This window comes from Vibrio sp. YT-19(2023), assembly GCF_033337395.1.
This window is the reverse complement of sequence record NZ_JAWOQN010000017.1, coordinates 1-57,671: the sequence shown is the minus strand read 5'-3', so window position 1 is coordinate 57,671 and position 57,671 is coordinate 1. Positions and strand designations below refer to the sequence as shown.

Annotated in this window: 54 protein-coding genes and 1 pseudogene; 18 read left to right on the top strand and 37 right to left on the bottom strand. The window is 46.2% G+C overall.

Annotation, left to right across the window (positions count from 1 at the left end; translation table 11 throughout):
• Window positions 1-39 precede the first annotated feature (39 nt).
• Both R7E78_RS14185 and R7E78_RS14180 read right to left on the bottom strand, forming a co-directional pair.
• The gene (locus R7E78_RS14185; RefSeq protein ID WP_318057969.1) at window positions 40-1,281 is read right to left on the bottom strand and encodes a HAMP domain-containing sensor histidine kinase; all 1,242 of its coding nucleotides are present in this window, start codon (window positions 1,279-1,281) and stop codon (window positions 40-42) included.
• Complete coding sequence (locus R7E78_RS14180; RefSeq protein WP_318057968.1) at window positions 1,253-1,921, bottom strand: response regulator transcription factor; 669 nt, start codon at window positions 1,919-1,921, stop codon at window positions 1,253-1,255. The genes R7E78_RS14185 and R7E78_RS14180 overlap by 29 nt, the downstream gene beginning before the upstream one ends.
• An 89-nt stretch (window positions 1,922-2,010) precedes the next feature.
• On the opposite strand from R7E78_RS14180, the gene R7E78_RS14175 reads away from it, so the two are divergent.
• Both R7E78_RS14175 and R7E78_RS14170 read left to right on the top strand, forming a co-directional pair.
• On the top strand, window positions 2,011-3,210 hold the full coding sequence (locus R7E78_RS14175) for a DUF5666 domain-containing protein (protein ID WP_318057967.1): 1,200 nt from the start codon (window positions 2,011-2,013) through the stop codon (window positions 3,208-3,210).
• A gap of 149 nt (window positions 3,211-3,359) precedes the next feature.
• Entirely contained in the window at window positions 3,360-3,656 is a 297-nt protein-coding gene (locus R7E78_RS14170; protein ID WP_017634219.1) for a hypothetical protein, read from the top strand.
• Between the two features lie 96 nt (window positions 3,657-3,752).
• Here R7E78_RS14170 and R7E78_RS14165 read toward each other — a convergent pair whose 3' ends face one another.
• The gene (locus R7E78_RS14165) at window positions 3,753-4,802 is read right to left on the bottom strand and encodes a Preprotein translocase subunit SecY (RefSeq protein ID WP_213866289.1); all 1,050 of its coding nucleotides are present in this window, start codon (window positions 4,800-4,802) and stop codon (window positions 3,753-3,755) included.
• A gap of 439 nt (window positions 4,803-5,241) precedes the next feature.
• Between R7E78_RS14165 and R7E78_RS14160 the strand changes: the two genes are divergently transcribed.
• Both R7E78_RS14160 and R7E78_RS14155 read left to right on the top strand, forming a co-directional pair.
• A complete protein-coding gene (locus R7E78_RS14160) occupies window positions 5,242-5,703 on the top strand; it encodes a hypothetical protein (RefSeq protein ID WP_005388493.1) in 462 nt (153 codons plus the stop codon).
• Window positions 5,704-5,796: 93 nt separating this feature from the next.
• On the top strand, window positions 5,797-6,270 hold the full coding sequence (locus R7E78_RS14155; RefSeq protein ID WP_005375841.1) for a copper chaperone PCu(A)C: 474 nt from the start codon (window positions 5,797-5,799) through the stop codon (window positions 6,268-6,270).
• 340 nt (window positions 6,271-6,610) lie between these two features.
• Here the strand turns inward: R7E78_RS14155 and yegD are convergent, their stop codons facing one another.
• The 4 genes from yegD to R7E78_RS14135 all read right to left on the bottom strand — a co-directional run bounded on the left by yegD (window position 6,611) and on the right by R7E78_RS14135 (window position 9,946).
• Window positions 6,611-7,963: a molecular chaperone gene (gene yegD / locus R7E78_RS14150; RefSeq protein ID WP_005375838.1), complete on the bottom strand. Its 1,353-nt coding sequence runs from the start codon at window positions 7,961-7,963 to the stop codon at window positions 6,611-6,613.
• Between the two features lie 121 nt (window positions 7,964-8,084).
• Window positions 8,085-8,708, bottom strand: a complete 624-nt coding sequence (locus tag R7E78_RS14145; RefSeq protein WP_206969268.1) for a hypothetical protein — start codon at window positions 8,706-8,708, stop codon at window positions 8,085-8,087.
• Between the two features lie 326 nt (window positions 8,709-9,034).
• Window positions 9,035-9,355 carry a DOPA 4,5-dioxygenase family protein gene (locus tag R7E78_RS14140; RefSeq protein ID WP_005375836.1) on the bottom strand — a complete coding sequence of 107 codons (321 nt, stop codon included), beginning with the start codon at window positions 9,353-9,355 and terminating at the stop codon, window positions 9,035-9,037.
• Between the two features lie 396 nt (window positions 9,356-9,751).
• Window positions 9,752-9,946: a hypothetical protein gene (locus R7E78_RS14135; RefSeq protein WP_127891143.1), complete on the bottom strand. Its 195-nt coding sequence runs from the start codon at window positions 9,944-9,946 to the stop codon at window positions 9,752-9,754.
• A 65-nt stretch (window positions 9,947-10,011) separates the two neighbouring features.
• Here R7E78_RS14135 and pdhA point away from each other — a divergent pair, with 65 nt between their 5' ends.
• Genes pdhA through R7E78_RS14120 form a run of 3 tightly spaced genes read left to right on the top strand, consistent with a single transcriptional unit; the run spans window position 10,012 to window position 13,227 of the window.
• The gene (gene pdhA, locus R7E78_RS14130; protein ID WP_017821215.1) at window positions 10,012-11,106 is read left to right on the top strand and encodes a pyruvate dehydrogenase (acetyl-transferring) E1 component subunit alpha; all 1,095 of its coding nucleotides are present in this window, start codon (window positions 10,012-10,014) and stop codon (window positions 11,104-11,106) included.
• Window positions 11,099-12,082 carry an alpha-ketoacid dehydrogenase subunit beta gene (locus R7E78_RS14125; RefSeq protein WP_042521051.1) on the top strand — a complete coding sequence of 328 codons (984 nt, stop codon included), beginning with the start codon at window positions 11,099-11,101 and terminating at the stop codon, window positions 12,080-12,082. The genes pdhA and R7E78_RS14125 overlap by 8 nt, the downstream gene beginning before the upstream one ends.
• The gene (locus tag R7E78_RS14120; RefSeq protein ID WP_005375831.1) at window positions 12,079-13,227 is read left to right on the top strand and encodes a dihydrolipoamide acetyltransferase family protein; all 1,149 of its coding nucleotides are present in this window, start codon (window positions 12,079-12,081) and stop codon (window positions 13,225-13,227) included. Before R7E78_RS14125 ends, R7E78_RS14120 begins: the two co-directional genes overlap by 4 nt.
• 67 nt (window positions 13,228-13,294) lie before the next feature.
• Here R7E78_RS14120 and R7E78_RS14115 read toward each other — a convergent pair whose 3' ends face one another.
• On the bottom strand, window positions 13,295-14,260 hold the full coding sequence (locus tag R7E78_RS14115; RefSeq protein ID WP_005375829.1) for an electron transfer flavoprotein subunit alpha/FixB family protein: 966 nt from the start codon (window positions 14,258-14,260) through the stop codon (window positions 13,295-13,297).
• A 137-nt stretch (window positions 14,261-14,397) separates the two neighbouring features.
• On the opposite strand from R7E78_RS14115, the gene R7E78_RS14110 reads away from it, so the two are divergent.
• The gene (locus R7E78_RS14110) at window positions 14,398-16,059 is read left to right on the top strand and encodes an electron transfer flavoprotein-ubiquinone oxidoreductase (RefSeq protein WP_225466301.1); all 1,662 of its coding nucleotides are present in this window, start codon (window positions 14,398-14,400) and stop codon (window positions 16,057-16,059) included.
• A 59-nt stretch (window positions 16,060-16,118) separates the two neighbouring features.
• Here the strand turns inward: R7E78_RS14110 and R7E78_RS14105 are convergent, their stop codons facing one another.
• The gene (locus tag R7E78_RS14105; protein ID WP_005388553.1) at window positions 16,119-17,003 is read right to left on the bottom strand and encodes a LysR family transcriptional regulator; all 885 of its coding nucleotides are present in this window, start codon (window positions 17,001-17,003) and stop codon (window positions 16,119-16,121) included.
• Window positions 17,004-17,120: 117 nt separating this feature from the next.
• Here R7E78_RS14105 and R7E78_RS14100 point away from each other — a divergent pair, with 117 nt between their 5' ends.
• A complete protein-coding gene (locus R7E78_RS14100; RefSeq protein ID WP_213972799.1) occupies window positions 17,121-17,792 on the top strand; it encodes a type 1 glutamine amidotransferase domain-containing protein in 672 nt (223 codons plus the stop codon).
• Between the two features lie 84 nt (window positions 17,793-17,876).
• On the opposite strand, the gene R7E78_RS14095 is transcribed toward R7E78_RS14100, so the two are convergent.
• A complete protein-coding gene (locus R7E78_RS14095; protein WP_033906965.1) occupies window positions 17,877-18,524 on the bottom strand; it encodes a glutathione S-transferase family protein in 648 nt (215 codons plus the stop codon).
• 118 nt (window positions 18,525-18,642) lie between these two features.
• On the opposite strand from R7E78_RS14095, the gene R7E78_RS14090 reads away from it, so the two are divergent.
• A complete protein-coding gene (locus R7E78_RS14090; protein WP_213914819.1) occupies window positions 18,643-19,473 on the top strand; it encodes a LysR family transcriptional regulator in 831 nt (276 codons plus the stop codon).
• 9 nt (window positions 19,474-19,482) lie between these two features.
• On the opposite strand, the gene R7E78_RS14085 is transcribed toward R7E78_RS14090, so the two are convergent.
• From R7E78_RS14085 to artP, 5 genes are all read right to left on the bottom strand, one after another.
• Entirely contained in the window at window positions 19,483-20,055 is a 573-nt protein-coding gene (locus R7E78_RS14085; RefSeq protein ID WP_213873986.1) for a protocatechuate 3,4-dioxygenase, read from the bottom strand.
• A gap of 138 nt (window positions 20,056-20,193) precedes the next feature.
• Window positions 20,194-20,862 (bottom strand): arginine ABC transporter permease ArtM, encoded by a 669-nt coding sequence (gene artM, locus R7E78_RS14080; RefSeq protein WP_318057966.1) that lies wholly within the window; start codon window positions 20,860-20,862, stop codon window positions 20,194-20,196.
• Entirely contained in the window at window positions 20,859-21,548 is a 690-nt protein-coding gene (gene artQ, locus R7E78_RS14075) for an arginine ABC transporter permease ArtQ (RefSeq protein ID WP_005388570.1), read from the bottom strand. Before artQ ends, artM begins: the two co-directional genes overlap by 4 nt.
• A 1-nt stretch (window position 21,549) precedes the next feature.
• On the bottom strand, window positions 21,550-22,281 hold the full coding sequence (locus R7E78_RS14070; protein WP_085568965.1) for an arginine ABC transporter substrate-binding protein: 732 nt from the start codon (window positions 22,279-22,281) through the stop codon (window positions 21,550-21,552).
• A gap of 88 nt (window positions 22,282-22,369) precedes the next feature.
• Complete coding sequence (gene artP / locus R7E78_RS14065) at window positions 22,370-23,098, bottom strand: arginine ABC transporter ATP-binding protein ArtP (RefSeq protein WP_017634245.1); 729 nt, start codon at window positions 23,096-23,098, stop codon at window positions 22,370-22,372.
• A gap of 425 nt (window positions 23,099-23,523) precedes the next feature.
• On the opposite strand from artP, the gene R7E78_RS14060 reads away from it, so the two are divergent.
• Together R7E78_RS14060 and R7E78_RS14055 are read left to right on the top strand one after the other, a co-directional pair.
• On the top strand, window positions 23,524-25,758 hold the full coding sequence (locus R7E78_RS14060; protein WP_213972802.1) for a hypothetical protein: 2,235 nt from the start codon (window positions 23,524-23,526) through the stop codon (window positions 25,756-25,758).
• Between the two features lie 141 nt (window positions 25,759-25,899).
• Window positions 25,900-26,895, top strand: coding sequence for an ABC transporter substrate-binding protein (locus tag R7E78_RS14055; RefSeq protein ID WP_318057965.1), 996 nt, complete (start codon window positions 25,900-25,902; stop codon window positions 26,893-26,895).
• A gap of 82 nt (window positions 26,896-26,977) precedes the next feature.
• Here the strand turns inward: R7E78_RS14055 and R7E78_RS14050 are convergent, their stop codons facing one another.
• The 7 genes from R7E78_RS14050 to R7E78_RS14020 all read right to left on the bottom strand — a co-directional run bounded on the left by R7E78_RS14050 (window position 26,978) and on the right by R7E78_RS14020 (window position 34,765).
• Window positions 26,978-27,355 carry a nuclear transport factor 2 family protein gene (locus R7E78_RS14050; RefSeq protein WP_031777276.1) on the bottom strand — a complete coding sequence of 126 codons (378 nt, stop codon included), beginning with the start codon at window positions 27,353-27,355 and terminating at the stop codon, window positions 26,978-26,980.
• A gap of 142 nt (window positions 27,356-27,497) precedes the next feature.
• The gene (locus tag R7E78_RS14045; protein WP_053307776.1) at window positions 27,498-28,229 is read right to left on the bottom strand and encodes a DUF3726 domain-containing protein; all 732 of its coding nucleotides are present in this window, start codon (window positions 28,227-28,229) and stop codon (window positions 27,498-27,500) included.
• The gene (locus tag R7E78_RS14040; protein ID WP_318057964.1) at window positions 28,226-29,962 is read right to left on the bottom strand and encodes a hypothetical protein; all 1,737 of its coding nucleotides are present in this window, start codon (window positions 29,960-29,962) and stop codon (window positions 28,226-28,228) included. The genes R7E78_RS14045 and R7E78_RS14040 overlap by 4 nt, the downstream gene beginning before the upstream one ends.
• Window positions 29,963-30,063: 101 nt before the next feature.
• On the bottom strand, window positions 30,064-31,665 hold the full coding sequence (locus tag R7E78_RS14035; protein ID WP_318057963.1) for a BCCT family transporter: 1,602 nt from the start codon (window positions 31,663-31,665) through the stop codon (window positions 30,064-30,066).
• 109 nt (window positions 31,666-31,774) lie between these two features.
• Window positions 31,775-32,764, bottom strand: a complete 990-nt coding sequence (locus tag R7E78_RS14030; RefSeq protein ID WP_053303711.1) for a membrane dipeptidase — start codon at window positions 32,762-32,764, stop codon at window positions 31,775-31,777.
• Between the two features lie 69 nt (window positions 32,765-32,833).
• Complete coding sequence (locus R7E78_RS14025; protein ID WP_005375790.1) at window positions 32,834-34,294, bottom strand: aldehyde dehydrogenase family protein; 1,461 nt, start codon at window positions 34,292-34,294, stop codon at window positions 32,834-32,836.
• A 72-nt stretch (window positions 34,295-34,366) separates the two neighbouring features.
• On the bottom strand, window positions 34,367-34,765 hold the full coding sequence (locus R7E78_RS14020) for a RidA family protein (protein ID WP_005375789.1): 399 nt from the start codon (window positions 34,763-34,765) through the stop codon (window positions 34,367-34,369).
• A 155-nt stretch (window positions 34,766-34,920) separates the two neighbouring features.
• Between R7E78_RS14020 and R7E78_RS14015 the strand changes: the two genes are divergently transcribed.
• On the top strand, window positions 34,921-35,811 hold the full coding sequence (locus R7E78_RS14015) for a LysR family transcriptional regulator (RefSeq protein ID WP_318057962.1): 891 nt from the start codon (window positions 34,921-34,923) through the stop codon (window positions 35,809-35,811).
• 80 nt (window positions 35,812-35,891) lie between these two features.
• Here R7E78_RS14015 and R7E78_RS14010 read toward each other — a convergent pair whose 3' ends face one another.
• The 13 genes from R7E78_RS14010 to R7E78_RS13950 all read right to left on the bottom strand — a co-directional run bounded on the left by R7E78_RS14010 (window position 35,892) and on the right by R7E78_RS13950 (window position 50,828).
• Complete coding sequence (locus R7E78_RS14010) at window positions 35,892-36,998, bottom strand: NADH:flavin oxidoreductase (protein WP_318057961.1); 1,107 nt, start codon at window positions 36,996-36,998, stop codon at window positions 35,892-35,894.
• A 670-nt stretch (window positions 36,999-37,668) separates the two neighbouring features.
• Window positions 37,669-38,583 carry a heme o synthase gene (gene cyoE / locus R7E78_RS14005; protein ID WP_033906955.1) on the bottom strand — a complete coding sequence of 305 codons (915 nt, stop codon included), beginning with the start codon at window positions 38,581-38,583 and terminating at the stop codon, window positions 37,669-37,671.
• Window positions 38,544-38,855 carry a cytochrome o ubiquinol oxidase subunit IV gene (gene cyoD / locus R7E78_RS14000; protein ID WP_012842490.1) on the bottom strand — a complete coding sequence of 104 codons (312 nt, stop codon included), beginning with the start codon at window positions 38,853-38,855 and terminating at the stop codon, window positions 38,544-38,546. Before cyoD ends, cyoE begins: the two co-directional genes overlap by 40 nt.
• Entirely contained in the window at window positions 38,855-39,457 is a 603-nt protein-coding gene (cyoC, locus tag R7E78_RS13995) for a cytochrome o ubiquinol oxidase subunit III (protein WP_318057960.1), read from the bottom strand. The genes cyoD and cyoC overlap by 1 nt, the downstream gene beginning before the upstream one ends.
• Window positions 39,447-41,483 carry a cytochrome o ubiquinol oxidase subunit I gene (gene cyoB, locus R7E78_RS13990; protein WP_130545566.1) on the bottom strand — a complete coding sequence of 679 codons (2,037 nt, stop codon included), beginning with the start codon at window positions 41,481-41,483 and terminating at the stop codon, window positions 39,447-39,449. Before cyoB ends, cyoC begins: the two co-directional genes overlap by 11 nt.
• Window positions 41,484-41,488: 5 nt before the next feature.
• On the bottom strand, window positions 41,489-42,370 hold the full coding sequence (cyoA, locus tag R7E78_RS13985; protein WP_005388604.1) for a ubiquinol oxidase subunit II: 882 nt from the start codon (window positions 42,368-42,370) through the stop codon (window positions 41,489-41,491).
• 797 nt (window positions 42,371-43,167) lie between these two features.
• On the bottom strand, window positions 43,168-43,926 hold the full coding sequence (locus tag R7E78_RS13980; protein ID WP_318057959.1) for an SDR family oxidoreductase: 759 nt from the start codon (window positions 43,924-43,926) through the stop codon (window positions 43,168-43,170).
• Between the two features lie 110 nt (window positions 43,927-44,036).
• On the bottom strand, window positions 44,037-44,942 hold the full coding sequence (gene mmsB, locus R7E78_RS13975; RefSeq protein ID WP_318057958.1) for a 3-hydroxyisobutyrate dehydrogenase: 906 nt from the start codon (window positions 44,940-44,942) through the stop codon (window positions 44,037-44,039).
• 11 nt (window positions 44,943-44,953) lie between these two features.
• Window positions 44,954-46,093 carry an enoyl-CoA hydratase/isomerase family protein gene (locus tag R7E78_RS13970; protein WP_318057957.1) on the bottom strand — a complete coding sequence of 380 codons (1,140 nt, stop codon included), beginning with the start codon at window positions 46,091-46,093 and terminating at the stop codon, window positions 44,954-44,956.
• 8 nt (window positions 46,094-46,101) lie between these two features.
• Entirely contained in the window at window positions 46,102-46,887 is a 786-nt protein-coding gene (locus R7E78_RS13965; protein WP_318057956.1) for an enoyl-CoA hydratase, read from the bottom strand.
• Between the two features lie 38 nt (window positions 46,888-46,925).
• Window positions 46,926-48,080, bottom strand: coding sequence for an acyl-CoA dehydrogenase family protein (locus tag R7E78_RS13960; protein ID WP_318057955.1), 1,155 nt, complete (start codon window positions 48,078-48,080; stop codon window positions 46,926-46,928).
• A 19-nt stretch (window positions 48,081-48,099) separates the two neighbouring features.
• Window positions 48,100-49,593, bottom strand: coding sequence for a CoA-acylating methylmalonate-semialdehyde dehydrogenase (locus R7E78_RS13955; protein WP_318057987.1), 1,494 nt, complete (start codon window positions 49,591-49,593; stop codon window positions 48,100-48,102).
• Between the two features lie 23 nt (window positions 49,594-49,616).
• Window positions 49,617-50,828: an acetyl-CoA C-acyltransferase gene (locus tag R7E78_RS13950; RefSeq protein ID WP_318057954.1), complete on the bottom strand. Its 1,212-nt coding sequence runs from the start codon at window positions 50,826-50,828 to the stop codon at window positions 49,617-49,619.
• Between the two features lie 275 nt (window positions 50,829-51,103).
• On the opposite strand from R7E78_RS13950, the gene R7E78_RS13945 reads away from it, so the two are divergent.
• The 5 genes and pseudogenes from R7E78_RS13945 (at window position 51,104) to R7E78_RS13925 (ending at window position 56,120) form a co-directional block, all read left to right on the top strand.
• Complete coding sequence (locus tag R7E78_RS13945; protein ID WP_017821195.1) at window positions 51,104-51,478, top strand: MerR family transcriptional regulator; 375 nt, start codon at window positions 51,104-51,106, stop codon at window positions 51,476-51,478.
• A 66-nt stretch (window positions 51,479-51,544) separates the two neighbouring features.
• Window positions 51,545-52,714 carry an isovaleryl-CoA dehydrogenase gene (locus R7E78_RS13940; protein ID WP_130545558.1) on the top strand — a complete coding sequence of 390 codons (1,170 nt, stop codon included), beginning with the start codon at window positions 51,545-51,547 and terminating at the stop codon, window positions 52,712-52,714.
• 25 nt (window positions 52,715-52,739) lie between these two features.
• A pseudogene (locus R7E78_RS13935) lies at window positions 52,740-54,343 on the top strand (carboxyl transferase domain-containing protein).
• 29 nt (window positions 54,344-54,372) lie between these two features.
• On the top strand, window positions 54,373-55,212 hold the full coding sequence (locus R7E78_RS13930; RefSeq protein ID WP_138940352.1) for an enoyl-CoA hydratase-related protein: 840 nt from the start codon (window positions 54,373-54,375) through the stop codon (window positions 55,210-55,212).
• Complete coding sequence (locus R7E78_RS13925) at window positions 55,212-56,120, top strand: hydroxymethylglutaryl-CoA lyase (protein ID WP_318057953.1); 909 nt, start codon at window positions 55,212-55,214, stop codon at window positions 56,118-56,120. The genes R7E78_RS13930 and R7E78_RS13925 overlap by 1 nt, the downstream gene beginning before the upstream one ends.
• A gap of 46 nt (window positions 56,121-56,166) precedes the next feature.
• Here R7E78_RS13925 and R7E78_RS13920 read toward each other — a convergent pair whose 3' ends face one another.
• Together R7E78_RS13920 and R7E78_RS13915 are read right to left on the bottom strand one after the other, a co-directional pair.
• Window positions 56,167-57,045 (bottom strand): DMT family transporter, encoded by an 879-nt coding sequence (locus R7E78_RS13920; RefSeq protein ID WP_005375761.1) that lies wholly within the window; start codon window positions 57,043-57,045, stop codon window positions 56,167-56,169.
• Window positions 57,046-57,437: 392 nt separating this feature from the next.
• Window positions 57,438-57,629, bottom strand: a complete 192-nt coding sequence (locus R7E78_RS13915) for a hypothetical protein (protein ID WP_318057952.1) — start codon at window positions 57,627-57,629, stop codon at window positions 57,438-57,440.
• Window positions 57,630-57,671 lie beyond the last annotated feature (42 nt).

Here is a 57,671-nt window from a genome sequence, read left to right as displayed (position 1 = left end):
CCAGAGCGTTAATTCTCACTTGAATCAATACGCGCAAAGCTAAGAGCAGAACTCCACTTTTGCACTAAATCGAACACCATCATCGTCCAGTACTAACGCCCATCCCATCCGTTCACATATTCGTTGTACGATAACAAGCCCACAACCATAACCAGCGTTGTACGTCTCGTTGCCATCGTGACGATTTAGGATCTTAAGCGCATGACCTTTCAACTCAATTTCAATATCTCCCACACTATAGCTAAAGGCGTTTTTAATCAGATTGTTGATAACAATGGCCACAAAACTCTCTGGTGCCTTCACTACACCACTATGTTGTTCGTGCAAAGCGTAATTCGAATCTTGCTTGGCAAATAAAGGAGCTAGCTCTTCCAACTGTTTTTGTAAACAAGTGAGAAGCTGATGCTCTCCGTAATGCTGAGGCTCTATTTTCTCTTTACCAAGTAAGAGAAACGCTTCCGTCAGTACACGCATCTCGTCACAAGCTGACTGCATCCTCGTGATGGCTTTTTGCGCAACTCGAGGTTGATCAGGAATACGCGTCAGAATGTCTGTTGAGCCTTTAATCACCATGATTGGCGTTCTCAACTCATGCGATGCAAAACGGCTAAATTCTTGTTCTCGTTTGAAATAGCCCGCGATATCGTTTTTATTATCCAGCAAAGTTTGCTCTATCTGGCGTGTTTCGCTGAACTTAGTTTCAACTTGGAAAGCGGGTTGATCCGGTGACATTTGGCTAATTTTTTCTTCGATTTGCGCTAGTGGTCGAGACAATATTCGCACCATATAAATGCCATACCCGACCATAACAAATGAAAATAAGCCACCGAGCAGTAGCGTAAACTGATGCAGCGAGCTTTCGTATTCGTCGAGGTAATCATCGGAATCATCTTGAAATACAATGTACATAAGCCCCTTCCCTGAGGGGTGTTTCAATACGACAAAGTGTTTGTCTTCTTCACCAAGCAGATATTCGTAAAAACCAGGTGAAGTAAAAGAGAGCAACCAATCGGGTGTCGGTGCTTCACTCCAATATGAGTTGAATTCCAATACGTTTGGCAATGGCGCATCCCAGCCCTGTTTCTCGAAATTCTCACTATAAAGCGCAGCTTCAGTATCTAGCCAGTGATGTAAACTCAGCACTTCCAGTTTGTTTTCTGCCACATAAATCAGCGACCAAAAAAGAGTAAACATCACAAAAGTCATGCCCCCAAAACCCCAACGGATCTTGCGATAAATGCTTGGATATTCGTTATGCTTTAAGTCGGTAACCTTGTCCATGAATAGTCTCTAATCGTGATTCTTCAAAACCTTTGTCTAGCGCGGTTCTTAAACCGTAAATATGGCTACGAAGTGCATCACTTCCAGGTGGTTCGTCTCCCCACACACTATCGATCACTTCTGCGCGCGAGACCGCTGCTGGAGCACGTTGGAGGAGCAATTTTAAAATTTTAGTTTGAATTCGACTCAGCTTAATTTCTTTGTCTTTTCTCGTTACTTTTCCTGTACGCGCATCTAAACAAATATCTGCAAATTTGAGCGTTCCGACATCTTGTCTTGGACCACGATTAGCCAAAGCATGAACACGCAAACTGAGCTCTTCCATCGCAAATGGCTTCATTAAATAATCATCTCCCCCCGCTTTAAAAGCCGCGATTTTGTCATCTAGCGTATCTTTTGCCGTTAGGAAGAGAATTGGCGTTCCACATAACTTATCTTGTCGAAGCTTCTGTACCGTACTGATGCCATCGAGCTTCGGCATCATGATATCCATGATGATTACATCGTAATGATTTTCCTCGATTAACTTAATCGCAGCCTCTCCATGAAACGCACAATCGATAATCATGCCTTCTAGCTCAAGATAGTCTGCAATCGTCTCCGAGACGTTATGGTTGTCATCTACAATTAAAATTTTCATAAAATCACATTTCTTCACGATCTCTTCACGATATGCCCAATAAGATACAGGCAATTTCCTAAACTCGCTCGTAAATTGAGGTTAATACAATGAAAAAACTCGCTCTTATTTCTGTAGTAGGTTTGGCATTGTCTGGTTGTGGTGGTTCAGGTGGTGGCAGCAATAGCGATAGCACGCCAACTCAACCAGTAGTGAAACCAAGTGTAGCGATTGGCTCTGTTGAAGCGGTCAACGCTGAAGAAAGCACGTTAACCGTCAATGGACATACGTATCGTGTGTCTGAGGTGGTTTATGACGACACACAAGTGCAATTGACCGATGTAAAACCAAAAATGGTGGTTCGCGTGGGGTCAGATATTCAGCAAGCTTCGGACAATGGCGTCCGAGTCACACTTGAACCAACCATTACAGGACGTGTCACAGCGATTGATCATGTGAAGAAAACATTTACGGTAAACGGCGTAGATCTGCAGTTTGACGGTTTAAGTGATGATATAGAGATCAACGACTGGGTGATGGTGTCATCATTGCCAACTGCTGATGCGGGTTATCGAGTGTTGTCTGTGGTCGAGCTCGACGTAGATAACGATTACCCAGCCCTTGGAAGCTACTACGAACTGGAAGGTCGCATTACTAGTACCGATGAAAATGCTGGCACGTTTGAGCTTGGTACAAATATAACCGTATCTTACGACAACATTAGCCAACTTAGCATCGGCCAATGGGTGGAAGTAGAAGGTGAAATGCAAAACGGCATCTTCATGGCAAATGAGGTAGAAGTTGAAGGCTACGACGTCATAAGCAATGACAGCGATGTGGAAGGCATCGTCACTTGGGTTGAAAATGACTACAGTGAGTTCTCACTAAACTACCGAGGTGCATTCTTCATCGATAACGCAACACGATTTGAAGACGGCAGCAAAGCGAACCTAAAACAAGGCCAAGAAGTGGAAGTAACGTCTGTCATGAAAAATGGCAAACGCATCGCTACCGTCATCGAATTTGAGCGGTCGGAGTTTGACAATGACAACCAATGGCGGGGTAAAGAGTTTGAATGTGAAGGCTATGTATCAAACTACGATGCTGATTCAAGAGTGTTTGAAATTGAGCATTGTGAGAATGATGCTGATCAAGTACTAAGTAACACCACCGTTGTGATTGATGCACAAACACGCTTCCAGGGCATTGAAGAACTTAACCTAAATGGTGCTCGTGTCGAAGTCGAAGGTGTGATCATTAACGAGCAAAATATTGCCCGTGAAGTGGAGTTAGACGTTTACGACTACTAATCCCTTCTACGCTTAAGAAAAAGTGTCACTTCGGTGGCACTTTTTCTTTTCACCTTACTTTGCTTCCCAAGCTCAAACCAACAAATTCTCAGCCAAAGCCTTTTCTCTCCGTTACACTTTACCTATGTTTCACAACATTGGTGACGACTATGAAAAAACGCAACCTCATTTTGTTAATCTTGTTTTTTGGTTCAGCCACGAGCTTAGCTAGCGTTATGGATCCTGACTGCGATGCAGAAAAGGCAGCTAAAGCCGCTGCGACAAAAGCCGTGGTTGGTGTTGGGGGTCGCTGTACGCCTAAAGAGGCACTGAAAGATACCGCAGTTGATGCAGGAAAAGACAAATTGCCAGATGAAGGGATGGCGGGTAAAGCTGTTGATGCAATGACACCGGAAAAAGAGAAGAAAACGGTGAAAGACGTAACCAAAAAGCTCAATAAAGATTGATACGCTTTCTTGTAGTTAACTTTAATAGCGAAACTCCCCCCTCCCAAAAAAAAGAGCGCCGATTGACGCTCTTTCCGAACTCTAATAGATAACCAATTATGCGGTTTCTGCTTCACCTATCCAATGATAATGGTGGTTGGCTTTTTTTCCCACTAAACCGAGCTCTGCCAATTCTTCAAATACCTTGTCTACCTCTTCCGCAGACAGCCTAAACTGTTTAGCAACGGCTTTTTTGGTGCACGTAATTTGATGCGTTTTAAGTGCATCGCTAACTTGCTCTAACAAGGTTTTCGGTTCCTTTGGTTCTTCTGGCTCCGGCGCAGCTGGTATTTCTTGCTCTTCTTCCTCTTTTATATGAGGAAGATAACCCGCAGGCGCTGGGTCTATATCGCGAACTGTTTTCAATATCATGCCCTCATTTCTGCGATAGAAATATCGGAACCGTTGCTCTTCACCAATCAAGCCAACAAAAAATGCAGCAAAGAAGTCCAAAAGAATCGAAAGAAATACAACCAAGCCAAGCTGAGCTTGCTGAGAGGTGGTACCAAATGCGTTGGCTAGGCTATCAATCAAACCAATCACTGAGCCTTGCGTAACCGGCGGTAAACTATCACGCTCCATAGCCAAGCGTTGCTGCTCTTCACGTAAGGTTTTGTTTTGCTCCTGGATGCGAGTTACACCAGTCGCGATACGTTCCATCTCGATGTATTTCTGCGCTGCCATATTGTTGAGCTCAATCTGCTTATCGATTGCCGCAATCTGACGATTAAACGCTTCCACTTTCGCCTGCTCTACCGAAATATGACTTTGTGCACTATTGGTTGCACTATTAATCCCACCAATACTACCGCCAATGGAAATCGCAGCTAAGACTAAATAAAACACGAGAGCGGTTGCTGCTCCTGTGTAGTTGCGATGGGCTCGGCGCTCACCGTATTCATACCAAGCGTAAAATTTACCTGCTTCAAAAATGATCGCTAAACCACCAAATAAGGTTTGCATCATCGGGTTTTCGTCGATAGACAAAAACAGCAATAGAGAAAAAATAGTCGATGCTAAAATCGCAGCACCGGTGAATGCATATACACTCACCATGGCAAATCGACCTTTAGGGTATCGATATCCAATCTGTTGTTCGTATTTCATTTGAGAAATTTCTTAAGATTAATCGCCCCTCCGACTAAGTAGGACGGACGTTTCTGGCATGTACAAAGGAGCGCAGAATACCGTATCCTTTATTAAATTACTGTCATAATTCCGTTAATGGAAAACAAGTGAAGATTCGGTGTGCATTTTGAATCGATATCAGCCAAATCTAGCACGTAAAAACACCACCACGACACCCACTAACCGAAGCTTCAGTGACATATAAGAGAGATTAATTCGGTATCTTCAGAAGCGACTAAGCAAGACTGACAAGTTGAATTGGAGGTTGTGAATGTCAGCCGAATCAAGACATTAAAGCGTTAAAAATAGGCAACAAAACAAATAATGCACACTTGCATCACCTTTTAGTAAACTGATAATTACATTGTTTGGTTAATTTGTTAGTATCCCGCGCCGAAGAAGATAAGCACTCAATTGTATGGAAAACACTCTAATACAGCACAAACACCATCGCTTGCACGCTATTGCGGTTATTATCGCGGTGTTGTTTCAGTTGTATTTAGCGTCCACAGCCGCTCTTAACCCTACACAAGTTCACAGCACAACTTGGCTCAACAAAGTCCAAAGTGAAAAGGTTTTACTGTGTACCGCAGATGGTTTCAAATGGGTGGATATCAATACGTTGATTGAGGCTAACGCTCAATCTTCTTCTAAGCTCATCCAAGATCTTAACTTACACGACGGCTTTCAGTTTGAATGCCCGCTTCTTCAAGCTGTTCAATTCTTTCTTTTGGTTGCGATTGGGCTTTACCTGACAACCATCCATTGGCTGCGCCGAGTAAAGTATGCACTGACGACTTATCACTTTTCAAAATGCGATAAGCTCGTTTACAAACACATCGCGCCTAAGCACTCTCCGCCGAGTGTTTTTCCTGCCTAACAGGCATCTAATCATTGACAACTTTATTCAAAAATAACGATGACTCTGTTTGTTGTCCATTCAGAGAAGCTATTAATTCAAAAGGAAAAACACATGCTTAAATCATTAAAAACCGCCGCTATCGCGCTTATTGCTGTCATCGCTAGCCCACTGAGTTTAGCGCACGATTATGAAGCAGGAAAAATTCATATCGACCATCCATGGAGCCGCGAAGCGCCACCAAACGCACCTGTTATCGGTGGTTTTTTTCAATTAACCAACCACGGTGACAGTGAAGATGCATTGATCGCAGCAGAAAGCCCAATCGCAGGGCATGTCGAAATTCACACGCATAAGAAAGAAGATGGTGTGATGAAAATGATTAAGATTGACGAAGTGCGCGTTCCAGCCAATGACTCAGTGTTGTTTAAGCCAGGCAGCTTCCATTTAATGATTTTTAACCCAACACAAACTCTTAAAGAAGGCGACCGCTTCCCTATGACGTTAACATTCAAAAACGCGGGTAAAGTGGAAGTAGAAATGGCGGTTGAAAAACAAGGTCACATGGAAAAACACATGCACCATTAATGACGTAAACAAAAGTGCCCGCTGATTTAGCGGGCATTTTTATCTCAGCTTAGTCAAAATCATTATTCCGGTAGATCCTAACTCGACTCTTCAGAATAATGGTGATGAATAACGCTCGGCGAAACGGGGTCACATATCATAACAGCGTGCTCGGGCAAGAGATTCTAAATCACGCTCGTCCCTCACTATTCAGAATGACCTTGAAAGACTTAAGATCCTAAAAAGGTTCCCTACCCGCTTAAAACTCAACCTCTCGACAAAGTTCTCCAACCATCACTTGGCAAGCCTAAATGAAATCATAAGTTTGGCAACAAAGACCCACTGTTAATCGGCTTTCTTTCTACTTGAAACAAACCTCAGCCCAACGAGCTAAGCCGGCAGTTACTGAGCCAAAATAGTTTCCACTGACAACCGGAATACTTGGCAGTACGGTTTGCACCGCATCGCGCAAGATTGGCGAGCGTGCCGAACCTCCAGTCATAAAGATAGCATCGGGTTTAACTCCAGCTTGCTCTACCGCTTCTGTCACCAACGCCGTCATTTTATTCTTTGGCGACTGGATCGCTTCGATCATTTCGTCACGTTGTACATCAACTTCAATCGTTTCTGATAGTAAGTTGATGCCAGTTCGGTAAGAAGCTTGTTCTGAAAGTGCCACTTTTGCCTCTTCGGCACGGCGAACAATGTTGTAGCCTAAAGACTCATGATACACCTCTAGCAAACGAGCAAGTTTTTCTGGCTCTTGTGCCTGCTTTTGAAGCAACTTTAACGCTGATAGGTTCTCTCGCGAATAGAAGTCACTCTGCGCTTCTACATTATTGATTGCTATCGGGTTCCAGAATTGGGTAGTCGGCATCACAATGCCTGACTCCATTTTACTTCCCATGCCAAAAGGGAACATGAGCTGCTTAAATGCTAGCGCGATATCAAGATCATTCCCGCCGACACGCTGGCCACTGTGAGCTAACAAGCTTGCGGTCCTATCTGCTTTGCCGCGCCAAGACGGTCCCATTTGGATCAACGAACAGTCCGTTGTACCACCGCCAATATCGACTACTAGAATGATTTTATCTTCGCTGAGTGTCGCTTCATACTCTAGGCCCGCCGCGACAGGCTCAAACTGAAACTCCACATTTTGGAAGCCCGCACGTTTCGCTGCCCGCAACAAAATGCGTTCAGCCTGAATGTTAGCCGTTTCACCGCCACGCCCATGAAAGTTAATTGGTCTGCCGATCACAGCATCGGTAATACTTTGCTGCGCATCGTTTTCGGCTTGAGACTTAATATTGTCCATCATCGCGCAGACAAGGTCTTCGAAGAAAGCCAATTGCACATCACGCAAGCCAGATGCACCAAGAAAAGACTTCGGCGATTTCACATAATAGATATCGCGAGGATCTTCCAAATAGAGATTAAGTGCAGCCTGACCAAACGCGATGTCGTCGGATTCTAAGTCAATACTTTCTTCTCGGTTTAAATTGATTGCCCGGCGTAAAACCTGCTCACCAACTTGATCTAATGGTTTAATATCTCGATGGCGAAATAAATGCTCGGATACCGATTCACGAGTCGGTGCAGCAAGGGTGGAAGGAATAAAAGGGCTGTTTCCTTCTAGATTAAGCAGTACTGGATCACCCGATTCCATTTTAGCCACTGAACAGTTTGCAGTACCATAGTCAAAGCCGATAAACATTGTTTCTCCCACTGTCCCACTGATTAGTGGCCTTTTGACCGTTAAAAAGCTGGCAATGCTAACTTAATGGCATAAGAATTACTATCCCAAAATCAAGTGTAATTTAACGTGGAAAATCTATCTAAGGTACACTACTTTCTCTTTTTGCAGATGGCACAACAACCGCTACCAATAAAGCTAACAATAGGAACACAGGGCTAAGCATTAATCCATGCCAGATTGAATACCCATCATGGAACAGCCAGAATATACCAAGCGTCAGTAGGTACGAAAAGTAGCTGCAAAACACCAAGCTAATCGCGACAAAGCGCTTTTGATTAATAATAAGAATCCGCACTAGATACTGGCTAAGAATACCAGAGCAGCGCATGGCAAGTTGCCAATTAATGATAAAGAAAGCAAGCGCAATAAACCCAGCTACGACCAGTGCATCATGCGTGCTTAAAATGAAGTAGCTACCAAATCGGCTTATGATGACCGGATAATCGCCTTCGTATATCGTTGACCAAGATATTGCGTTCGCTGCTGCTACGTAATTGGCAAAATAAGCAATGGCGTAGAAAGTCGTTTGAGAACTGAACGGCTGAAATACATCCGTACAAAATCCTCGCCACTCTTCTTTGTTGGCGGTAGGCCCAACCCAGTCACGTTTTTTTTGAGCGGTACGCCCGGCAAACGCAGGCCCGTTGCGAAACAACAGCCAAAATATATAGAGTGCAAGTATAACCAAGAGTATTGAAAACATACCCTTCCCCCTCATAAATTATCGGCGCCACTGCCAATGGCGTTGGGGTCGTAAACTGCACTTCCCTGCTATACCTATTTGATTTATCAAAGACTTATTATTTTATTGCCACCAAAATTCATTTAATGGCATGCTAAACAGCAACATTTTCACGCTTTGTGCGTGAAGTTCGAAAGCCTACTTTTAGGTTTAGCACAAAAATAACTACAGCAAAGCGTAAGAGAGGGATTCCGCACCCATCAATGAAGATGAGGCGTTAAGCAGAAGCTGCGACCGCAATGAGAAGAGAAGGATTCAAAGCGGTCATGCATGGGCGAGAAGAGCAACTATTTCTCTAACTTTTCTTCAAATACACCAATCTCTCTGCCCAACCAAATCGCGCGTTCTGTGTGATCGAGCAACTCTTCTTCGCTTACTGGGTGAATAAGCACAGAAAAATCGCCTCGAATCGTATCAAGCCACGCCAAGAACTCTTCACTCAATGATTCTAGGTGAATTTCAAACATCGGCATCTTGTGTGGGCCAACTAACCTTCCAACTAATGGAAACACACGCAGCACATCTTGACGCTCTTGACGGATGATCTCGTTCAAGGCTTGCGCTTTATCTTGTTCTCTTAGGGGAAAATAAACATGAGCGTGGTACATAACTTCTCCATAATCACTTCCGCTTGAGCACCACCTACTTTGGATAAGCTCAAGGACTGCCGAGGGTATACATTTGTAATGCCGTCACCCTACCTTGATTCCACTCAGTTGGGAAGAAGTTATGCATTCTCATAAGATCGAGGCTTCGAGCACAACAAAAATTTGCAATTCATCATATAGCAACTGTTTGAGTTGATTCATTAATAATGACTCACTTTGTCAAATTTTACAGCCAAATTTTGTTGCAAATATGTTTCATTAACCAGTAATTAAATTCGAGTTTAAAAATACCACCAACAAAATAGCAGCATATTACTCTGCAAAATCAGGGTGTAAGCAAAACTTTACTACTGAGCGAAAGTCAAAATGAAGCATAATTTAACAATTTGTTTACACTTATTGTATCTGGCTATACCACGATTTAGTTAGAGGGTTAGATACAGAAAAGCCTTTCTCTGTATCTTGCGGTGAAATAGTCGCAGCGATGTTATCGACAAATAGTTTAAGGGACGAACAGATGCCTACCGCTATCGAAAGCACACGCAACCTTAGGTATGGCCTTTGCGCTGATATCAGAGTTTGAGTACCCATACAAACTCTGGTTTTGTATGAACAGCTGCAGTCCAAAAGACCCGCAGCGTCAAAAGGAGCTTGAGATGAACGTTCAGGCATTACCCATGCATCGGTTTATCGACCATCGTGGGGACCTAGTCGGCCAACTACCCAACTGGGCTGACACTGAAACATTGGTCGGGTTTTACCGAGATATGGTATTAACTCGCACTTACGACAACAAAGCAGTTGCCTTGCAACGCACCGGTAAGCTAGGGACCTATCCCTCACACTTAGGCGCGGAAGCCATAGGCATTGCGGTCGGCAGAGCACTTAAAGCCGATGATGTGTTTGTCCCTTACTACCGCGATATGCCTGCGATGTGGTGTCGTGGCATTGGCATGGAAAAGAACCTTCAATACTGGGGTGGCGATGAGCGCGGGAGTGATTTTGCTCCTGAAGGCAGTCCGGTTCCTAGCCGAGACCTTCCCTACTGTGTACCCATAGCGACGCAATGTACGCATGCTGTCGGGGTGGCTTCCGCGCTAAAAATTCAAGGTAACCATGAAGCTGCGCTAGTCATGTGCGGCGATGGTGGTACATCCAAAGGGGACTTTCTTGAGTCAATAAACTGCGCAGGTACTTGGAATATTCCACTTGTTTTCGTCGTAAACAATAACCAATGGGCAATTTCAGTGCCGCGTAGTCTCCAATGTGCCGCCGATTTCTTATCAGAAAAAGCGCAAGGTGCAGGTATACCGGGTATTACTGTCGATGGTAACGATGTCGTCGCCGTTTATGATGCAACTAAAACCGCCCTTGAGAGAGCAAGAAAAGGGAAAGGCGCAACACTCATCGAAGCGGTGAGTTACCGACTGAGTGACCACACTACGGCCGATGATGCGACTCGTTATCGTAAAGAAGATGATGTTCAAACTGCATGGCAATACGAACCTATCGCACGTCTTAAAACGTACCTCCTTAATCAAGACGCTTGGAGCGACGAACAAGAACAGCAATGGCTAGATTACTGTAAAGAGCAAGTAGAGTTAGCTGTTGAACGCTATCTGAGCTTACCGCCACAAGCACCAGAAACCGGTTTCGATTATTTGTATGAATCGCTACCTCAAGAGCTTCATGCACAAAGAGATGAACTCATCAACAAGGCAATGAGAATGCAGGGAGGCAGACATGGCTGAGCTAACGTTGGTTGAAGCAGTAAACCTTGCCCTGCACCACGAAATGCAACAAGACCCCAATGTTGTCGTACTAGGTGAAGACGTGGGCGATAATGGTGGTGTATTTCGTGCCACTGTTGGACTCAAGCAAGAGTTTGGTCTTAAACGAGTCATCGATACGCCACTCGCTGAAGCCTTAATCGGCGGGGTTGCGGTCGGTATGGCAACGCAAGGATTACGACCTGTCGCCGAATTTCAGTTTCAAGGTTTCGTTTTTCCTGCGATGGAGCACTTAATGTGCCACGCGGCTCGAATGCGTAACAGAACTCGCGGTCGGCTCACTTGTCCCGCGGTTTTTCGTGCGCCATTTGGCGGCGGTATCCACGCTCCGGAACACCACTCAGAAAGCGTGGAAGCGCTATTTGCTCACACTGCTGGATTTAAAGTGGTGATTCCTTCTTCTCCACAACGCGCATACGGCTTACTTCTCGCTGCAATTAGAAGCAATGATCCCGTCATGTTCTTCGAACCGAAGCGCATATATCGCACCGTTAAATCTGAAGTCGTTGATAACGGCGAAGCACTCCCACTCGACACCTGCTTCACCTTGCGTAAGGGGCGAGATATCACGCTCGTTACTTGGGGCGCATGCGTCGTAGAGTCACTTCAGGCCGCGCAAACCTTGTCTAGTCAGGGAATTGAAGTCGAGGTGATTGATTTGGCGAGTATTAAGCCAATTGATACCGCGACGATTTTCAGCTCACTAGAAAAAACTGGACGTTTACTCGTTGTTCATGAAGCGAGTAAAACTTGTGGTGTGGGATCTGAGCTATTAGCTCGAACCGCTGAACACGCCATGTGCTTACTTAAAGCCCCACCTAAACGAGTAACTGGAATGGACACCATTATGCCTTATTACCGTAACGAAGATTATTTCATGGTTCAGAAAGAAGACATTGTGACCGCAGCGCGCGAACTCGTGGAGGATTGGAAATGAAGACGTTTAACTTACCCGATCTCGGCGAAGGCCTCGCTGAATCAGAAATTGTAAAATGGCACGTTAATGTCGGTGACATGGTTAAATTAGATCAAGTGATCTTAACCGTAGAGACAGCAAAAGCGACGGTAGACGTCCCTGCCCCCTATTCGGGCCGTGTGGTCAGCCGTCATGGTGAGGAAGGTGAAATCGTCAATATTGGTGCATTACTGCTAGAGATTGATGAAACAGGTGCCGGGAGAGAAGTAACTGCAGAGAAAAAAGCCACTGCTGACGCCGCAACCGTCGTCGGCAGCGTTTCTCACCAAGCGCATCATGTAAACGTTGATGATTTCTGGATAGGTGGCAACCACAACACGACAGAAAGTAACCTCGTTACCGCCCTGCCTTCGGCTCGCTTGTTGGCACAAAAACTTGGGGTAGATCTTAACCTCGTGTCAGGTAGTGGCCCGAACGGACTTATCGTTGATGCCGATATTTACGACGAAGCCGGAAAACAGCGTCCAGGCACCGAAGTTTTGAAAGGCGCTCGACGTACCATGGTATCGTCTATGACCGAATCGCACGAACATGTTGCTGCCGTAACCATTACGGAAGAAGCGTTGTTGGAAGATTGGCTGCCAAACGAAGATATCAGTATCCGCCTTGTTCAAGCGATTGTTCATGCGTGTCAAGAAGAGCCCGCTTTAAACGCTTGGTTTGATGCCGAAACCATGACACGCTGTGTACACACAACGGTCAATGTAGGAATTGCAGTAGATAGCCGTCATGGATTGTACGTACCAGTTTTGCGCCACGCAGATGAATACGAGCCACAAGATGTTCGTCGTTGGCTCGATCAAACCGTTGAAGGGATCAGAGAGAGAAAAATCGGTCGTGAGCAATTGCAGCACGCGACGATTACGCTTTCCAACTTCGGCGCGATTGCCGGTATTTACGCAACACCTGTCGTCACACCGCCACAAGTCGCTATTGTCGGCGCGGGCCGAATACTCGACCGAGTTGTGATAAGAAATGGTCAAGCAATTTCGGTGAAAGCAATGCCGCTATCCGTAACGTTTGATCATCGCGCTTGTACTGGTGGTGAAGCTGCAAGGTTTACGAAAGTACTTGCAGAGCACCTGCAACGTCCGAGCGAAAAGTAACTTATTAAAATCAAATGATAAAGGCTTCCAGTCCGGAAGCCTTTTGTTTTAGGGAACAAGACTATATCTACAGCTTCTCTAACAGCTCAGGCATTACCACAAACAAATCGCCGACCAATCCATAATCTGCAATGTCAAAAATAGGCGCATCAGGATCGCTATTAATTGCAACAATCACCTTGGAATCTTTCATTCCCGCCAAATGCTGGATCGCGCCAGAAATTCCGACGGCAATGTATAACTCCGGTGCAACAATTTTGCCGGTTTGTCCGACTTGATGGTCATTAGACACATAGCCCGCATCGACCGCCGCTCGTGACGCCCCTACCGCTCCACCTAGCTTGTCAGCCAATTGTTCTACTAAAACAAACTTCTCTTTACTCCCGAATGCACGCCCCCCCGACACCACTACTCTAGCCGCTGGCAATTCTGGTCGCTCACTTTCTGGCGTTTGTTGCGAAACAAACTCACTAAGTTTATTGATAATCACCGTGTCGACTTGAGTAAGCTTAGGGACAACTGGCGTGTCAGATAGCTCTGCGGCATCAAAAGCCGTACTTCTTATGGTCATCACTTTATAGGGGTCATTCGACGTGACTCTCGCCAATGCATTTCCAGCATAAATTGGACGAATCACCGTATCGATAGACTCGATTGTCATCACGTCAGAAAGTTGACCAACATTAAGCAACGCCGCCACACGAGGCATCACATTCTTACCAAATGTACTGGCAGGAGAAAGAATGTGTGAGTAGTTTTTGGCTACTTGTGAGATCAAAGGTGCGATATTTTCCGCTAATCCATGTTCATATCCCTTCGCATCAACCCAGATAATTTCTGCAACACCTTGAACACAATTCAACTCATCCAAAACTGATTGGCACTGATAACCAATAAGCAACACAGAAACAGGAAGCGATTTATCATCATCCTTAATCTCAAATGCCGCTTTAATTGCACACAGCGTCCCTACAGCCAACGATTGGTTGTCATGCTCTGCGAGCACAAGTGTTGCTAATGGTCGGTCTTCCATGGTCATGCCTCATATAACACGTCAGATCCATTACTTGAGCTTAGTCCACTTCACGTTAACGTCAACTGAGCTATAGTTTTCTGTATAGAAACCAAAACCTGTCACGCAGATGACGATAATAGAAAGGAAGCATAAAGATGGAACGAGAATGCATGGAGTTTGATGTCGTGATCGTGGGGGCCGGACCTGCGGGCTTAAGTGCAGCTTGTCGGCTAGCTCAACTCAAACAAGACAGTGAAGATGACGCACTTTCAATTTGCGTTGTAGAAAAAGGCTCAGAAGTGGGCGCGCATATTTTATCTGGCGCTGTTTTTGAAACTAGTGCCTTAGATGAGCTTTTCCCCGATTGGAAAGAAATGGAGGCCCCGCTAGCAGCCTCGGTTCAACGAGATGATTTCCTTTATCTTACTACTGAACAAAACCATATTCGAGTTCCTCACATCCTTACACCGCGTCCAATGATAAATGGCGAGAATAATTACGTAATTAGCCTTGCCAACCTTTGCCGTTGGCTCGCTAACCAAGCAGAAAATCTTGGGGTGGAAGTTTTTCCGGGCTTTGCCGCTGCAAGCATCAATTATGATCAGACTGGCGCCGTGACAGGCATTAACACGAGCGATATGGGACTAGACAAGAACGGCCAGGCCAAACCTAACTTTGAACCAGGTATCGAGCTAAGGGCAAAATACACCCTTTTTGCTGAAGGTTGTCGCGGACATCTGGGTAAAGAACTTATTCAAAGGTTCGACCTAGACGCAGGAAAGCAACCACAGCACTACGCGCTTGGCCTAAAAGAGATATGGGAGTTACCCACTGACAGCAAGGATGTATCTGGCAGTGTTATCCACTCCGCTGGCTGGCCCTTGAGTGAAACAAATACCACAGGCGGCGGTTTTCTCTATCACATGGAGAACAACCAAATCGCCGTCGGGCTTATTGTCGACTTGAATTACAGCAATCCTTACTTGAGTCCGTTTGACGAATTTCAACGCTTTAAGCACCATCCTGCTATTGAACCACATTTGAAAGGTGCTCAGCGCATCGCTTACGGCGCAAGAGCCATTGCGAAAGGTGGACTTTCCTCTCTGCCGAGACAGCAATTCCCTGGCGGTTTATTGATTGGTTGTGATGCGGGGACTTTGAACGTTGCTAAAATTAAAGGCAGCCACACAGCAATGAAATCCGGAATCATTGCAGCAGAAGCGGTACATACGGCCCGACAAACTGGAGCTTCTGAGCCAGACTACCAGTCGTTGTTCGAATCATCATGGTTGTATGACGAACTCGCCGAAACGCGTAACTTTGGCGCGAACATTCATAAGTTTGGCAGCATACTTGGCGGTGCTCTTTCGACTTTTGAACACAACCTGTGGCAACCACTGGTTAAGAAGCCGTTACCTTGGTCTATCAAGGACTATTCACACGATCATGAGCAGTTAAAACCTAAACAAGAGTGCCACCCAATTGCATACCCAAAACCAGATGGTGAAATCAGTTTTGATAAGCCTTCGTCGGTATTTTTGTCGGGAACACAGCACGAAGAGAATCAACCTTGTCACCTTGTTCTGACTTACCCTCACATTCCAATTGATGTGAATTTAGGTATGTATGACGAACCGAGTCAGCGCTATTGCCCCGCTGGGGTTTACGAAGTGGTGGAAGTGGACAATAAGTTGAAGTTTCAGATAAATGCCGCCAACTGCGTGCATTGCAAAACCTGTGACATCAAAGATCCTTCGCAAAACATCACGTGGAAAGCACCAGAGGGTGGCGGCGGACCGAGCTATCAAAACATGTAGATACGTTAGTATGTTGACGATCTAACAAATGGATAAACAAACCGATTGGCAGAGCCTCATTACTCCTGCCAATCGGCAAAATGATCAAGCAAGAAGTCGATAGCCAATCGCGCTCGTAGTGGCAGAAAGTGACGATTCTGATAAACAATCCAGCTGCTGTTACCACTTCCCCAATAGGGCTCTAGGATTGGCACCAAACGACCAGACGAAATAGCATCGTTGAAACTGCTCTTCGGTAAGTACGCCACACCTAATCCTTCTGCACAGGCTTGCAAAACCGTATGCGCGTTATTGCTCTTCCACCTGCCCTGCACTTTTACGCCATCTAACGGCTTGCCGTCTTTTTCAAACAACCAAACGTCTTTGTTGGCGATGATGCAGCTATGACGCTTGAGTTGCTCGGGGTGCGTTGGCAAACCATGTTCATCGAGATAACGCTGACTGGCTGCGGCTGCCATGGGACGATCCACCAGCTTTCTCGCAACCAAGCCTGAATCACTCAACCTGCCGTAACGAATGGCAAAATCGAAACCATCTTCAATAAAGTTGACCATGCTGGTGTTGAAGTTAATTTCAACCGTGAGATTAGGATGTTGCTTGGCAAACGCCATCAAGGCAGGCGCTACATGGTTCTCAGAAAACGCACCAGCGGCACTCACGCGTAACGTACCACTCAACTGAGTTTGCTGCGTGGTGAGCTGTTCATTGGCTTGCTGAAGCCCAATCACCAACTCTTTACACTGCTGATAATACGCTTGCCCCGCTTCCGTTAGACTCACCATTCTTGTCGAACGGGCTAACAAAGCGACACCTAATCGCTCTTCTAATCTTGTGACTTGACGACTGACATGACTGGTACTGCAACCTAACTGTTTTGCCGCTGCAGAAAAACCTAAGCTCTCAGCAACCGTAACAAACTCATTGATACCTTCAAAACTGTCCATACTTACCTTTGCTATATAGCAATAATGTTTTGCCAATTAATCGTATTATCACTTATTTGTTTAGCAATTAGTATGAAGGTGTTCAACAAATACACGTAAGCCAAAAAGGAAACCATCATGAAGAAAGTACTCATCATTGTGACGAACCATGCGACCCTAGGTGAAACTGACCAAGCAAACGGAACTTACGCGCCAGAGCTCACTCATGCGCTTAGCGAACTACTAGATGCAGGCTTCGATTACGACATTGCCTCTATCAAAGGCGGGCAAGCACCACTGTACGGAACCGACATCGAAGGCGACGCAGTCAACGAGAAAATCTTAGCGGATGATGATTTCCAGAACCGCATCAACAACACGATTCCAGTGTCACAAATCAACGGTGACAACTACGATGCGATCTTCTATCCGGGTGGTTTTGGTCTTCTTTCAGACCTAGCGAGCAACGAAGATTTTGCCAAGATTTCTGCAAAACACTATGAAGATGGCGGTATTGTGGCTGCAGTTTGTCATGGTCCGGGCGCTCTTCTACCTATCACGCTTAGCAATGGCGAAAAGCTACTTTCGTCTAAATCAGTAACAGGTTTCACTCGTGAAGAAGAGATCGACTTCGGCACCATCAACGATATCCCATTCCTATTGGAAGAATCTCTTGCACGCAACGCAGCGCGCTACTCTAAAGTGCAACCATGGCAAGAGTTTGTAATTGTGGATGATCGTGTCATCACAGGTCAAAACCCAACGAGCGCACACGGCGTAGGCAGAGCGATTGTTGAACACCTAGCTTAAACGCGCCGGAAACTACAACCATCCTAGAAGAGGAAAGCGTGCTTTGTCATGCTTTCCCTTGCTACAGGCGATCGCAAGATGCGCTTATACTTCTACCCCTGCTTCATCTTCTTCTACGATATCCGTTTCTTGGTTCGCCTCTTCCAACCATTGCTGTAAAGATTCACTTGCTAGCACCTTTTGTTGGTAAGCTTTGGCACCTTCCGATAACTCGATGCCGTAAGTTTGGAAACGCAATGCCACAGGTGCATACATAGCATCCGCTATCGACCATTCTCCAAATAGCCAACCGTTTGGATGCAGTTCTGCTTGCTCTGCCCAAATAGCGTCAATGCGAGCAATATCTTTACGTGCCCCCTCCGTTAGATCGACTTTTCTGCGTGCGCGGATGTTCATTGGGAGTTCGCTTCTTAAGTTAAAGAAACCCGAATGCATTTCTGATGCGATGGCGCGTGCTTTAGCCCGTTCCGCAGACTTACTTGGCCATGCTTTGCCTTGTAAGTATTGCTCGTTAACGTATTCCAAAATCGCTAATGAATCCCACACGGTTGCGTCATCATCCACTAAGGTAGGGACTTTCGCGGTTGGTGTAATACCTTCCAAGGTCTTATAAAAATCTTCCGTGAATAATTTGAGCTTGGTGACTTCGACATCTAGTTTGAATTGAGAAAAGATCAGCCATGCGCGCAGTGACCAGCTTGAGTAGTTTTGGTTAGCAATAAACAGTTTCATGACGCCTCCATGCGGTTTGTGTTTTGAGTACCCATTCACAATATCTGATTGTATTTAAGGGGACTAACGGATAGTTTTGATGGAACACTTCAACAAAAACGATGGATGAGTTTTAGATATGGATATCGATGCGTTACGCAGCTTTCTGGCTTTTGTCGAAACGGGAAGTTTCACTCGTGCAGCCAAGCAGATCAATCGCACCCAATCCGCGTTCAGTGCGCAAATGCGTAAGCTAGAAGACGAACTCAGCGTCAGTTTGTTTGAAAAAGAAGGTCGCAATCTTGTCTTAAGTGAAGCGGGATTAGCACTACGCTCTCACGCAGAGCAATTGGTTAGCTTGCACAATCAAGCACTGAAACAAGTGAAACGTTATGAAAATAAGCGTCCTCTTCGCTTAGGTTGCCCAGAAGATTACAACGACAATATCTTGCCTAAAGTCATCCGCGTATTACAGCAATCTGAGCCCACATGTTCGATTCAGGTCTTTAGTGAGCCGAGCATCACCTTGAGAGAAAAACTTGATGAAGGAAAGCTAGACGCCGCTATTGTGACAAGAGCACCGGATAGTGAAGAAGGTTATTGGCTAGCAAGCGACAAAGGCGTGTGGATTGCTCATCCTGATTTTGACATTGAGAACGCCCAACCTCTCCCTCTCGCCCTATTCCAAACCGACTGTAAATACCATGCGGCAGCAGTAGACGGATTAACCAAACGTGGCACTCCTTATCAACTACTGGCATGTTGCAATACGGCTTCTGCACAACGAGCAATTGTACGTTCAGGCATGGCTATCGGTGCGATGGGCAGTATTAGCGTTAGCGAGGATCTTAAGATCTTAGACGATATGCCATCGCTACCTTCCGTGGATATCGTTTTGGTCACGGGCGTCGAGCCTCATCCGATACTGGATAAAGAATGCTTGGCGCAATTGGTTGAGTTAATGGTTTAACCGGATTAGCTAGCCAATCACAAAGTTAAATTCGCCCGTTAACCGCCCGTCGATTCGTATAGTTTCAAACTGCAGATAATCACGGGCTTTGCCTCCCCACCATTCATCGCCAGTATTGCCTTTCAAGTACAACTGAGTGGTCAGAAGCTCTTGGTTATCCCGCCACAACTTAACGTGAATGTGCGGTGGACGAGAGGCATAAGGCACGGGGTACAAGGTCTGAAACAAGTAGTGACCATCCGATTGAGTTAAAACTGCACCAAAGCCAGCAAAGTGCGCATCAAACTTATCGTTATTTGGTTGCTTAGGATGATCGTAAATCCCCTGCCCATCGCATTGCCAGATTTCTACTTTGATGCCTGAAACTGGGTTTCCCGATGTATCTACTACTCTGCCTTGCAACACGATAGGTTCACCGACCAAGCCTTCTGATTGCAGAATCAAGTTTTGACGAAGAGGAATATCCACTACTGGATAAAATGGCCCTTCTGTTTGTGCTGGCGTCGGCCGCATTGGTGTCGTCGCTTTTAAAGAGGGTGCGAACAACAATGTCCACAGCGCTAAAAAGTGTCTTCTTTCCATGGTGCCACCAATACAATTGCATTGAATTAAGTTTGGTGGAACTTGAGGGATTTGCCATAACGAATATGAAAAATGTCCCTGCAAGAGAGTCATTTGCAAAGGCACTGTGGAACGAGATGATGAGTGTTGATTGAAGGTTTATGCGGCTTCGAACGCCAATGCTTTCTTCTCTACCTGACGGAAAATGAGAGTTAGCACACCATTTACTGCTAAGTAGAACGCGCCCGCAATACCAAATACCGTCAACGTATCGTAGGTTTGTGCGTTAATACGCTGCGCGTAACCCATCAGATCCATGATCGTAATCGTGCTTGCTAGTGACGTGCCTTTGAAGACCAAAATCACTTCGTTCGAGTAAGCAGGAACAGCACGACGAATAGCGTATGGTAGCAGCACTTTCAGCGTTGCGGTTTTGTTCATACCCAGAGCACGACACGCTTGCCATTGACCGGAAGGAATCGCGTTAAACGCTCCGTTGAACAACTGAGTGCTGTATGCAGCGGTATTCAACGCTAGCGCCAACATCGCACAGAACCAAGGTTGGCTTAACCATGTCCAGAATACACTTTCTCTTACTGCGTCAAACTGACCCGGACCGTAGTACACCAAAAAGATCTGTACCAACAAAGGCGTACCAGTGAACAAGGTGATGATGCCACGACTTACCCAATGCAAACCCGGAGTACGCAGGATCAGAGTCAGCGTCATCATCAGAGCTAAGAGACAGCCCACAACCAAGGAAGCGGCGGTCAATTGGAGGCTAGTGCCTAAGCCATCCAGCATTTGCCAAACGTGTTGTTCGTTCATGCGGTCGCCTCCTGTCCCATGCTCATGCCTTGAATTGAGAACTTCTTATCAATCAGTTTTACGGCACGTTGTGTAATCAAAGTAATGCCTAAGTAAATCGCCGCAGCAGTTGCGTACCATGTAAACGCTTCATGTGTCGCTGCAGATGTTAGCTGTGCTTGTTTCAACAAATCCGTTACTCCGATCAGTGATACAAGCGCGGTATCTTTCAGCAAAACCAACCATTGGTTAGTTAAACCTGGTAGTGCGTGTCTTACTGCTTGTGGCAAAACAATGCGAACAAAAGCATGTGCCTGACTGATGCCGAGTGCACTTGCTGCTTCTCTCTGCCCTCTTCCAACGGCTTTTAACGCGCCACGTAGAGTTTGAGAAGCATAAGAAGCGAAGATCAATGACAACGCCACCACGCCAGACAAGAACGGGCTAACTTCAATAAAGTCGCCGGTGATTAAAAACAGAACCTGAGTCGAACCAAAATAGATGAACAACACGACAAGGATTTCTGGCAAGCCACGTACAATCGTCACAAACGCCGTCATTGGCCATTTAACGAAAACGCGGCGAGACATTTCACCACTGGCGAATACCACTGCCAGAATCAAACCGACTAAAAGGCTTGTGAAGGCCAGCTGGACAGTCATCCAACTAGCTTGAACAAGCGATAAAGAGTAACCCGTTAGTGCCATATTACTTACCGAAGTATTTGTTGTAGATTACGTCGTATTCGCCGTTTGCTTTCACTGTTTTCAGTGCTGTGTTCAGCTTGTTCACTAGCTCGTCGTTACCTTTATTTACTGCGATACCGAAACCGTTACCGAAGTATTTAGGGTTAGTGACGTGCTCACCCACGTAAGCTAGGTTGTCTTCTTTCTTGAACCATTCTGCTACGACTGCTGTGTCACCGAATACAGAATCAATACGGCCATTTTTCATATCGATGAACGCGTCTTGGTAGCTTGAGTAAGGAACCGCGGTTACGCCCGGCATTTGCTCAATCAGGTAGCTTTGGTGTGTTGAACCGTTTTGAACACCAACACGCTTACCTTCTAGTGCTTTTTGATCAGCCACTTTTTCTTTGATAGAAACAAACGCTGCTGAGTTGTCATAGTATGCATTCGTGAAATTCACTTGCTCCAAACGCGCCTCAGTAATGTCCATTGCAGAGATTGCCGCATCGTAGCGCTTGAATTTTAATGCTGGGATCAGGCTGTCAAACGATTGGTTGTGGAAGGTGCATTTTGCTTCGATTTCTTTACATAGTGCATTCGCCAGATCCACATCAAAACCTTGGATTTGGTTGTTTTCATCCATGTATTCGAATGGGGCGTACGTCGCTTCCATCGCAAATTTGATCTCTTCTTGTGCTGCTGCGTTCGCTGAGACAAGTCCGATTAGTGAAGCTAGTAGAATCTTTTTCATTGCAATACTCCGTGTGTACTTAGTGGGCTGACACTCGCAATGACAGCCGAGCTTATCTGTTAAATAGACTGAACTTTAAAAACGTGATTTAGTGATTTAAGTAGTCAGCAAACTGGGCGGTTTGCGGGTTAGAAAACGAATCATTTGTGCCGTGCTCAACGATGTGTCCTTTTTCTAAATACAGTACGTGGCTAGCGATTTTCTTGGCGAAATCCACTTCGTGCGTCACAACTACTTGTGTAATTCCGGTTTCGCTTAAATCTTTAATAATCTTAACGACTTGGTTAGTAATTTCCGGATCAAGCGCAGCGGTCGGTTCATCAAAAAGCAAGACTTCCGGTTTCATCATCAATGCACGAGCAATCGCCACACGTTGTTGCTGACCACCAGAAAGTTGCATCGGCCATGCATCCGCTTTGTCTGCCAAATGCAGCGTCGCAAGAATTTGCATTGCCTGCTTCTTCGCTTCTTCTTTATCCATGCCAGCGACTTTTACCGGAGCCTCAATCAGGTTCTCCATCACTGTCATATGCGGCCACAGGTTGTACTGTTGGAACACCATGCCCACTTTACGACGAAGCGCTAAACCTTGCTTCTCTTTGATTTCAGTTGAAAAGTCGAATGCGTCATTAGCGATGTTTAACTGGCCGTTATCCGCTCCTTCAAGAAGGTTAAGAACACGTAGTAGAGAGCTCTTCCCTGCACCACTCGGACCTAGTAACACCAGTGTTTCGCCGCTTTCACACTTAAAGCTGACATCGTGAAGCACTTGTGTCTCACCGTAGGATTTATTGATTCCGCTTACCTGAATAGTCATGCTGACATACCGCATTAATTGTCACTTGGCATTTATATTACTCAAAAGGATTTTTTATGCAATAAAAATGTATAAAAATTAATTTCGTTAAATTTTTGTATGATAAGCAATCAATACAACAGAGAATATGACTGGTTTAATCAGTTGGTTTTAACTGAAATTGTTGATGAAAATCCAACAATATGATGGCAATCGAAACAAGGTTAAAATTCTGGTTACTTTTGTGCTTGTGTAGATGGAATTTTGAGTCTTTGAACGTACTACACCCGACGCAGACCTTCTCATTTTTGCCGGGCTTCCCCCCTCGATTTCCGGTAAAGCCTTCTATCGGCGGGTTCCTGATTAGGACTTTGTGAATGGACTATAATTTCTCTTTGTATTCTGGCCCTTAATTCGAGTCATCTAAGTATGAGTGAGATAACCCCATGTTGAAGTCGCATTGTTTTTCTCTCATTGCACTTGCTTCTCTGAGCTTACTTTCTATACCCAGCGTTTGGAGTAGAACATCAATCGTGTTACCTGGATTGCATGAACAGGGTATTGATCTTCAAGATAAGCCTATATCTGCTGCCGCTGCACTTGAATGGGAGTTGGATAATGCCGATATCGTGTTTGGAGCTTACAAAGATAAGAGTGATAACGAGCGTGTAAAAGCGCTTGGTTACATGTACAACCAAAAGCTGGAACTTAACTCAGGTTGGCTGGAAAACGATATACGTAACCAAGCAGAACTGAATGGAATTGACTACGAAGATTTCTTTCTCCACTTTTCTGAAGACACTATCCTAGCTGAAGTCGACTCAAGCCATGGTGAAAATACCTTACTCAATCGAAAACCGATGATCGTTGGCTATACCGCCAGCGCTGACCACGCCGGCTTTTGGCTATATCAACCACCGCCATGGGATGCTGATGTATTTGGCCAGGCGAATAATGGTGGAGCCCTCTATGTCTATCACTCAGAGAAGTTCGACCGCTTAGCCTTTACGTTCTCTCAGTTTGCTCAAGGCGGCAGCTTCACGATTGAATACCCTTCTGCTATCGACTCGTTTGGTCGGGTAACAGAATGGAAACGCTTCGCGATTAAAAAAGACAAAACTGAGAACATGACTAAAAATCAAACAGTAAACTGGTCTGTTCCTTCGGATTGGGTTCGCGCTACAACGCATGATGGTAGCGGAAAAACTTATGGTGGCGGTCAGTACTTTGGCTCCACCTTTTTACGCGACGGCGGCCGCCTTTACTTTGCGAAAATTACTTGGCATGACGGCAACATAGAAAACCGCCCACGTCTCGAAAACATTCAACTCAAAAATAGCTTCCCTGCCGTCAATATCTCAGGAGCACCAACGGAGACACCGGAAGGTCAAACCATTCAACGCTGGCGTAAAATTCGTGGCTTCGACAAATCTGCAGATCGAAACCAAGACAATTATCTTTCTTGGAATGAATACAAAAACCGTTCGAATAAGAATGCAACGGCCCGATTTCGTTGGGAGTCACGGGTTATTCCATTTGGTCGTATGTGGAATCAAACCTCTTCTTGGGCATTGACCAATCTCGGTAATCCCGTTTTTACCAATACAATGCGCCACTATTACCAAGCTGAATGGGCGAAACAAGGTTTAAATGGTGCGTACAACGACGATACGAATAAGTTACTCGGTGCAAATCAGTTCTACATATATTCCGGAGGCACAGTGGATGAACTTGGTTTGGTGGCGGGTAGCCAAGCTGCTGACGATGCTTACAAAGCGCAATTCTCGGCGTTCTTGAATAAACTGGCAACGCTGGATGAAGATGCGTTAATTGGCCTCAACATAGGTACGGCAAACTTATTCGGTCGTAATGGGCAAAACCACTTGGTTAACGCTGGCTCCTTGTACTTGCGCGAGCACTACCTTTTCCCTGCTACCGGCTTTAGTGGCTATGCTGGCTTGGCTAAATTTTGGGATAACTCTGCACTCGCCAAAGCGGGTCAGAAAGTGATTTATCAAGCGACCACGCGTTATGGTCGAGTTCAATACTTTGGCAACACTGAGGATAACTGGAAACAGGACCAATACTCTGCACTAGCGGTGTTCTACTTAAACTATCACCCTGAGCGCATTTACTTTAATCAGTGGAACAATGGCTACTTATATGGAAGTAATAACACAACAAGTGACAACTTCTGGAAGGCAGGCGTACCAAAGAATATTGCTTATCAACCTAGCTCCTTGCTTGCCGTTGATTTGGGAGAGCCTGCCAATCAAATACCAGAGGGATATCAGGCGACTCCGCTAATGATGTCCACCAGCACGCCCTATTCCGCCGATTACACGGTGATTGGAGATGCTTCTATGAGCAAAGTGGCTCACCCTGACTTGCCTAATGGCGCTATCGATTTGTTACCAACCCATACGTACTTTGCGTATCACTCAGACGATACGGTAGTGATGCATGGCCCTACAGAGATGGTGTTAGCCCGCGAATTCACCAAAGGCCGAGTGCTGTATCGGACTGATTTCTTTGGCAAAAATATCGATTACTTCTCCTCACCGAAGATAACTATCGCACTTCCAGAGCCTATGCGACCTGTAGATCAAGACGGTAACATCGGCGACTATGTTTCTCATATTGAGATTGGCGGCTACGAAGGAGTGTTCTTGCTGTATTAACTCCCTTTCAACACGCCTCACCAAACGCTTCATAAATCACCGTTTTTATGCTTAACGTCACTGAAAAAAACTTGTTCACTGAATCTTTATAAACCGATGTATATACTGAAGTAAATGACAACGACAAGGAAATTCAGTCACATGAAGACGACACCTTCAATGCTATCTGTTCTGCTGCTATCAGCATTATCTACTCATGCAAATGCGGACGAATGCGGAAAAATAACCATCGCAGACATGAATTGGAATTCGGCCAGCTTAATGGCGCACATCGACCAATTTGTCTTAAATGAAGGCTACCAGTGCGATGCGGAATTGATCCCTGGTGATAGCGTTCCTACAGGCACCTCTATGATTGAAAAGGGGCAACCTGACGTTGCGCCAGAGTTATGGACAAACGGCATTAAAGAAGCACTTGATAAAGGGATTGCGGATAAACGCTTGCGCATCGCTAGTGAATCGCTTGTCAATGGTGGTGAAGAAGGGTTTTGGGTTCCCGCCTATCTGGTAAAACAGTATCCAGAACTCGCGACGATAGAAGGCGTCATCAAGCACGCCAAACTATTTGAACACCCAGAGGATGATGACAAGTTCGCGTTTTATAGCTGCCCTGCTGGTTGGACATGCCAAATCACCTCCGGTCACTTGTTTAATGCATTAGGGTTAAGTGAGCACGGCTTTGAGATGGTTGACCCAGGATCTGGCGCAGCATTAGCTGGCACCATCGCCAAAGCCTATGATCGCAAAATGCCTTGGTTTGGTTACTACTGGTCACCGACCCCCGTATTGGGCAAGTATGATATGGTCAAAGTGGATTTTGGTAGCGTAACAGATTTAGAAGAGTATCGCAACTGTACCACTCAGCCTGATTGCGCTTCACCAAAAGTAACAATGTACCCACCTTCTCCAGTTCGCACAGTAACAACTGAGGCGTTTGCGAGCAAAGAACCCCAAGCATTCGCGTACTTGCAGAAACGCGGATTTACCAACGAGCAAATGAGTGAAATGCTGGCCTGGATGGAAGATAACTACGCGGACGGTGAAGAAGCGATGTTTTACTTTTTTAATACCTACCCTGACTTGTGGAAAGGCTGGGTATCTGAAGACGTCGCGTTGAGAATCGAAAAAGCGCTTTGATGATTAATACTTAAAGTGCCACAAATCATTTAACCTCCCATACCGTTTGAATAAACGGCATGGGAGACTCGTCAACGACTCGTTAATACATGGTGTGACCATTCAATGTTTCTTTAGGAATCTCTTGCAGAGCGTCCCAATGTTCAACAATCTTCCCATTATGATCAAAACGAAAGAAATCCATCGTCACGTATTCAATATCATTAGGCCATGTTTGGTGAGTGTGTAGTGCCACCAAGTTCCCTTCAGCAATCGCTCGCACAAACGTAATATCTTTATCGGGATACTCATTTTGCATCCGCTCAAAATACTCGATAAAAGCCTCGGGGCCGTTTCCAACTAATGGATTGTGCTGGATGTACTCATCGCCAACGTAGTCTTCAACCGCCTTTCTTGGATTACCTCGATAGGCGGTTTCGTAAAACGCAATGGCATTTCTTTTATTCTCTTGCAGATCCATTTTTCTTACCTGTGTTGCTCCATCTTGCGGATAACGGTAATCATAGTCTTTGAACTTCAGAAGTGACCAAACATCGTGCACAAAAAAGGCCGCTAAACAGCAGCCTTCATCACTTCTACTTGGAATCATCGCCTTTCATCGCTTAAACCACACCACCAGCACCGAGCATAGAACGCTCACTGTTCTCCACCAGCAACGCGGTTGCGGTTTGTTTCAGTGTTTCCCATTCTTGGTCTTCGACAAAGATACCATTTTGCCAAGAAGCTTGTTGCGTGCGGCTTAACTCATCACCTTCAATGTGGGTGGTATACCCTTGTGCACTTTTCTCGATATCGAAATCGTTCACGGAGAGCTCGATAACCATACTATGCAAATCCGTATCATGCCCATCAAACTGATCCGAGAAAAAGACTTCTGGCGCAATTCGTCCACGGTTTAACACATAAAGCGTTCGCTTGGGACTAGAGCCATTGACCCATTGTGCACGGCACGCAATGCCTTTTGCAGAGAGTTTCAACAACTCACTAAAACCTAGCCAACGGTTATGGCACTGCGTCAACGTGATAGTAATCGACTTACGGTTAATCATTTTCTCAAGTGCGAAATCCAACACAGCGGGTAAATGACACGCTACACTCCCGTTGTGCAGTTCTACCTCTATGTTTGACGGCGTACTGTTGGTCACCGATACGGCGCAGTCTGAATCTAACCCAAGAAACAGACTGGCGTTATTAAAATGACGAACTCCATGTAAGCCAACCATTTGCAAGTCCGCCACCATGTTCGCAATGACATCCGCCTCACCACAGTGACGGCGCATGCCAAGAAATGCCTTATTAACCGCGGCCACCAATTCGTTGTGAGAGACGATCATAATGCAAATCCTCCACTGATTTTTTGATTATCACTTTGCGCAATTTCGTCACGTGGCGGCATGCTAGGGAAAATCCATGTGTCTACCAGTTTAGGGTCGTGAATTTCATCTAACAACGGCGCACCTTGGAAGAAAGTTACTCGAACCCAACGATCCGAGCGCGGATCAAACTTAGTCGCACCAAAGATCGCCAATTTACAGCGCAATAAGTGCATTGGTAACGCATCTTTACGCAGCACGTTCATTTGAATATCCCCCATCGCACGGCTACCTAACGTCCATACGCGACGTGTGATCGAACGATAAGCCGGTTTTTGCAATAGAAACTCTGCTACGGACATTTCTACATCACAGTCAAGCAAGGCCTGGTACAAGCGATTCACTTGTCTGCCGATATCAAGCGGCAGTTCTTTTTCTTCTCCAGCCTCTTCCCCGCGAACACCAAGCCTTGGCTCTTCTTTATCTTGTGAGCGATACCAGAACCAGTAGTTGTTCTCGGCTAGTGAGTAATCCGCATCAATCGCCCAGCGGTACTTGCTTTGCAACACTTCCAGTAAATCTTGGATCTTTTTCCCGCCCGGAATAGATAACGTTTCATCCGTATTCATTTGGCTAGCAAATTCATCCACTAAAGATGGGTAGAGTTCGATCAAGCAAGAGGTGAGGATTTCTTGGGCTTCCACACTCATTGTTTTCTTATGCTCGACCAAACTCGCCCAGTTCGGATGTAATGCCATTAACGTTGTTAGCTCCGATAGCAGTTGTTTGATGTCTGCTATCGCTTGATGATTGAGCCTGTCTTGATGTTCATTAATGGTTATGACTTGCTCTAAATGACGCTGTGCTTTTTGCAGCAATCCTTGCAAAGGAGCATGGAACGACGCTTCACATGGCATCGCAAAGACTCGCGCTACCGCACGTTCACGAGAGGTCATCCATTGGTCAACAATACACGGATGATTAATCAAGTATGGAGCCATGCCTAAGCCAGTAGCATTGCCGACACCAAGGTAGCGCTGCAAGCCACGATGCAAAGCCACCGCGTTGTCGCCACCTTGTTGAAGTGCCAGATAGTGCACCCAATCTAGGCTGAATTCACGCAACATATATACTGCACACATTTGCGCACTAAAAGACTGGCTGAAATCTGAGTTGTTCTCTAACAGTTTGAAATCGGCGATACCAAACTTTCCGTTACCATAAACAGCTGTGGTACGCAGGATATAACCCACTTCCGCTAACTCTTTCGGCTCAGGCTGCTCGCCTTGAGAAAGCGCGCTAACAATGTGCTCAAACACGCGCACACTTTTGTTTGCGCGAGCAAGAACAAGTACGTTGTTTGGATTACGTCCCGCTTCTTGCAGCGGTACATTTTCTCGCAATCTTTCCAACAAAGTAACATCAACATCGCCTTGAACCAGTGCAAATGTGACGTCCCACTTTTCAGCAATTACGCGATCATTACGCTCGTCGTCGGCAATTTCATCACAGAATACCACCAAATGATAAACGTGCTCTGGCGTGGTCAATTTGTAAATCACATGACCATAACCACGAGGACAAAGCTGCCACTCATGCTTGGTTACTTGCCAGTTTTGGCTTGCCATATTACGAATCAGACTGCGAACAAAGCTGATTCGGTTTTGGTGCATTGCGCCAAGCCTTTCGGCTGCCATGACAATCGCTGCATCGCGCATAGTTGCTTCCGTATAAGTAGAACGATGTGCATCCATTTTGCTCACCACCTATTTGTTATTGTAAGAATACTAGGGTTTGTGCGGATGCAGGAGGAAAACACCCGCACAAGCTCCACGTTGTTTGAATTGGATAATTGTTATAGCCCTTGCTCTTTCGCCATTTTGATTGCAATTTGTGGCGCATTCCAAAGTGACGGTAACAGAATCAACGAAACCGGAACCGCGGTAATAACAATGAAAGATTGCAGAGCAGAGATGCCGCCAGAGCCAAGGGAAATTAGGATCAATGCCGTCACACCCATCATTACTCCCCAGAAGGTACGGATGATCGCATTCGGCTCCGTTTCACCACTGATCACGACACTGATTGTGTAGGTCATTGAGTCGCCCGTCGTGACGATGAAGATCGTGGTTAAAATCAGAAATAGAATTGAAGTCAGCATTGGCATTGGTAGTTGCTGAGTCACCGCAAGCAAAGCACCTGGCAAGTTAAAGCCCTCAAACGCCGCACTCACGCTACCCGGTACAGCAATTTCAAACGCTAGGCCAGAGCCGCCCACAATCGTGAACCAAAAACAGGTGGTTAACGGAGCCACAATACTGATGGTGGAAATAACTTGGCGAATAGTTCGACCACGGGAAATACGCGCAATAAAGATTGCCATCATCGGACCATAACCCAGGAACCAGCCCCAGAAAAATACTGTCCACCAACTTAGCCAACCTTCGTCACCGCGATAGGTCGCCATTGGGATAAAGTTATCCAACATGCTTCCGACCCCTTGAATGTATCCGTTAAAGATAAAATTCGTAGGACCAAAAAACAGGATGTAAACCATCAATGCCATTGCCAGAATCACGTTGTAACGACTAAGCAGTTGCATGCCTCGGCTTAATCCACTGAGTGCAGACAAGGTGTAAAGCGCAATCGCAAACAAAATGATAATAAGCTGAGTGGTAAAGCCATCAGGGATATCAAACAGCGCATTTAACGCGTAGCTAACCTGCAAGCCTAGAAACCCAATTGGCCCGATGGTGCCCGCGGCTACCGCGATAATGCAGCACGCGTCAATCAATGCACCGAGTTGGCCTTTAAGTGCTCGTTCGCCCAACACTGGATAAAGTAAAATACGGGGTTTTAGTGGTAAACCTTTGTCGTAATGCAGGTGCATCACCACGATGGAAGTTAAGCTACCGACAATCGCCCAAGCCAGAAAGCCCCAGTGCATAAAGGATTGCGACAACGCATTCACCGCACCTTGCTGCGGGTTATCTTGCGCGCCGTACAAAGGGGGTGGGCTAACGTAATGCGCGATAGGCTCAGCCGCGGCCCAGAAAACACCACCACCAGCCAATAAGGTACAGAAAATAATCGCCATCCAGCGGAAAGAATCCATTTCTGGTTTTGCAATCCCGCCCAACATCACCTTGCCTGTTCGCCCTGCAGCCAAGCCAAGACCAATAAGAAAAGTGAGAAGCAGCAGTAACTGCCAGTATGGACCAAACACCTGAACTGCCCAGCTAAAACCGGCGTTAACGATCGTAGATAACAGCTCGCCGTCATAAAGTGCAATAGCAACGAACAACGCGATGAAACCACCGCTATACCAAAAGGCCGGGTTATTCAGTCCTAATTTGTCCGTCGTGTTTTCTGTTGTTGATGTGTTGTGTTTTGCTTTTGACTTGCCCGATGACACGCTCATCGTGGAAGCTTTCATGCTATTGGTTAAATCAGACATACTCTGGCTCCAGAGGTTCTTTGCAGCAGCCAAAGACTGGCTACAAATGTGAGTTTTACGCCTGCCGTATTGTTATTATGTGGGCAGGCGGTTCCTACTTTGGGGAATGCTATGAAATAGGCTCTAATCCTTCTTTAAGGAAGTTGAACCAGTTTTCACCCAATATTTTTCCAGCCTCAGATTCACTGAATCCGTGACCCATTAATCCGTTGTAGATGTTCTCCATCCCTGCGCTGCCGCAGAACCATGGCAGCGCATCTGGCCATCCCGAGTTACTTGCTGAACCTTCGCCGTAATCCATCGCTTTTGACCAACGCCCGTTGCGCATCCACTCCAACACTTGTTGCGGCTGATTTAGGCACAAATCGCTACCGATACCTAAATGGTCAACGCCAAACATGTCTGCGGTTTTCGCAACCATCTGGCAGAAATCATCCAGCGTGCACTGGCTGCCATTTGGCAAATGGAATGGATATAAACTGAATCCAATCAAACCACCGCGCTCCGTCAGTGCTTTGATCACGGTGTTGGACTTGTTGCGCAGTGCGTCATGCGCAAATGTCGGGTTAGCATGGCTGATACAAATTGGACGCGAAGAGAGCTCGATAGCTTCCAGCGTCGAACGCTCCGCACTGTGGGACATATCAATGATCATCCCGACTCGGTTCATCTCTTCAATCGCTTGCTTACCAAAGCGAGTTACGCCGGAATCGTTTTGTTCGTAACAACCTGTCGCCAGTAAGCTTTGGTTGTTGTAGGTCAGTTGCATGATCAGCAGACCTTGGCGGCGCATCACTTCAATCAGACCAATTTCATCATCGATTGGTGAGCAATTTTGCGCGCCGAAAAAGATGCCGACTTTGCCTTCTGCTTTGGCTTTTTCTACATCTGCCATTGAATAAATAGGCATGATGAGGTCCGCATTTTGCTCGAAGCGCAAGTTCCATTCAGCAAAACGAGTTAAGGTTTCGCGCGCAGTTTCATGGTAGACGATGGTGGCATGAACGGCGGTAATGCCACTCGCCTTAAGCGTTTGGAAATACTCTCGATCCCAATTGCAGTACTGCAATCCGTCAATCACAATCCGTTGTTGGTACATAACCACTCCTTAAACAATTTCTTAGCCTTTTCGTGCGGGCAACTGACACCATCAGTTACCCTGCCGATCTTAGTAAGGACGCTGATAAGCGGTTTTCACTACGGTGTAGAACTCTTTGGCGTACTGACCTTGCTCACGAGGACCAAAGCTAGATTCTTTACGACCACCAAATGGAACGTGATAATCTGTACCCGCAGTTGGCAAGTTAACCATGACGCAGCCCGTTTGGACTTGCTGTTTGAAGATCGCGCTATTGCGCAAGCTTTGCGTGATAATGCCGCCTGTCAGGCCAAAGCGCGTATCGTTTGCGACTGCAATTGCCTCATCCAGATCAGAAACGCGAATCACGCTCGCCATTGGTGCAAAGACTTCTTCTTGGTTCACTTCCCAGCCATTCTGTGTATTTAAAAACAGAGTTGGTGACATGTAGTAACCGTCATGCTCTAGGCTCAGACGCTCACCACCGAAAGCCAGCTCCGCGCCTGCTTGGCGTGCGTTTTCGATCCACTCAAAGTTCGCATTCAGCTGGTTACCATCAACCACAGGGCCCATGAACACGCCCTCTTCCAGTGCGTGACCCACTTTAAGTTCGCTCATGCGTTGGATTAGCGCTTCAACATACGCGTCGTGAATTCCGTCCATAACCACAAGACGAGAAGACGCGGTGCACTTTTGACCTGCACCCGAGAATGAGCCTGCGATTGTTGCTTCGACAGCAATCTGAATGTCTGCATCATCTGCCACTACGAGCGCATTTTTGCTACCCATCTCTAGCTGACAACGCACAAAATTTGGTGCCGTTGCCGCTGCAACTTTACGGCCTGTGTCCACAGAACCAGTGAAGCTCACGCCGTTCACATCCTTCGAATTAATAAGGGTATTACCTACTTGCGAACCGCTACCCAAAACGAGGTTAAACGTGCCAGCAGGTAAACCTTGGCGATGGATAATCTCTGTCAGCGCAACGGCACTTGCTGGGGTTAGGTTGGCAGGCTTCCAGACGACGCTGTTGCCAAACGCAAGTGCTGGCGCGATTTTCCAAGCCGCTGTTGCTGTTGGGAAGTTCCAAGGAGAGATAATGGCGATAACGCCGACGGCTTCGCGAGTAACTTCAACGGAGACACCTGGACGGACGGAAGCAGCGTTATCGCCAATTTGACGCAGTACCTCAGCAGCAAAGTATTGGAAGAATTGGCCAGCACGGTAAATCTCACCTCGACCTTCAGCAAATGGCTTACCTTCTTCACGCGAAAGCAAGGTACCCAATTCGTCACATCGTGCAATGAGCTCATCACCAATCGCTTGCAACACTGCTTGTTTGCGCTCGATTGGTGTTTTTTCCCACTCTGGCTGCGCTGATTTAGCCGCTTGAATCGCTTGCTCTACTTGCGACACACTCGCTTGTGCGAAATCGCCAATGTTTTCGCTGATATCAGAAGGGTTAATATTGGCGATGGTGTCCATGCCCGATTGCCATTCACCTGCTATATAGAGGGATTTTTCTGCTTGAACATTGTTAATAAAAGTCATGGTTCTTTCCTTGTTCTTCCGATTTGTGATGGCAAGCCACCCACTCACTGATCTCAATTATTCTTGTTGGATTTATTCTGGTTGGCTTGCCGACGCGTAGACGACAAACTCCACCAACATTTCTTCTCGTGCTAACCCTGCAACCACCATGGCGGCGCGATTTGGGTACGGCGCTTCAAAATATTCCGCGTACACTTGGTTAACGGTCTTTAAGTATTCTCTGTCGGTCACGTAAATCAGGACCTGTAATACCGAGTCCAAAGACTCCCCTGCACACTCCAGGGTGTGAATGAGATTGTTAAAGGTTTGACGTGTTTGTGCTTCGATACCGCCTTCCACAACCGCGCCTGTGTCATCAATAGGAATTTGAGCCGTATACAGGGTTCCGTTGTTGACTATCGCCCATTCAAGCGGCGCTTTAGAAGCAAATAGACTGGTTTTAACTGGGTGTTTTTTAGTAGGAGTATTCACGTGCCTTTCAACCTTTGTAACAACTTTGTTTCAATATGGTTAAATGATGAACATTGACAGGCGATAAATCTAACGGTAAATTTTTTACATTTGATAAATTAAACTTATCACTCTGTTTAAAATAAGGTAAATAAAGGGATTAAGAGGCATTAGGGATGAGTATTAAGCTTCAACAATTAATGCATTTTGTGATGGTAGTCGAGGAAGGAGGCTTTCGAGCCGCTTCACATCGTGCAAATCGTTCTCAGGCGGCACTGTCCACATCGATAAAAGAGCTTGAAAAAATTCTAGGGCAAACGCTGTTTGAACCCGGAAACAAAACCAAATTGACCCCCTTTGGTGAAATTTGTCTGCCCAAAGTGGTTCAGTTTCTCAATATCTACAGTGCACTAGACAACGATCTCAAAGCAGCCGCTGCCGGACAGCAAGGGAGAGTGCGAATTGCGAGCGTTCCTTCTGTTGCAGCGAAGCTCATTCCTAGCGTGTTGGGCGCCTTTTGCGAACAGTATCCAAATGTAGAAGTAAGCTTGATAGACGATAATGCCGCTGGCGTCGAGGCTCGCCTACTCTCCGGTGAGGTCGACTTAGCGCTCGGTAACCCCTCTCACCTCGATGAGGGCGGCATTGACTTTACACCACTGTTAGCCGATCCAATAGGCGTGGTATGTTTAAAGGATAACCCTATTGCGAGTCATCCAGAAGGAATCGAGTGGCAAACTTTGTTGAAACAACCCTTTATCCGTAACGGCACTTGTACACTTCTCGATCCAACCCCAGCAAGAGCTCTGAGTCAGCAAGCGCTCTATTCGGTCGAAAATATTACTTCGCTGTTTTCTGTCTTAGAACTTGGGATTGGTGTCACGACCCTACCGAAGCTTGCTTTCCCAACCAATGAAACACGCTTGGTTTGGATTCCGCTTATCGATCCACCACTTGAAAGGCAAATTGGTATATTTACGTTAACCGATCGCACGATCTCGCCTCAAGCTAAAGCATTTCACGATCTTTGTGTGCATTATTTAAACTATCAAAAAGAAGATAAATAATGGTTCGATTAACATGCGGATAATTAAAAGCCTCCATATTCAGAGTGGAGGCTAATTTGTATTTGTGTAGTCGCTTCGTTTTATTTTTTGCGACGATTTCGGTTCTTATACACCACGCAAAAGTTACCACGCTTGGTACGACACTTTGAGCAACGTTCGCAATCTACTGGTGCGCGATTGCCTTCTTTCCAACGTTTGATCAACTGCGGCTCAGCCAATAAAGGGCGTGACACAGCAAAAAATTGGATATCTGTGTTATCTGCAATTTTCTCAATCGCATCAATGTCGCTCAGCCCGCCGACAGTAATCACCGGTATGCTAACGTCCTGACTGATCACGTGACCATATTCGTGAAAGTAACCTTCTTTTTGTAGTGTGTAACCATCGAACGTTTGACCAACAAGTTCGTTTGCTTTGCCGTGAATATTGCCAGACACGACGATCGCATCAAAGCCTACTTCTTCAAGTGTCTTACAGACGACGCGAGTTTCATCGAACGTTAAACCGCCGTCAAAGAACTCTGTTGCCGTCAGTTTAACGAGGATGGGAAATTCGCTTCCAACCAGCTTTCTGGTTTCAGAATAAATTTCTAAAAGAAAGCGCATGCGATTTTCTAAGTCACCGCCATATTCGTCTTCTCGACGATTATAGTACGGGCTTAAAAACTGGTTAATTAAATAAGTGTGCGCCGCATGAATCTCTACGCCGTCAAAACCAGCGTCTTGAGCACGTTTACTCGCCAATGCGAATGCCTTTACGATGTAGTCTATTTCGTCCTTTGTCATCGCTTTGCCTTGCGTATTTGTACCACGCTCAGGCACGTCACTCGGAGCGAAGATGACACGCTCACCGACGTTATGGGTGGTTTTGGTGCCACCGTAAGCAATTTGCATCACGATTTTAGAATCTTGTTGATGTACTAGCTCTGTTAGCTTTTTGTATTCTTCAATAAAAGAGTCGTTGTAGATCCCCATCATACCTGCGTTGGGTTTCTCTTCTTCAACGATATTGGCATAACCCGTAACAATAAGCCCAACTTCCCCTTTCGCAAGCGTTTCGTAAATATCGTAAAGCTTTGCCGTCATATGACCATCTTCGGTCGCCATGTTCTCCCACGTTGCGCTTCTCACAAAACGGTTCTTTAGGGTCATGTTGCCAATGCGGGCTTCGGAAAACAAAATGCTCAAAACCAGTCCTCTTAAAGTTGTCTTTATGTTTTATCTGTTCGCAAGTAAACAAGAACGAAAAAGGAACAGCGATACACGATGTATGGCTGTTCCTTCTCTGAATCCTTGAGACCTGCAAACTACAGGCGCACCTTAATGCCTCGGAGACGACAAAACTTTAATCTGGGTTAATGTTTAGTGAGTTTTTAGACTATGTAAAAGGATGATTCTTAATCGTGTTCATTTCACTGGAGTTAAGATGCTTCCTCGCCCACTTTCAGTCGTAAAACTTGTGTATTTCGCTAGCTGGTGATTCAACTTAAACATTCGCATTGTTAGTTTGTATGCTGCTATGGGAACTAGCACTACCCCAAATGTTTACATTACAAACTATCGATATTGAATTCTCATATGGTAAGTAGAGTTATTGCGCTGTTTATACTTTTAGCTTAATCGTCGCTATCTCTTGGCATTATTACGCGTCAGCGGAAACGCGCGATCTACTATGTTTTACACACTGGTTGTTTTTGCTTTTAGATATGAATACGTGATAGTGAAGCTCGAGGAGGAACAGGAAAAACAGGGAAAATAAAGGACAATAGAAAGCTAAATGACCTTACTTCTAGGTAAGGCCATTCATGCATTCAGCAGCAAAAGATATTGGCGCTTAGCAAACGCTTAGGTCTGGTTGTTACAGAGCTAGAGGAATCAACTCGACACCAAGCACACCACTGATCCCCATCACCACTAGCAGTGAGACTTTAAACACCGACTTTGACCAAGCGATGTAGTTGTTGTCATCAATGCTGCGAAAGGTCACTTTCGTCCACATAAAGCAAACAACCGCTGCAACTGCTAAGTATTCATACCCGGCTTCACCTAGTAAAAATAACCCCAATGATGCTGCTCCAAAAGCCACGACATACGCTTTCATGTGTCGATGCGCTTTATGAATACCTTCTTTAACTGGCAATACGGGAATCCCGGCTTCTCGGTAGTCTTGCATGCGGAACATGGCAATGGCATACGAGTGCGGCATTTGCCAGAGACAGAACATGGTAAAGAGTAAAATCGCTTCCAAGCTAATGAAGTTTGTTACCGCTAAGTAACCCACCAATGGCGGAACTGCGCCTGAGATACTTCCCACTAAGGTTCCATACACCGAGTTACGTTTGTACCACATCGTGTAAAAGAACACGTAATACACGTAGCCAAGCAACACGACGACAGCGGATAGTGGGTTCACTCGGATAAATAAGAGTGCGGTTCCTACCAGCAATAAAGCAAGTGCATAAACAAACGCAATATCGATATTGATGTTGCCTTTCACTGTTTCACGATTTCGTGTACGTGCCATCTTCTGGTCGATATCACGATCGAAAATATTATTCACCACACAACCTGAAGCGATGACTAACCCAACACCAACTAACGTCGTAACGAACAGCATTAGACTGGCTGGTTCTGTTTTTGCGGCGAGGAAGAACCCCGCCGCAACAGAAATCAGGTTGCCGAAAATAATGCCCGGTTTAGTGATAGACAAATAACTTTTCAGCATACCTTGACCTACAACTTCATGTTGACGTTCATGTTGTAGATGATCCATACCGAGCCAGCGATAAGGATAAGTACAACAATGGCGGTAAACATCAGTGATACAAGATTCCAACGTCCGTCGGATGTTTTTGTTTCCATGTGCAAGAAGTATTTAAAGTGAACAAATATCTGCACTAATGCACATCCAAATAGAATCGCATAGGTCGTTGTATCTGGTAATGATTTCGTCCAAACAAAGTAGAACGGAATTACCGTCAGAATCAGTGAGGCAATAAAGCCTTTCACGTAATCTGACGCACTGGTTTCTACATGTTGATCCATTACATTACCCCCAGTAAGTAAACGATGGTAAAGACACAAATCCAAACGATATCTAGAAAGTGCCAGAATAGGCTTAAGCAGTTAAAGCGCATTGCCATATTGTCGTTCAGACCTTTCGTCGACAGTTGATGATACGCTACCGCTAACCAAATCAGACCAAAGGTTACGTGCAGGCCGTGCGTACCAACCAACGTAAAGAATGCCGATAGGAATGCACTTGTTTTTGGCCCATAGTCTTCTTCAATCAGGTGATGGAACTCATAGACCTCCATACAGATAAAGCCAAGACCAAGCGCGAACGTGACTAACATCCAACGTTTGAGACCAGCAACGTTGTTGCGCTTCATCGCGATAATGCCAAAACCAAATGTGATACTGCTAAACAGCAGCAGCATGGTTTCGACAAACACGAATGGGAGTTCGAAAATGTCTTTACCTGTTGGGCCCGCAATTGAATTGCTCGACAGCACAGCGTAAGTCGCGAACAAGGTCGCAAACAATACACAGTCACTCATCAGGTAAACCCAAAAGCCAAATAGCTTGTTGCCATTCGTGTCATGGTGGTGATCATGGTCGTGATGTGCTGCGATATTAGTTTGCATACGTCACCTCCAGATCATCTTTACTTTCGCTGTCTTTCACTGAGTTTTTCTTCGCTTCTTCAAGCTGAGCTCGACGCTCGGCCTCAATTGCTTTGATCTCTTCAACTTCCACGTAGTAATCCACGTCATCGTTGTAGCTGTGCTGAATACACGTCACGATAATACCGACCAAACTTGCTGCCGCTAGCCACCAGATGTACCAAATCATGCCGAAGCCAAATAGGAGCGACCAAGCAGACACGTAGATGCCTGTTGCCGTGTTTTTTGGCATATGAATACGTTCGTATTCCACTTCTTTAGTTGGATCGAACTCGCCACTTTGTTTCTGGTACCAGAAGGCATCCAGCACATCACCTTTTGGTAGGTGCGCAAAGTTGTAGAACGGCGGTGGAGACGATGTTGCCCACTCAAGAGTACGACCACCCCACGGATCACCAGTTAGGTCACGGTTTTGCTCGCGGTCACGGATACTCACGTAAATTTGGATGAACTGAGACAATACGCCCAGTGCAATCACAACCGTACCTGCTGCGGCAATCGACAACAGTGGGAAGTATTCAGGGTTGATGTCTTGGCTTAAACGACGAGTCATACCCATAAAGCCCAGCGCGTAAAGCGGTAGGAACGCCATTAAGAAACCAATAATCCAAAGATAGAACGCACGTTTGCCCCAAGCTTCATTCATGGTGAAACCTGTCGCTTTCGGGAACCAGTAAGTGATCGCAGCGAAACACCCAAACACCACACCACCGATGATAACGTTGTGGAAGTGAGCAATCAGGAATACTGAGTTATGCAGAACGAAATCTGCGCCCGGAACAGCCATTAGTACGCCTGTCATACCACCAACAGTAAAGGTGATCAGGAAGCCCACCGTCCACATCATTGGCGTCGTAAAGCGGATGCGGCCTTTGTACATGGTGAATAGCCAGTTGAAGATCTTCACCCCAGTTGGGATAGAAATAATCATCGTGGCAATACCGAAGAAGGCATTTACGTTCGCGCCAGACCCCATCGTAAAGAAGTGGTGTAGCCAAACGACAAACGCAAGAATCGTGATAACTACGGTAGCCCAAACTAGCGATGTGTAACCGAACAACTTTTTACGTGAAAAGGTTGCGGTGACTTCTGAGAACACACCAAAAATTGGCAAGATCAAGATGTACACTTCTGGGTGACCCCAAGCCCAAATAAGGTTGACGTACATCATTACGTTGCCGCCAAGATCATTGGTAAAGAAGTGCATGCCTAGGTATCTATCCAGCGTTAGCAGAGCGATAGTCACCGTTAGGATTGGGAATGAAATGATGATCAAAATGTTTGCACACAGAGACGCCCAAGTGAAAACTGGCATCTTCATCATTGGCATAGACGGTGTACGCATACGCAAAATGGTCGCGAAGAAGTTCACGCCTGTTAACGTCGTACCAACACCTGATATCTGCAGCGCCCAAATCCAATAGTCGACCCCGACTCCTGGGCTTGCCTCAATACCTGAAAGCGGCGGATACGCTAGCCAACCTGTACGACCAAATTCACCTAAGCCGAGAGACATGTTTGTTAGGATGACACCAACAACAAACAGCCAGAAGCTCAAGTTATTCAGATACGGGAAAGCTACGTCACGCGCACCAATCTGCAATGGCACGATGATGTTCATCAAACCAATGACCAATGGCATCGCTACAAAAAAGATCATGATCACGCCGTGGGCAGTAAAAATTTGATCGTAGTGATGCGGTGGCAAGTAACCTGCTTCACCCGCAGAAGAAAGGAGTTGCTGACTACGCATCATGACTGCGTCAGCAAAACCACGAACAAGCATCACCATCGCTACTGCGATGTACATGAAGCCAAGTTTTTTATGGTCTACTGAAGTAAACCATTCATTCCACAAATATTGCCACTTTCCGGCTTTGGTCACCGCGTAAACTACGGCTAAACCAACCAGCGCCACAACCGCTAGGGTGATGACGATAATAGGTTCGTGGAATGGAACTGAATCAAGAGTTAATCTTCCAAACATTACGATTATCCTTGGTTTTCAGGCAAACAGTTCATTGAACCAGGATGCTGAGTCACAACGTCGGTGAACAAGAACGGAGGAACGCTAGAGAACAAAGTGACTGGCTCTGCGATACTTGGCGCTGCCAGTGAGCTGTATTGCTCCCAATCTTCAATACGATCAGGGCTCGCCTTCACTTTCTGCACCCAATTTAGGAACGCAGCACGATCAGACATTGCTGAAGCTGTGAACTTCATTTGCGAAAAGCCTTCGCCGCTGTAGTTCGATGCAAAACCCTTGTAGTCACCTTCGTGGTTCGCTATCAGGTTGAGCTTGGTTACCATTCCTGGCATCGCGTAGATCTGTGTACCTAAGCGAGGGATGAAAAACGCGTTCATGATGTTGTCCGAAGTCAGTTTGAACTGCACTGGCACGTCTTTCGGGAACGCCACATAGTTCACCGTCGCAATGTTTTCTTCTGGATAGATGAACAACCATTTCCAATCGAGTGACACCACTTCGATGGTCATTGGTTTAACATCACTTTCCAAAGGTTTGGATGGCTCTAGTTCATGAGTCGAACGCCATGTGATCGTCGCAAGAATCGCAATGATGATGATTGGAATTGTCCATACCACCACTTCGATTTTGGTCGAGTGTGACCACTCGGGTGCGTACTCTTCTTCAGTGTTAGAGGCGCGGTATCGGTAAGCGAAGTAAATCGTCATTAAAATCACAGGGATTACAACGATCAACATCAGCAAAAGAGCAGTAATAATTAACTCTTTTTCTTGCACACCAATGGCACCTTTGGGGTCAAGTAAAGCTGAATTACATCCTGAGAGCATAAGTATGACGGACGCCAAACTTCCCCTCGACAAGATGCGTTTATATCTTGAGGCTTCCATTAACTTTCTCGATGGTTGTCTGGTTTCAAAACAGATGCCAATCAAAGTAAATAAGAGCTCACAAATAGCGCAGAGGTAATGTATGAGAACAAGAAAAACCTCGATAAGTAGTTATTCTACTTACAATTTTTCAACTTCGTCATCAAGCATTTAACCAGCTAGAATGAACCGTTATTTGCTACGATACGATTGGTATCAAGCCAAGAACCAGTTGTTATAGTCATTAGAATGTTTATGTGTTGAGCATGAGTAACGTCGGGTTCAGAGCGAAACAAAACGGAATTGAGTGGAGATCAAAACCACACTCTTAGTGTGAGTTTATTGTTACACTTTGAAACACTATGTTACATTTGGCGCATTATGAGGAGTAAAAAGTTAAAGCTCATTAGCCACAACTGGAAACTAACCTTCCATTAATGGAAGTTACACACTTTAAATAGAATATTAACTTCAACACGAACTCCTCGTGCTTCAACAATTAATTATTTAAAAACAAACAGTTGAAACTAAAAATTGATGAGACTGACTATCAACTTCATTTACGCAGATAGCCTTAATGAGAAGCGGAAACTAAAAAAACAAAAGTGTGATCAGTATCAAACTAATGATTTCACTTAATATTTGAGTGGTATTTACATCTCTTTATTGGATTGTAAGAAATCATTCTCAAGGTAAATCCAAACATAAGTTGTAAATACATTTGGGTTGCGCAGAATTAGTACTCTATAACATAGAAAATGTTGAAATGGAAAGAGACTTATTATTCAGGTCTATCAGAGCCTTATTTCAGTGGTCACTTACATACGAATGCCGCCATCCACTTCTAAAACCCTGCCAGTAAAGTAATCACTCTCAATAATGTATTTTACTGCATGCGCGATTTCGCTTGTTTCGCCCATCCTGCCAACTGGGATCATCTTTTCTAATCGCTCTATGGCTTCGGGTTTCATTTGCTCTGCCATCGCGGTGTGTACTACACCTGGTGCAACCGCCGCCGCACGAATACCGTATCTTGCGAGCTCACGGGCCCATGTTGTCGCCATGGTCGCGACCGCCGCTTTAGATGCAGAATAATTGGTTTGTCCGATATTCCCTGCTCTCGCAACACTAGAAATATTGATGATAACGCCTCGGGAGCCACTCTCAATCATCTTGACGGCAGCTTCACGCCCACACAAAAATGTTCCTGTCACGTTAACGTTCATGACCAAATTGAATTGATCCAAAGACATCTTACTGATCACGCCATCTTTTGCTTTTACAAGTAACCCATCTCTTAACACACCAGCGTTATTGACTAACCCATTGAGTTGACCAAAATCTTGGATAATCGCTTCAAACGTGGTTTCAACATCGATTTCGTTGGTGACATCCACTTGATATGTCAACGCTTTCGCACTCAGCATTCGACACTGCTCTTGTGTTTCAATTAAGCCACTGGCGTTTACATCCAACAACGCTAAATCAGCGCCAGCTTGAGCAAGGGTAATGGCCATCATTTGCCCAAGCCCCTGCCCTGCTCCTGTAATGGCAATAACACTACTTTTTATGTCCATATTGGTGCACTCCATAGCTCGTAATGTTCTCTATCTCAACCAGTCTAAGTTGGCCGAAATGATGCGCGTTTTAGGTCACCATCTCGGGCTGGTTTGTCACAAAACTCGGTCTAGCCTTTCTTACTCTTGTATAACTCAAATAAGCTTGAGAAATCGAGCTCGCCGTGACCGCTCGCGTTGTGGAAAGAATATAAGTTGCGCGCTAACGAACCCATCGGAACCGAAGAATGTGTTTGTAACGCCGCATCTAACCCCAAGCCGAGATCTTTTAGCATGAGTTTGCTCATAAAGCCCGGTTGGTAATCGTTGCTGGCTGGCGCACTGTCCATCACGCCTGGGCAAGGATTGTAAAGCTCCAATGCCCAATTTCGGCCAGAACTTTGCAGCATGATGTTTGATAGCACTTTTGGATCGAGTCCATGATCGATACCTAGGTTTAATGCCTCGCACGTACCAGACATTAAAATGCCGAGCATAAGGTTGTTACAGATTTTCGCCATTTGACCATCGCCTGCTTTGCCAGCATGGAAAACATTTTTTCCCATATACTGCAAAATCGCATTGGCTTTAGAAAACGCTTGATCCGAACCACCAACAATAAAGGTTAATGTCGCCGCTTTAGCACCAGCAACGCCCCCCGAAACGGGTGCGTCGACAAACAACACGCGTTTATTTGCCGCTTCATTGGCGACTAATCGCGCAGAGTCCGGATCAATGGTTGAACAATCAATCATCAAGGTACTTGGCGAGACAAGATTGAGGACACCTACGCCGCCGTGTAAGTCGCCAAGATACACGGAACGAACGTGAGATCCTGCTGGTAGCATCGTGATGACTGTGCTTGCACCATCCACGACTTCCTCAATAGAGCTCGCCACCACCGCACCAAAAGGTACTAGTTGCTTTGCGGCTTCGCTATCGACATCGAATACTTGCACGTTAAATCCAGACGCGAGTAAGTTTTGCGCCATAGGATGCCCCATTCTTCCTAAACCGATAAATGCGATGGTACTCATGATCATTCTCCTTATTGACCTAGTGTTTGTTCACCCAAATCAGCAAGCGGATGCTCGTTATCCGACCAAAGTGAGGTAAACAAAGTATCGATAACATCTTCATCGACTTCACTGACACTGTTAAATATCCAGCTCGGCTCGCCATCCCGGTCAATGAGCCGAGAACGGACGCCCTCTTTAAACTCACCTAATAAGGCACTGCGAACCGACAAACTCAACTCTAAACGGAAGCAATCTGCAAGTGGTAAGCTGTGGTACTCTTTCACTTGTCTAAAGCAAATATGCGCGGTGATCGGACTGCCCGATGCGAACGTTTGTTTCGCGTTTTCTATCCACTGGCTATTCCCTTCGATAGCCATGATTCGCTGTGCTATCGCATTAAGATCAAAGCCTTTGCACGCTTCCTCTATCTGATCTAAGTATGGACAAATTTGCGTGGTTGGTTTGCTATCAATAACCTGTTCTTCCATTAATTTTAGTAGCGCAGTTACCAACTCTTTCGCATCTTCTTTGCCCCACTGGAGCCGCTTTAGCTCATCCAGTAAGGTGGGATACTGCTCTTCCAACAGTAACCTATCGGCCAAACCAATAGTGACAGCGTCACTTGAATTTACCATTGAACCTGTCAATCCGAGGAATAAGCCCACTTGCGGATCTATCTGGCTTAAAAACCACGTACCTCCCACATCGGGATACAGTCCAATATTGATTTCTGGCATAGCAAGGCGTGATGTTGTTGTCACAACTTTATGGCTGGTTCCCATAAAAAGCCCCATCCCACCGCCCATGACAATACCTTCTCCCCAACCGATAATGGGTTTGTTGTAAGTGTGGATGAGATAGTCACACTCATACTCCAACGAGAAATAGTTCGTACAGAACTCTACGATTTTTTCTTTACTCTCGTTATGCATGACGTGATACATAGCTCGAACATCACCACCAGCACAGAATGCTTTTTCTCCAGCGCCAGTCAGTACCACACAAGCCATATGTGGATCATCTTGCCACTTGATAAGCTGATCGTTAAGTTGGACTAACATGTCATACGTCAATGCATTCAATGAAGCGGTGTTGTCTAACGTTGCGATACCAATGCGGTGCACGCCATCTAAGCACTCTATTTCACTAATGGTTACCATCCCTGCCATGTGGCCTCCTATCGGTTTTTCCATTGCGGTGGGCGTTTTTCTAAAAAGGCGCGAACACCCTCAACTTGATCTTCCGTATCAAAAAGATTCAGAAACAACTCTCGCTCTTTCATTAAGCCGTGCTGAAGTGGCGCAGAGCGCATATTTTGAATGAGCGCCTTACATGCGGCGACAGAAGATGGCGACTGGTTCGCAACAGATTCAGCAAGTTCCAGCGCTTTACTTAAAGCTTCACCTTTGGGAACCAACTCCTCAACTAGGCCTAGTTCTTTTGCTTTGTCAGCGCTGACTTGCTCTCCACATAAAATGATACGCTTTGCCCAGCCTTCCCCTACTAACGCTGTGAGGTTTTGGGTACCGCCAGCGCAGGGCAAAAGTCCGACTTTGGCTTCTGGTAAAGCAAGTACCGCTTGCTCTTCAATTACTCGAATATCACAAGCTAATGCCACTTCTAAACCTCCGCCCATGGCGTAACCATTAATGGCGGCAATGGAAACACCACGAAATTCCGAGAGCGTTTCAAAGGCTTCACCAAAGCATCGCGCCATATCTAACGCAACCGCTTTGTCACCGTCAGAAAATAGCTTGAGATCTGCACCAGCAGAGAAAAACTTTTCTCCACTGCCGGTTAAAACCAGTGCGTAGACCTGCTTATCATTGTTAAGTGTGAGTATCAGCGACTTCAGTACCTTGAGGCTCTCTGCTGTCCACGTATTGGCTGGCGGGTTGTTCATTGTCACCACCGCAACGTGATTAGTGATCGTATGTTGAATGGCTTCTTGGGTTAATGGCATATCTGAATCCTTTCTCAATGAGCAAATCCAATACTTCGCTACAGCAAGGCCGATTCCTCAGAGAGCAAACGGCGCGCGATGATCAAGCGCATAATTTCGTTCGTTCCCTCCAGAATTTGATGCACACGCACATCTCTGAAATGACGCTCCATTGGATACTCTTTGATGTAACCATAGCCGCCATAAAGCTGCAGCGCTTGGTCGCAAACCTGAAAACCTACATCGGTTGCGAACCGTTTTGCCATCGCGCAATAAGCCGTAGCATCAGGGTCATTTCGGTCGAGTTTACTGGCGGCATAGCGCACCAACTGCCGCGCAGCCACTAGCTCTGTCGCCATGTCTGCCAATTTGAATTGTAAGGCTTGAAACTGCGCAAGCGGCTTGCCGAACTGCTTACGTTCTTGAATGTACCGTGCCGCCTGATTAAGGCCCTGTTGAGCCGTACCGACGGAACAGGTCGCAATATTTATACGCCCTCCATCAAGCCCTTTCATCGCAAAGACAAAACCTTGCCCTTCTTCGCCCAGTAAATGGCTAGCTGGAATAACGACATTTTCAAAAGTAACCGCTCGTGTTGGTTGGCTGTTCCAACCCATTTTGGGTTCTTTGCGCCCATAGCTGATACCATCAGCGTGAGCAGGAACAACAAATGCGGACACGCCTTTGGCACCCTCATCTCCGGTTCGCGCCATCACGACCAAAACATCTGTCTCTCCTGCGCCAGAGATAAAGGTTTTGCCACCATTCAGCACGTAAGTATCACCTTTTTTGCTCGCGGTTGTGGCCAACGAAGCGGCATCCGACCCCGCATTAGGCTCGGTTAAGCAATATGAACCCAACCACTCGCCAGAGACCAGCTTAGGGCAATATTTAGCTCTCACTTCTTCGTTCGAGAAACTCGCGATCATCCAACTCACCATATTGTGGATAGTCATGAAAGCGGTCGTCGACGTACAGCCCATTGAGAGTTGTTCAAAGATAATTGACGCATCCAAACGGCTTAACCCTAAGCCGCCATGTTCTTCTGGTGTGTAGAGACTGAGAAACCCCAGTTCCCCCGCCTCTCTCAATACGTCTTTGGGGAAGATCTGCTTTTCATCCCACTCCGCCGCCATCGGTGCTAAACGCTCATCGGCAAATTGTTGAGCGGTATCGGCAAATGCACGTTGATCTTCATTAAGTTCAAAGTCCATAAAAGCTCCTTTTATTCACTCAGCGCAGTTGGATGGTCAGATTGAGCCCCGTTGGAATATCGTCATCAAACCAACGCGCCGTCACCGTTTTGGTCTCGGTATAAAAACGCACTGCTTGTTTACCATACGCATGTAAATCACCGTAGAAACTGCCTCTCCAACCAGTAAAGGAGAAAAATGGTAAAGGGACTGGAATTGGCACATTAATCCCCACTTGACCGACTTGAATGTCATGCTGATATTTTCTCGCAGCAGCGCCATTAGCGGTAAATATAGAAGTTCCGTTGCCGTAAGGGTTGCGATTCACCAACTCAATGGCCTCTTGCAACGTTTCGACTTCCATACAAACTAAAACAGGGCCAAATATCTCTTGCGTGTAAATCGACATGTTCGCTGTTACACCGCTAAACAAGGTTGGGCCAATCCAGTTTCCATCGGGAAAGCCGTCCACTTCACACTGACTGCCATCGAGTTCACACACTGCGCCTTGTTGTTTGCCATCTTCGATTAGGTCCAATACGCGTTGTTTGGCTTGCTCACTGATCAGTGGGCCATAAGCAGCCTGTTCATCATCCCAAGGCCCTGGGTGTACTTTCGCCATCGCCAGTTTCAGGTCTGCAATCCATTGTTTTGAATCGCCGACAAATACCGCAACAGAAATCGCCATACAGCGTTGCCCCGCAGCCCCTACTGAGGCTCCGATTAGGTTATTCACCACTTGATCTTTGTTTGCATCAGGCATGATCACCATGTGATTCTTTGCACCAGCAAAAGCTTGAACCCGTTTAAAATGTTTAGTCCCTGTGGTGTAGATATAACGGGCAACGGGAACCGAGCCAACAAATGACACCGCTCGAATATCAGGATGAGCCAGAAGAAAGTCGACTTGCTCTTTGCGGCCATGAACGATCTGCAACACTCCTTTCGGCGCACCAGCTTGCTCAAATAGTTCAGCTAAACGAATAGAGGTCAACGGCACTTGTTCGGAGGGTTTAAGCACAAATGTATTGCCCGCAGCGATGGCGATTGGGAACATCCACAACGGAATCATGGCAGGAAAGTTAAATGGCGTAATGCCGCAACACACACCTAGGGGCTGAATCATTGAGTAACTATCAATATCCGTGGCAACGTTTTCGACGGTTTCGCCCATCATGTTGCTGGCAATATTTGCAGCCTGCTCAACAACCTCTATGCCTCGCCACACATCGCCTTTAGCATCCGCTAAAATCTTACCCGTTTCATGAGAAAGCAGTGTGGCAAGCTCATCATGATGCTCTTTGAGCAAGTGCTGATAACGAAGCATGACTCTGGCACGCTCGGATACTGCCACTTCCTTCCAGGATTGGAATGTCTCTTTCGCATTATCAATGGCGGCTTCCATCTCGTGCTCTGTGGAACATGGAACGTACGCAATGACATCATTAGTGGTGGGATTGGTTACCTCAACCCAATCCGATGTTTGAGATTCACGAAACTCGCCACCAATAAACAAGGGAACCAAACGAGTCATCATTTACTCCTTTCTAATTTCAATTAAAGCGGTATTTCAATGCCTATCGCCGTGGCTTCTCCACCACCGATACAAAGTGACGCAACACCCCGCATCACTTTTTTGGCTTCGAGATCACCATTGGTGCCTAACGCTTGTAGCTGACGCAAACTGTGAATCAATGTCACCAGAATTCGTGCGCCACTAGCCCCTATCGGATGCCCAAGCGCACAGGCTCCACCTTTAATATTTACTTTGCTCGTATCAAGCCCAAGTTCCGCCACCGCTATTTGAGTCACGACGGCAAAGGCTTCATTGATTTCCCACAGGTCCACTTCATAAATTGACCAATCTAGCTGGAACAGCAGTTGCTCAATTGCGTAGACGGGTGCCAAAGTAAATTCTGCAGGTTTTCTGGCATGTGTAGAGTGCGCCTTGATGATCGCAAGTGGTTTAAGCCCCTGATGACGCGCAGTGTCTTCATCCATAAGCACAAGAGCCGCTGCGCCATCTGAAATGGCACTCGAATTAGCAGCGGTCACCGTACCTTTTTCATCGAATGCAGGTTTGAGTTGAGGAATTTTACCAAGGTCAATCGAGCGAGGGTGCTCATCGCAGTCCAGCACCGCTTGTTCTGACTTGGTATTGAGTGAAACCGGCGAAAGTTCATCGGCAAACAAGCCTCGCTCTTGAGCTTCCAACGCACGCTTTGCCGACATCACGGCCCATTCATCCATTTGCTCTCTGGTGAACTTAAGCCTGTCAGCGACTTGCTGAGCATAAACACCCATTAAGTGCCCTTCGTAAGCATCTTGTAGCCCATCGAGAAACATGTGGTCATACGTAGACTGGTGCCCCATGCGCATTCCCTTTCTCGCCTCCCTCAGCAAATACGGCGCATTGGTCATACTTTCCATACCACCAGCAATGGCAGAGCGAATCGTTCCAGCTTTAATGAGATCGTGCGCTAGCATGACGCTCTTCATGCCAGAGCCACACACTTTGTTAATGGTGGTGCACCCTACACCCAAAGGAAGATCTGCCCCCATAGATGCTTGCCTCGCAGGAGCTTGTCCACACCCTGCTGGAAGCACACATCCCATGAACACTTCATCCACCGAATTCACATTCACTTCGTGCATTGCCGCCTTGATCGCCAGTGCGCCTAATTGAGGAGCAGAGTAAGTTTGCAACTTGCCTTGAAAGCGCCCAATTGGCGTTCTTTTCGCGCTGACAACCCAGATGTCTTTTCCCATGATTCGCATTCCCTTAAGGTATATGTGAACACTTGGCAGACTGATGACACCCTACATAGAATTACTCACCAAGCGCCACACCAGCCTTTATCGCCTTTTTCACTAACAAACTTTCATTCCGCGATTTCTTGACGTTTACGTAAGCATAGCACTAGCCTTTACAATGAGATGAAAAAACACACCAAGCAGACGTTTATATTTCAAAGTTGATGTTCGGCCTTCCCATTTAAGGTTCGATTTCCAGAAACTGGATTTTTATTCGAGGTAAGTATGTTATGGAAAAATACAAGATCAGTGACCTCGCCAAGGAGTTTGATATTACTACTCGCAGTATCCGGTTTTATGAAGACGTGGGTCTGATTGAACCAGAGCGAAAAGGCAATATGCGCGTTTATCAACGCAGGGATAGAATTCGCCTCAAACTGATTTTAAGAGGGAAACGACTCGGTTTTTCGTTGGCAGAAATTCGTGAACTTTTTGAGCTCTACGACATGCAACAAACCGAAGGACAGTTATTGAAAATGCTCAATATCATTGAAGAGAAACAAGCTGTCCTACAACAACAACTCAACGACATCAGCGTCGTTATGGCAGAATTGAATGCCGCTAAGGAGCGTTGTATTCAAACACTCAAAAGCAAGCAGACATAAACGCTATACTCAATTAGCAACACCGCTACAGGCTTTTCCACCTTACCTCTGATACCGGGAGACGTTATGAAAAGCACCTATACCCCACTCAATTTCGGACTTGGTGATACCATCGATATGCTCCGAGAACACGTTAATGCCTTTGCTACGGAACATATTGCGCCCATCGCCGCTGAGATAGACCGCGATAACCAGTTCCCGAATCATTTATGGCCTTTGTTGGGAGAAATGGGGTTGCTTGGTGTGACCGTCGATGAAGAGCTTGGTGGTGCAGGCATGGGATACCTCGCTCATGTTGTTGCCATGGAAGAAATCAGCCGTGCCTCTGCGTCTGTCGCTTTAAGCTACGGCGCTCATTCTAACCTGTGCGTCAACCAAATCTTTCGTAACGGCACGCCTTCTCAACGCGAAAAATACCTTCCAAAACTCATTGATGGTACGCACGTTGGCGCCCTAGCGATGAGTGAGCCCAATGCCGGTTCAGACGTGATAAGCATGCAACTGAAAGCGGAGAACAAGGGCGACCATTTTGTACTGAATGGCAACAAAATGTGGATAACAAACGGGCCAGATGCTGACGTAGTGGTGCTTTACGTTAAAACAGATGTCAGCGCAGGTTCACGTGGCATTACCGCATTCATTATTGAACGTAACTTCGCAGGTTTCACTCATGCTCAAAAGCTGGACAAGCTAGGCATGAGAGGCTCGAATACTTGCGAACTTGTGTTTAACCATTGCGTAGTGCCAAAAGAGAATATTCTTGGCGAGTTGAATCAAGGCGTCGAGGTGTTAATGAGTGGGCTGGATTACGAGCGCGTCGTCCTCGCTGCCGGACCACTCGGGATAATGCAAGCTTGCATGGACATTGTGGTCCCGTACGTACATGAACGAGAGCAGTTTGGAAAATCCATTGGCGAGTTTCAGTTAGTTCAGGGCAAGATCGCCGATATGTACTCTCGAATGAGTGCAGCAAAAGCGTATGTATATACCGTCGCAGCGGCTTGTGATCGAGGTAACGCAACACGCAAAGACGCCGCTGGCGCGATTTTGTACAGTGCAGAACTCGCCACACAAATGGCACTCGATGCAATACAACTGCTCGGTGGGAATGGCTACATCAATGAATACCCTGCTGGTCGTTTGCTACGTGATGCAAAGCTTTATGAAATCGGCGCGGGTACCTCAGAGATTCGCCGCATGTTAATTGGCCGAGAGCTGTTCGAAGAATCTCGCTAACGGAACATACGACAAGGAAGTCATTATGGCCATTATCAAAAGTAAAACTAAGCCAACTGACGAGTTATTTCTTTCCAATAAAGCCGTGATGGAAACGTTGGTCACTCAACTTAATCAACACATCGAGACCATCAAACAGGGCGACGGTGAAAAAGCCATTGAGCACCAGAGGCAAAAAGGAAAACTCCCCGCACGAGAACGCATCGCGCGCTTGCTTGATGACAACACTGACTTTCTTGAAATCAGCCAGTTTGCCGCCTGGCAAGTGTATGACGAAGCGATCCCCTGCGCTGGTGTTATCGCCGGCATTGGTATCATAGAGGGGATTCAATGCATGGTCATCGCCAACGATGCTTCGGTAAAAGGCGGAACCTACTACCCACTCACGGTAAAAAAACACCTTAGAGCGCAAGAGATTGCCCAACGTTGCCAACTCCCCTGCGTGTACTTGGTGGACTCCGGTGGCGCAAATCTCCCTCATCAGTCCGACGTCTTCCCCGACAAAGAACACTTTGGTCGCATTTTCTTTAACCAAGCGAGAATGTCGGCGAAAGGCATCCCCCAAGTTGCTGTTGTGATGGGGCTTTGCACTGCTGGGGGCGCGTACGTTCCTGCCATGGCGGATGTGTCCATTATGGTTAAAGAGCAAGGCACCATTTTTTTGGCGGGGCCACCTTTGGTGAAAGCGGCCACTGGCGAAGTCGTGACGGGTGAAGAGCTCGGCGGTGCAGACGTGCATTGTCGAAAATCTGGTTTCGCAGATTATTACGCTGAAAATGATGAACATGCCCTAATGCTTGCGAGAGAAGCCATTGCCAATGCCAATAGAACAAGACCTGTTAAGCCAGAAAACACCGTGCTTCCTCCCCGCTACGACGCAGAAGAAATCTACGGAATTGTGAATGCCAACTTACGACTGTCATTCGACGTTCGAGAAATTATTGCCCGCATCGTCGATGATTCTGATTTCGACGAATTCAAAGCCTTGTACGGCAGAACGCTAGTGTGTGGCTTCGCTCGTATTCAAGGACACTTGATTGGTATTGTGGCAAACAACGGTATCTTGTTTTCTGAATCGGCACAAAAAGGCGCGCACTTTATTGAGCTGTGCGCCAAACGGAAAATACCGCTTCTCTTTCTCCAAAACATTACCGGCTTTATGGTCGGAAAAAAGGTTGAAGAAGAAGGCATCGCAAAACATGGCGCCAAGTTAGTGATGGCCGTCGCTTGTGCTGACGTGCCGAAGTTTACCGTGATCATCGGTGGATCGTACGGCGCTGGTAATTACGGCATGTGCGGCCGAGCGTATGATCCAACCATGATGTGGATGTGGCCGAACGCGCGTATTTCTGTGATGGGCGGAGAACAAGCAGCAGGCGTTTTAACACAAGTTCGAAAAGACGCGAAGGAACGTCAGGGGGAAGCGTGGTCAGAGCAAGAAGAGCACATTTTTAGAGAATCGATCATAGACTTGTATGAAACACAGGACATCCCTATTTTGCGAGTGCTCGGCTATGGGATGACGGAATTATTGACCCTAAAAAAACGCGTCAGGTGTTGAGTCAAGCGTTAACGGCAGCATTAAATGCCCCCATTCCTGATAGCGAGTTTGGCGTCTTCAGAATGTAAACACCCAAAGATGAATTAAGGAAGTTAGTATGCAGGAAATGCAACCAAGCATTATTCCCAACGCCCAAAGGCAAGATGATGTTCTTTGGCATGTCGATGATAATGGCGTAGCGACCATTACCCTAAACAGAACAGCCAAACACAATGCTTTTGACGCTTGTACGATCGACTTGCTGATCCACCGCCTAGATTATCTCGCTTTACGAACGGATGTGCGGTGCTTGGTATTAAAAAGTAACGGTAAGCATTTTTCATCCGGGGCCGATTTGAATTGGATGCAGTCGATGGCCGAAAGCACGAGGCAAGATAACTTCGTTGATGCCCAAAACTTGGCAAGACTCATGGAAACATTAGATTCGTTCCCTCAACCCACCATCGCAGTTGTTCAAGGTTCCGCTTATGGTGGCGCTTTGGGGTTGATTTGTTGTAGTGATATCGCCATCGCAAGCCAAAGTGCCAACTTTTGCTTAAGTGAAGTTAGGCTTGGTTTAGTTCCAGCAACCATTGCGCCTTACGTCATGCGCGCGATGGGGAATAGACAAGCTAGACGCTATATCTTAAGTGGTGAAGTCATTTCAGCCGAAGATGCCGAACGGTTTGGTATTGTGCACGAAGTGAAAGAAGCCAAACAGCTTGAAAGTGCGGTCGATAGCGTAATCAAGACGTTGCTACTGAATAGCCCAGATGCGATGCGTAAAGCGAAAACGCTCTGCCATCAATGTCATCAAAACCCCATCGATCAACAACTGATTCACTATACTAGCAAGCTCATTGCGGACATTAGAGTATCGCCACAAGGCCAAGATGGCTTGCAAGCGTTTCTTGAAAAACGTAACCCAAGTTGGGTCACCAAGTCACAGGACAAGTAATGCTGCCTTCCAAAGTAAAGATTGTCGAAGTAGGTCCTAGAGATGGGTTGCAAAATGAATCTCCTGTTGCGACCCAGACTAAAGTCCGGCTGATCAACTTACTCTCTGATACTGGGCTAACGCATATTGAGGCGGGCTCTTTTGTCTCACCCAAATGGGTGCCACAAATGGCGGACTCAACAGAGGTCATGAAAGCAATAACACGGCGAAATCATGTTACCTACTCTGCCCTGACACCAAACCTAAAAGGCTTAGAACAAGCGTTAGAGGCTGGTGTCAATCAGGTCGCGATTTTCACTTCATCCTCAGAAGGATTCTGCCAACACAATATCAATTGCTCGATTGCCGAAAGTTTAACTCGCTTCGAACCTGTAATGCGATTAGCCACCAAATACGGCATCCCTGTTCGTGGCTATCTATCCTGCGTTGCCGACTGCCCTTACGATGGCCCGACAGCCCCTAAACAAGTGGCGAGCGTGGTCAAATCACTCATCGATTTAGGGTGTTATGAGGTGTCTCTAGGCGACACAATCGGTACAGGCACGCCAAACCGTATCGCTGCTATGCTAGAAGCCGTCATGTTGGTTGCACCTCTTCCCCAGCTTGCTGTCCATTTCCACGACACATGGGGACAAGCTCTCACCAACATTTATCAGGCACTGAGTATGGGCATCAACACCATCGACAGTAGTGTAGCTGGGCTGGGTGGATGCCCATACGCTCATGGCGCATCAGGGAATGTCGCAACGGAGGATGTACTGTATTTATGCCAAGGGTTAGGAATAGAGACGGGGATCGACTTAGATCTACTGGCTAAAGCTGGCTGGATGATCAGCGAAGAGCTGGGTCGGCAGCCTACATCAAAAGTGTCATTAGCATTGCGTAACCGCGTATTATCACTTTCGTAGAAGGCCATCCAGCACCTCAAATTCTCCCAACCCAAGTTAATTTGCTCTACTTTCGAGTAGGGAAGCGAAACCGCCCGCCAGTACGATAAATAATTAGAGAAAATAAGATAAGCACACAACCTACTAGTTTATTTGCCGTTAGCACTTCGCCATACCACAGCACGCTCAGAATAACCGTCCAAACTGGTTCTAATATCATAATTAGAGCAGCGTTACCTGCCTGAACAAATTTTTGCCCCATGGTTTGCATTACGTAACGCAAGCTCGTCGCTAATAAGGTACTCAACGCAAACCACCACCAAATAGAGGAGTCCACCTCTGCCGGGAAAGATTCCATAAAAAATGAAACCAACAAACCTAAACAACCTGCTGAAAAAAGTTGCACGCAAGTAAGCAGCAGCACAGGTAGTTTTTGAGAGTATTTGCTGTTCACATTAAAATGAAGCGCCAAAACCAGTGCTGCACCAAGAAACCACAATTGACTGGCCGATTGTTTCCAGCCACCAACTAAAGAAAGACAAGCAAGACCTAATACAGCGATAGGCAAAGAAAGCCAGAAAATTCGTTGTGGTCGTTGACGAAACATAACCCATGCAACAATCGGCACAAACAGCATGGAAAGGCTCATGATAAATGCGCCTTCCCCGAGAGTATCACTGATAGAAATAGCGTAAATCCATGTCATAACGGCACTGCCTAACAGGAGCCCGACACCACCAGCAGAAAGCACATCTTTTAAGTTTGCTTTCAGCAAAGGTCGGTAACATAGAGGCAGTAAGCAGAGCGAAGCGATAGTAAATCGCGCCCCAATAAAGCCAAAAGGTGGTAAACCCTGTATTGTTTCCTTAGAGAATATCCAGCCAAGTGCCGCGATCATCGTCGTCGCAACCAGAATAACCGTCGCTTTACGTTCTGAGTTAAACATAAGTACTCACAAAATATGGAACACACAATAGCGCAGCAAGAGAGTTTTTACTGCGCTATTGTGTAAATTTGAAAGGGGTTTGTGTCGAGCGAAAAAGTGAAAGCCCGATCCTCTCCTGTATTGTTGTCACGCAGATTGAAGTTCTGCTGCTAGATACATTAAATGCAGGCAAAGTATTAAGGCAAGCCTTTTCGCATACTAAATTACTTTAGCATTCTATACAGCAAGCAAACTGGCTAAAACCTGTACCGGTTGTCGAACTACCTCCCCTTCAAAACGCTTAACTTGACTGCGGCAGGAGTAGTATTGCGACTTCAACGCTCCTCAATACAGGTTGAATAAGGCGAATTGCTTTTTACCCATCGCCCCTACAATGAAAACTTATTGATTAACTACAACGAGCGATTAAATTGCTCCACGGCCTCTACAACACGGCTAGCGCCATCTTGTATTTCATTCATCACATTGCCTGCTTTTTCAGAGAGCTCTAGCGTATCTAGTGCTTCTTTTTGGCATTTAGCGATCAGCTTAACTGCGTTATCTGTTCGCTGTATGATCTGCTCCAGCCAGACTGGACACTCCATTAAGCGACATTTTGTTGTTCAAAGTTAACTGGGCTTAGATAC

Excerpts from the sequence above, each read along its gene's own strand:
- cyoD (WP_012842490.1), bottom strand. The coding sequence starts at position 38,855 with ATGGATCAACATGTAGAAACCAGTGCGTCAGATTACGTGAAAGGCTTT.
- R7E78_RS14170 (WP_017634219.1), top strand. The coding sequence starts at position 3,360 with ATGAAAAAACGCAACCTCATTTTGTTAATCTTGTTTTTTGGTTCAGCC.
- R7E78_RS14110 (WP_225466301.1), top strand. The coding sequence starts at position 14,398 with ATGGAACGAGAATGCATGGAGTTTGATGTCGTGATCGTGGGGGCCGGA.
- artP (WP_017634245.1), bottom strand. The coding sequence starts at position 23,098 with ATGACTATTCAGGTAAGCGGAATCAATAAATCCTACGGTGAGACACAA.
- R7E78_RS14095 (WP_033906965.1), bottom strand. The coding sequence starts at position 18,524 with ATGAAACTGTTTATTGCTAACCAAAACTACTCAAGCTGGTCACTGCGC.
- pdhA (WP_017821215.1), top strand. The coding sequence starts at position 10,012 with ATGAACGTTCAGGCATTACCCATGCATCGGTTTATCGACCATCGTGGG.
- R7E78_RS13930 (WP_138940352.1), top strand. The coding sequence starts at position 54,373 with ATGCAGGAAATGCAACCAAGCATTATTCCCAACGCCCAAAGGCAAGAT.
- cyoA (WP_005388604.1), bottom strand. The coding sequence starts at position 42,370 with ATGGAAGCCTCAAGATATAAACGCATCTTGTCGAGGGGAAGTTTGGCG.
- R7E78_RS14025 (WP_005375790.1), bottom strand. The coding sequence starts at position 34,294 with ATGACTTTTATTAACAATGTTCAAGCAGAAAAATCCCTCTATATAGCA.
- cyoB (WP_130545566.1), bottom strand. The coding sequence starts at position 41,483 with ATGTTTGGAAGATTAACTCTTGATTCAGTTCCATTCCACGAACCTATT.
- R7E78_RS14030 (WP_053303711.1), bottom strand. The coding sequence starts at position 32,764 with ATGTACCAACAACGGATTGTGATTGACGGATTGCAGTACTGCAATTGG.
- R7E78_RS13945 (WP_017821195.1), top strand. The coding sequence starts at position 51,104 with ATGGAAAAATACAAGATCAGTGACCTCGCCAAGGAGTTTGATATTACT.
- R7E78_RS13955 (WP_318057987.1), bottom strand. The coding sequence starts at position 49,593 with ATGACTCGTTTGGTTCCCTTGTTTATTGGTGGCGAGTTTCGTGAATCT.
- R7E78_RS14125 (WP_042521051.1), top strand. The coding sequence starts at position 11,099 with ATGGCTGAGCTAACGTTGGTTGAAGCAGTAAACCTTGCCCTGCACCAC.
- R7E78_RS14090 (WP_213914819.1), top strand. The coding sequence starts at position 18,643 with ATGGATATCGATGCGTTACGCAGCTTTCTGGCTTTTGTCGAAACGGGA.
- R7E78_RS14115 (WP_005375829.1), bottom strand. The coding sequence starts at position 14,260 with ATGGAAGACCGACCATTAGCAACACTTGTGCTCGCAGAGCATGACAAC.
- R7E78_RS13965 (WP_318057956.1), bottom strand. The coding sequence starts at position 46,887 with ATGCCATTAACCCAAGAAGCCATTCAACATACGATCACTAATCACGTT.
- R7E78_RS14070 (WP_085568965.1), bottom strand. The coding sequence starts at position 22,281 with ATGAAAAAGATTCTACTAGCTTCACTAATCGGACTTGTCTCAGCGAAC.
- cyoC (WP_318057960.1), bottom strand. The coding sequence starts at position 39,457 with ATGCAAACTAATATCGCAGCACATCACGACCATGATCACCACCATGAC.
- R7E78_RS14140 (WP_005375836.1), bottom strand. The coding sequence starts at position 9,355 with ATGTACCACGCTCATGTTTATTTTCCCCTAAGAGAACAAGATAAAGCG.
- R7E78_RS14175 (WP_318057967.1), top strand. The coding sequence starts at position 2,011 with ATGAAAAAACTCGCTCTTATTTCTGTAGTAGGTTTGGCATTGTCTGGT.
- artQ (WP_005388570.1), bottom strand. The coding sequence starts at position 21,548 with ATGGCACTAACGGGTTACTCTTTATCGCTTGTTCAAGCTAGTTGGATG.
- R7E78_RS14085 (WP_213873986.1), bottom strand. The coding sequence starts at position 20,055 with ATGGAAAGAAGACACTTTTTAGCGCTGTGGACATTGTTGTTCGCACCC.
- R7E78_RS14035 (WP_318057963.1), bottom strand. The coding sequence starts at position 31,665 with ATGTCTGATTTAACCAATAGCATGAAAGCTTCCACGATGAGCGTGTCA.
- R7E78_RS14105 (WP_005388553.1), bottom strand. The coding sequence starts at position 17,003 with ATGGACAGTTTTGAAGGTATCAATGAGTTTGTTACGGTTGCTGAGAGC.
- R7E78_RS14100 (WP_213972799.1), top strand. The coding sequence starts at position 17,121 with ATGAAGAAAGTACTCATCATTGTGACGAACCATGCGACCCTAGGTGAA.
- R7E78_RS14015 (WP_318057962.1), top strand. The coding sequence starts at position 34,921 with ATGAGTATTAAGCTTCAACAATTAATGCATTTTGTGATGGTAGTCGAG.
- R7E78_RS13950 (WP_318057954.1), bottom strand. The coding sequence starts at position 50,828 with ATGGGAAAAGACATCTGGGTTGTCAGCGCGAAAAGAACGCCAATTGGG.
- cyoE (WP_033906955.1), bottom strand. The coding sequence starts at position 38,583 with ATGGATCATCTACAACATGAACGTCAACATGAAGTTGTAGGTCAAGGT.
- R7E78_RS13920 (WP_005375761.1), bottom strand. The coding sequence starts at position 57,045 with ATGTTTAACTCAGAACGTAAAGCGACGGTTATTCTGGTTGCGACGACG.
- R7E78_RS14160 (WP_005388493.1), top strand. The coding sequence starts at position 5,242 with ATGGAAAACACTCTAATACAGCACAAACACCATCGCTTGCACGCTATT.
- R7E78_RS14145 (WP_206969268.1), bottom strand. The coding sequence starts at position 8,708 with ATGTTTTCAATACTCTTGGTTATACTTGCACTCTATATATTTTGGCTG.
- R7E78_RS14155 (WP_005375841.1), top strand. The coding sequence starts at position 5,797 with ATGCTTAAATCATTAAAAACCGCCGCTATCGCGCTTATTGCTGTCATC.
- R7E78_RS13940 (WP_130545558.1), top strand. The coding sequence starts at position 51,545 with ATGAAAAGCACCTATACCCCACTCAATTTCGGACTTGGTGATACCATC.
- R7E78_RS13970 (WP_318057957.1), bottom strand. The coding sequence starts at position 46,093 with ATGGCAGGGATGGTAACCATTAGTGAAATAGAGTGCTTAGATGGCGTG.
- mmsB (WP_318057958.1), bottom strand. The coding sequence starts at position 44,942 with ATGAGTACCATCGCATTTATCGGTTTAGGAAGAATGGGGCATCCTATG.
- artM (WP_318057966.1), bottom strand. The coding sequence starts at position 20,862 with ATGAACGAACAACACGTTTGGCAAATGCTGGATGGCTTAGGCACTAGC.
- R7E78_RS13915 (WP_318057952.1), bottom strand. The coding sequence starts at position 57,629 with ATGGAGTGTCCAGTCTGGCTGGAGCAGATCATACAGCGAACAGATAAC.
- R7E78_RS13925 (WP_318057953.1), top strand. The coding sequence starts at position 55,212 with ATGCTGCCTTCCAAAGTAAAGATTGTCGAAGTAGGTCCTAGAGATGGG.
- R7E78_RS14045 (WP_053307776.1), bottom strand. The coding sequence starts at position 28,229 with ATGATCGTCTCTCACAACGAATTGGTGGCCGCGGTTAATAAGGCATTT.
- R7E78_RS13960 (WP_318057955.1), bottom strand. The coding sequence starts at position 48,080 with ATGGACTTTGAACTTAATGAAGATCAACGTGCATTTGCCGATACCGCT.
- R7E78_RS14060 (WP_213972802.1), top strand. The coding sequence starts at position 23,524 with ATGTTGAAGTCGCATTGTTTTTCTCTCATTGCACTTGCTTCTCTGAGC.
- R7E78_RS14050 (WP_031777276.1), bottom strand. The coding sequence starts at position 27,355 with ATGGATCTGCAAGAGAATAAAAGAAATGCCATTGCGTTTTACGAAACC.
- R7E78_RS14165 (WP_213866289.1), bottom strand. The coding sequence starts at position 4,802 with ATGAAATACGAACAACAGATTGGATATCGATACCCTAAAGGTCGATTT.
- R7E78_RS14120 (WP_005375831.1), top strand. The coding sequence starts at position 12,079 with ATGAAGACGTTTAACTTACCCGATCTCGGCGAAGGCCTCGCTGAATCA.
- R7E78_RS14040 (WP_318057964.1), bottom strand. The coding sequence starts at position 29,962 with ATGGATGCACATCGTTCTACTTATACGGAAGCAACTATGCGCGATGCA.
- R7E78_RS13980 (WP_318057959.1), bottom strand. The coding sequence starts at position 43,926 with ATGGACATAAAAAGTAGTGTTATTGCCATTACAGGAGCAGGGCAGGGG.
- R7E78_RS14180 (WP_318057968.1), bottom strand. The coding sequence starts at position 1,921 with ATGAAAATTTTAATTGTAGATGACAACCATAACGTCTCGGAGACGATT.
- R7E78_RS14185 (WP_318057969.1), bottom strand. The coding sequence starts at position 1,281 with ATGGACAAGGTTACCGACTTAAAGCATAACGAATATCCAAGCATTTAT.
- yegD (WP_005375838.1), bottom strand. The coding sequence starts at position 7,963 with ATGTTTATCGGCTTTGACTATGGTACTGCAAACTGTTCAGTGGCTAAA.
- R7E78_RS14135 (WP_127891143.1), bottom strand. The coding sequence starts at position 9,946 with ATGGGTACTCAAACTCTGATATCAGCGCAAAGGCCATACCTAAGGTTG.
- R7E78_RS14055 (WP_318057965.1), top strand. The coding sequence starts at position 25,900 with ATGAAGACGACACCTTCAATGCTATCTGTTCTGCTGCTATCAGCATTA.